The sequence below is a fragment of the Agreia sp. PsM10 genome, from assembly GCF_030433855.1.
Taxonomy (GTDB): domain Bacteria; phylum Actinomycetota; class Actinomycetes; order Actinomycetales; family Microbacteriaceae; genus Agreia.
Genome location: NZ_JARUXC010000018.1, coordinates 1 through 56,255, shown reverse-complemented (window position 1 = coordinate 56,255; position 56,255 = coordinate 1). Strand labels below are relative to the sequence as shown.

At 63.7% G+C, this 56,255-nt stretch carries 57 protein-coding genes and 3 pseudogenes (1 of these 60 running past the window's edge); 37 read left to right on the top strand and 23 right to left on the bottom strand.

Annotation, left to right across the window (positions count from 1 at the left end; translation table 11 throughout):
* Positions 1–394 carry the 3' portion of a DUF5997 family protein gene (locus QCD70_RS17360; protein ID WP_055944757.1) on the top strand. The gene continues 41 nt to the left of window position 1, outside the view, so only the last 394 of its 435 coding nucleotides appear in the window; the start codon falls outside the window, past its left edge; the stop codon is at positions 392–394.
* Between the two features lie 20 nt (positions 395–414).
* Positions 415–1,503: a VIT1/CCC1 transporter family protein gene (locus QCD70_RS17355; RefSeq protein WP_301218628.1), complete on the top strand. Its 1,089-nt coding sequence runs from the start codon at positions 415–417 to the stop codon at positions 1,501–1,503.
* A 59-nt stretch (positions 1,504–1,562) separates the two neighbouring features.
* Here the strand turns inward: QCD70_RS17355 and QCD70_RS17350 are convergent, their stop codons facing one another.
* Positions 1,563–1,700: a hypothetical protein gene (locus tag QCD70_RS17350; RefSeq protein ID WP_301218626.1), complete on the bottom strand. Its 138-nt coding sequence runs from the start codon at positions 1,698–1,700 to the stop codon at positions 1,563–1,565.
* Between the two features lie 104 nt (positions 1,701–1,804).
* Positions 1,805–2,422 (bottom strand): DUF2510 domain-containing protein, encoded by a 618-nt coding sequence (locus QCD70_RS17345; protein ID WP_301218625.1) that lies wholly within the window; start codon positions 2,420–2,422, stop codon positions 1,805–1,807.
* A 141-nt stretch (positions 2,423–2,563) separates the two neighbouring features.
* On the opposite strand from QCD70_RS17345, the gene QCD70_RS17340 reads away from it, so the two are divergent.
* Entirely contained in the window at positions 2,564–3,835 is a 1,272-nt protein-coding gene (locus QCD70_RS17340; protein ID WP_301218623.1) for an MFS transporter, read from the top strand.
* Here QCD70_RS17340 and QCD70_RS17335 read toward each other — a convergent pair.
* The 5 genes from QCD70_RS17335 to QCD70_RS17315 are packed head-to-tail and all read right to left on the bottom strand — an operon-like array spanning position 3,780 to position 8,296.
* Entirely contained in the window at positions 3,780–4,223 is a 444-nt protein-coding gene (locus QCD70_RS17335; protein ID WP_301218621.1) for a nitroreductase family deazaflavin-dependent oxidoreductase, read from the bottom strand. The two genes, QCD70_RS17340 and QCD70_RS17335, sit on opposite strands and share 56 nt — an antisense overlap.
* Before the next feature lie 10 nt (positions 4,224–4,233).
* Positions 4,234–5,109, bottom strand: a complete 876-nt coding sequence (locus QCD70_RS17330; RefSeq protein WP_301218619.1) for an EamA family transporter — start codon at positions 5,107–5,109, stop codon at positions 4,234–4,236.
* Positions 5,106–6,773, bottom strand: a complete 1,668-nt coding sequence (locus QCD70_RS17325) for an FAD-binding oxidoreductase (protein WP_301218617.1) — start codon at positions 6,771–6,773, stop codon at positions 5,106–5,108. Before QCD70_RS17325 ends, QCD70_RS17330 begins: the two co-directional genes overlap by 4 nt.
* Positions 6,770–7,519, bottom strand: a complete 750-nt coding sequence (locus QCD70_RS17320; RefSeq protein WP_301218615.1) for a lysophospholipid acyltransferase family protein — start codon at positions 7,517–7,519, stop codon at positions 6,770–6,772. Before QCD70_RS17320 ends, QCD70_RS17325 begins: the two co-directional genes overlap by 4 nt.
* Positions 7,520–8,296 carry an SDR family NAD(P)-dependent oxidoreductase gene (locus tag QCD70_RS17315; RefSeq protein ID WP_301218614.1) on the bottom strand — a complete coding sequence of 259 codons (777 nt, stop codon included), beginning with the start codon at positions 8,294–8,296 and terminating at the stop codon, positions 7,520–7,522.
* A 71-nt stretch (positions 8,297–8,367) separates the two neighbouring features.
* Between QCD70_RS17315 and QCD70_RS17310 the strand changes: the two genes are divergently transcribed.
* From QCD70_RS17310 to QCD70_RS17295, 4 genes are all read left to right on the top strand, one after another.
* Entirely contained in the window at positions 8,368–9,186 is an 819-nt protein-coding gene (locus tag QCD70_RS17310; RefSeq protein WP_301218612.1) for a hypothetical protein, read from the top strand.
* A complete protein-coding gene (locus QCD70_RS17305; protein WP_301218610.1) occupies positions 9,183–11,471 on the top strand; it encodes an SDR family oxidoreductase in 2,289 nt (762 codons plus the stop codon). The genes QCD70_RS17310 and QCD70_RS17305 overlap by 4 nt, the downstream gene beginning before the upstream one ends.
* Before the next feature lie 14 nt (positions 11,472–11,485).
* Positions 11,486–12,274, top strand: coding sequence for a ferritin-like domain-containing protein (locus QCD70_RS17300; protein WP_301218608.1), 789 nt, complete (start codon positions 11,486–11,488; stop codon positions 12,272–12,274).
* A gap of 85 nt (positions 12,275–12,359) precedes the next feature.
* Positions 12,360–13,343, top strand: coding sequence for a Gfo/Idh/MocA family protein (locus QCD70_RS17295; RefSeq protein ID WP_301218606.1), 984 nt, complete (start codon positions 12,360–12,362; stop codon positions 13,341–13,343).
* A gap of 88 nt (positions 13,344–13,431) precedes the next feature.
* Here the strand turns inward: QCD70_RS17295 and QCD70_RS17290 are convergent, their stop codons facing one another.
* On the bottom strand, positions 13,432–13,944 hold the full coding sequence (locus QCD70_RS17290) for a hypothetical protein (protein WP_301218604.1): 513 nt from the start codon (positions 13,942–13,944) through the stop codon (positions 13,432–13,434).
* Positions 13,945–14,323: 379 nt separating this feature from the next.
* Here QCD70_RS17290 and QCD70_RS17285 point away from each other — a divergent pair, with 379 nt between their 5' ends.
* From QCD70_RS17285 to QCD70_RS17265, 5 genes are all read left to right on the top strand, one after another.
* Complete coding sequence (locus QCD70_RS17285; RefSeq protein WP_301218602.1) at positions 14,324–15,028, top strand: cohesin domain-containing protein; 705 nt, start codon at positions 14,324–14,326, stop codon at positions 15,026–15,028.
* 71 nt (positions 15,029–15,099) lie between these two features.
* The gene (locus QCD70_RS17280; protein ID WP_301218600.1) at positions 15,100–16,950 is read left to right on the top strand and encodes an amidase family protein; all 1,851 of its coding nucleotides are present in this window, start codon (positions 15,100–15,102) and stop codon (positions 16,948–16,950) included.
* A 98-nt stretch (positions 16,951–17,048) separates the two neighbouring features.
* Complete coding sequence (locus tag QCD70_RS17275) at positions 17,049–17,957, top strand: DUF6578 domain-containing protein (RefSeq protein WP_301218598.1); 909 nt, start codon at positions 17,049–17,051, stop codon at positions 17,955–17,957.
* Positions 17,954–19,252, top strand: a complete 1,299-nt coding sequence (locus QCD70_RS17270) for an MFS transporter (protein ID WP_301218596.1) — start codon at positions 17,954–17,956, stop codon at positions 19,250–19,252. The genes QCD70_RS17275 and QCD70_RS17270 overlap by 4 nt, the downstream gene beginning before the upstream one ends.
* A gap of 76 nt (positions 19,253–19,328) precedes the next feature.
* Entirely contained in the window at positions 19,329–19,571 is a 243-nt protein-coding gene (locus QCD70_RS17265) for a hypothetical protein (protein ID WP_301218594.1), read from the top strand.
* Positions 19,572–19,590: 19 nt separating this feature from the next.
* On the opposite strand, the gene QCD70_RS17260 is transcribed toward QCD70_RS17265, so the two are convergent.
* Both QCD70_RS17260 and QCD70_RS17255 read right to left on the bottom strand, forming a co-directional pair.
* Positions 19,591–19,920 carry a hypothetical protein gene (locus QCD70_RS17260; RefSeq protein ID WP_301218592.1) on the bottom strand — a complete coding sequence of 110 codons (330 nt, stop codon included), beginning with the start codon at positions 19,918–19,920 and terminating at the stop codon, positions 19,591–19,593.
* A gap of 316 nt (positions 19,921–20,236) precedes the next feature.
* The gene (locus tag QCD70_RS17255) at positions 20,237–20,956 is read right to left on the bottom strand and encodes a TetR/AcrR family transcriptional regulator (protein WP_301218590.1); all 720 of its coding nucleotides are present in this window, start codon (positions 20,954–20,956) and stop codon (positions 20,237–20,239) included.
* Positions 20,957–21,108: 152 nt separating this feature from the next.
* Between QCD70_RS17255 and QCD70_RS19270 the strand changes: the two genes are divergently transcribed.
* Positions 21,109–21,426, top strand: coding sequence for a helix-turn-helix domain-containing protein (locus QCD70_RS19270; RefSeq protein ID WP_367316743.1), 318 nt, complete (start codon positions 21,109–21,111; stop codon positions 21,424–21,426).
* Between the two features lie 118 nt (positions 21,427–21,544).
* Here QCD70_RS19270 and QCD70_RS17250 read toward each other — a convergent pair whose 3' ends face one another.
* Positions 21,545–21,955 carry a hypothetical protein gene (locus tag QCD70_RS17250; protein WP_301218588.1) on the bottom strand — a complete coding sequence of 137 codons (411 nt, stop codon included), beginning with the start codon at positions 21,953–21,955 and terminating at the stop codon, positions 21,545–21,547.
* A 367-nt stretch (positions 21,956–22,322) separates the two neighbouring features.
* On the opposite strand from QCD70_RS17250, the gene QCD70_RS17245 reads away from it, so the two are divergent.
* A complete protein-coding gene (locus QCD70_RS17245; RefSeq protein WP_301218586.1) occupies positions 22,323–22,637 on the top strand; it encodes a hypothetical protein in 315 nt (104 codons plus the stop codon).
* A gap of 71 nt (positions 22,638–22,708) precedes the next feature.
* Positions 22,709–24,457, top strand: coding sequence for a DUF4012 domain-containing protein (locus QCD70_RS17240; protein WP_301218584.1), 1,749 nt, complete (start codon positions 22,709–22,711; stop codon positions 24,455–24,457).
* A gap of 4 nt (positions 24,458–24,461) precedes the next feature.
* Here QCD70_RS17240 and lepB read toward each other — a convergent pair whose 3' ends face one another.
* Positions 24,462–25,190 carry a signal peptidase I gene (gene lepB, locus QCD70_RS17235; RefSeq protein ID WP_301218582.1) on the bottom strand — a complete coding sequence of 243 codons (729 nt, stop codon included), beginning with the start codon at positions 25,188–25,190 and terminating at the stop codon, positions 24,462–24,464.
* 77 nt (positions 25,191–25,267) lie between these two features.
* Here lepB and QCD70_RS17230 point away from each other — a divergent pair, with 77 nt between their 5' ends.
* The 6 genes from QCD70_RS17230 to QCD70_RS17205 all read left to right on the top strand — a co-directional run bounded on the left by QCD70_RS17230 (position 25,268) and on the right by QCD70_RS17205 (position 30,744).
* A complete protein-coding gene (locus tag QCD70_RS17230) occupies positions 25,268–25,888 on the top strand; it encodes an arsenate reductase/protein-tyrosine-phosphatase family protein (RefSeq protein WP_301218580.1) in 621 nt (206 codons plus the stop codon).
* 124 nt (positions 25,889–26,012) lie between these two features.
* Complete coding sequence (locus QCD70_RS17225) at positions 26,013–27,005, top strand: GDP-mannose 4,6-dehydratase (RefSeq protein WP_301218578.1); 993 nt, start codon at positions 26,013–26,015, stop codon at positions 27,003–27,005.
* Positions 27,006–27,007: 2 nt separating this feature from the next.
* Positions 27,008–27,970, top strand: a complete 963-nt coding sequence (locus tag QCD70_RS17220; protein WP_301218576.1) for a GDP-mannose 4,6-dehydratase — start codon at positions 27,008–27,010, stop codon at positions 27,968–27,970.
* Positions 27,971–28,186: 216 nt separating this feature from the next.
* Entirely contained in the window at positions 28,187–29,620 is a 1,434-nt protein-coding gene (locus tag QCD70_RS17215) for a sugar transferase (protein ID WP_301218574.1), read from the top strand.
* Between the two features lie 12 nt (positions 29,621–29,632).
* Complete coding sequence (locus QCD70_RS17210) at positions 29,633–30,172, top strand: hypothetical protein (RefSeq protein WP_301218572.1); 540 nt, start codon at positions 29,633–29,635, stop codon at positions 30,170–30,172.
* Complete coding sequence (locus tag QCD70_RS17205; protein ID WP_301218570.1) at positions 30,118–30,744, top strand: glycosyltransferase; 627 nt, start codon at positions 30,118–30,120, stop codon at positions 30,742–30,744. The genes QCD70_RS17210 and QCD70_RS17205 overlap by 55 nt, the downstream gene beginning before the upstream one ends.
* 24 nt (positions 30,745–30,768) lie before the next feature.
* On the opposite strand, the gene QCD70_RS17200 is transcribed toward QCD70_RS17205, so the two are convergent.
* Both QCD70_RS17200 and QCD70_RS17195 read right to left on the bottom strand, forming a co-directional pair.
* On the bottom strand, positions 30,769–31,776 hold the full coding sequence (locus tag QCD70_RS17200; RefSeq protein ID WP_301218568.1) for a hypothetical protein: 1,008 nt from the start codon (positions 31,774–31,776) through the stop codon (positions 30,769–30,771).
* A complete protein-coding gene (locus tag QCD70_RS17195) occupies positions 31,773–33,029 on the bottom strand; it encodes a glycosyltransferase (RefSeq protein WP_301218566.1) in 1,257 nt (418 codons plus the stop codon). The genes QCD70_RS17200 and QCD70_RS17195 overlap by 4 nt, the downstream gene beginning before the upstream one ends.
* On the opposite strand from QCD70_RS17195, the gene QCD70_RS17190 reads away from it, so the two are divergent.
* From QCD70_RS17190 to QCD70_RS17180, 3 genes are read left to right on the top strand one after another with little or no spacing between them, the layout of a single operon-like run.
* Entirely contained in the window at positions 32,940–34,331 is a 1,392-nt protein-coding gene (locus tag QCD70_RS17190; RefSeq protein WP_367316742.1) for a CDP-glycerol glycerophosphotransferase family protein, read from the top strand. The two genes, QCD70_RS17195 and QCD70_RS17190, sit on opposite strands and share 90 nt — an antisense overlap.
* Positions 34,328–35,047 carry an IspD/TarI family cytidylyltransferase gene (locus QCD70_RS17185; protein ID WP_301218564.1) on the top strand — a complete coding sequence of 240 codons (720 nt, stop codon included), beginning with the start codon at positions 34,328–34,330 and terminating at the stop codon, positions 35,045–35,047. Before QCD70_RS17190 ends, QCD70_RS17185 begins: the two co-directional genes overlap by 4 nt.
* Positions 35,044–36,096 (top strand): NAD-dependent epimerase/dehydratase family protein, encoded by a 1,053-nt coding sequence (locus tag QCD70_RS17180; RefSeq protein WP_301218563.1) that lies wholly within the window; start codon positions 35,044–35,046, stop codon positions 36,094–36,096. The genes QCD70_RS17185 and QCD70_RS17180 overlap by 4 nt, the downstream gene beginning before the upstream one ends.
* Before the next feature lie 6 nt (positions 36,097–36,102).
* On the opposite strand, the gene QCD70_RS17175 is transcribed toward QCD70_RS17180, so the two are convergent.
* The 3 genes from QCD70_RS17175 to QCD70_RS17165 form a co-directional block, all read right to left on the bottom strand.
* Positions 36,103–36,954: a heparin lyase I family protein gene (locus QCD70_RS17175; protein ID WP_301218561.1), complete on the bottom strand. Its 852-nt coding sequence runs from the start codon at positions 36,952–36,954 to the stop codon at positions 36,103–36,105.
* The gene (locus QCD70_RS17170; RefSeq protein ID WP_301218559.1) at positions 36,921–37,424 is read right to left on the bottom strand and encodes a hypothetical protein; all 504 of its coding nucleotides are present in this window, start codon (positions 37,422–37,424) and stop codon (positions 36,921–36,923) included. Before QCD70_RS17170 ends, QCD70_RS17175 begins: the two co-directional genes overlap by 34 nt.
* Before the next feature lie 357 nt (positions 37,425–37,781).
* Positions 37,782–38,270 (bottom strand): hypothetical protein, encoded by a 489-nt coding sequence (locus tag QCD70_RS17165; RefSeq protein ID WP_301218557.1) that lies wholly within the window; start codon positions 38,268–38,270, stop codon positions 37,782–37,784.
* A 547-nt stretch (positions 38,271–38,817) separates the two neighbouring features.
* On the opposite strand from QCD70_RS17165, the gene QCD70_RS17160 reads away from it, so the two are divergent.
* Positions 38,818–39,867: a hypothetical protein gene (locus QCD70_RS17160; RefSeq protein ID WP_301218555.1), complete on the top strand. Its 1,050-nt coding sequence runs from the start codon at positions 38,818–38,820 to the stop codon at positions 39,865–39,867.
* A gap of 61 nt (positions 39,868–39,928) precedes the next feature.
* Here the strand turns inward: QCD70_RS17160 and QCD70_RS17155 are convergent, their stop codons facing one another.
* Complete coding sequence (locus tag QCD70_RS17155) at positions 39,929–40,246, bottom strand: hypothetical protein (protein WP_301218554.1); 318 nt, start codon at positions 40,244–40,246, stop codon at positions 39,929–39,931.
* A gap of 210 nt (positions 40,247–40,456) precedes the next feature.
* On the opposite strand from QCD70_RS17155, the gene QCD70_RS17150 reads away from it, so the two are divergent.
* Complete coding sequence (locus QCD70_RS17150; RefSeq protein WP_301218553.1) at positions 40,457–41,254, top strand: glycosyltransferase; 798 nt, start codon at positions 40,457–40,459, stop codon at positions 41,252–41,254.
* Complete coding sequence (locus QCD70_RS17145; RefSeq protein ID WP_301218552.1) at positions 41,251–42,165, top strand: glycosyltransferase family 2 protein; 915 nt, start codon at positions 41,251–41,253, stop codon at positions 42,163–42,165. The genes QCD70_RS17150 and QCD70_RS17145 overlap by 4 nt, the downstream gene beginning before the upstream one ends.
* 69 nt (positions 42,166–42,234) lie before the next feature.
* On the opposite strand, the pseudogene QCD70_RS17140 reads toward QCD70_RS17145, so the two are convergent.
* Together QCD70_RS17140 and QCD70_RS17135 are read right to left on the bottom strand one after the other, a co-directional pair.
* A pseudogene (locus QCD70_RS17140) lies at positions 42,235–42,724 on the bottom strand (DDE-type integrase/transposase/recombinase); the annotation flags it as partial.
* Positions 42,678–43,136, bottom strand: coding sequence for a hypothetical protein (locus tag QCD70_RS17135; RefSeq protein ID WP_301218550.1), 459 nt, complete (start codon positions 43,134–43,136; stop codon positions 42,678–42,680). The pseudogene QCD70_RS17140 and the gene QCD70_RS17135, both read right to left, overlap by 47 nt.
* A gap of 297 nt (positions 43,137–43,433) precedes the next feature.
* Here QCD70_RS17135 and QCD70_RS17130 point away from each other — a divergent pair, with 297 nt between their 5' ends.
* The 7 genes and pseudogenes from QCD70_RS17130 (at position 43,434) to QCD70_RS19260 (ending at position 49,095) form a co-directional block, all read left to right on the top strand.
* Positions 43,434–44,408: a GDP-L-fucose synthase family protein gene (locus tag QCD70_RS17130; protein ID WP_301218549.1), complete on the top strand. Its 975-nt coding sequence runs from the start codon at positions 43,434–43,436 to the stop codon at positions 44,406–44,408.
* Positions 44,405–44,695 (top strand): Dabb family protein, encoded by a 291-nt coding sequence (locus QCD70_RS17125; protein ID WP_301218547.1) that lies wholly within the window; start codon positions 44,405–44,407, stop codon positions 44,693–44,695. The genes QCD70_RS17130 and QCD70_RS17125 overlap by 4 nt, the downstream gene beginning before the upstream one ends.
* Positions 44,692–46,122 carry a lipopolysaccharide biosynthesis protein gene (locus QCD70_RS17120; RefSeq protein ID WP_301218546.1) on the top strand — a complete coding sequence of 477 codons (1,431 nt, stop codon included), beginning with the start codon at positions 44,692–44,694 and terminating at the stop codon, positions 46,120–46,122. The genes QCD70_RS17125 and QCD70_RS17120 overlap by 4 nt, the downstream gene beginning before the upstream one ends.
* Entirely contained in the window at positions 46,119–47,099 is a 981-nt protein-coding gene (locus QCD70_RS17115; protein ID WP_301218544.1) for a glycosyltransferase family 2 protein, read from the top strand. Before QCD70_RS17120 ends, QCD70_RS17115 begins: the two co-directional genes overlap by 4 nt.
* On the top strand, positions 47,096–47,608 hold the full coding sequence (locus QCD70_RS17110) for a VanZ family protein (protein ID WP_301218542.1): 513 nt from the start codon (positions 47,096–47,098) through the stop codon (positions 47,606–47,608). The genes QCD70_RS17115 and QCD70_RS17110 overlap by 4 nt, the downstream gene beginning before the upstream one ends.
* Positions 47,609–47,669: 61 nt before the next feature.
* Positions 47,670–48,041: pseudogene (locus QCD70_RS19265) on the top strand (phytoene desaturase family protein); the annotation flags it as partial.
* A 271-nt stretch (positions 48,042–48,312) separates the two neighbouring features.
* Positions 48,313–49,095 (top strand): phytoene desaturase family protein, encoded by a 783-nt coding sequence (locus QCD70_RS19260; protein WP_367316744.1) that lies wholly within the window; start codon positions 48,313–48,315, stop codon positions 49,093–49,095.
* A gap of 42 nt (positions 49,096–49,137) precedes the next feature.
* Here QCD70_RS19260 and QCD70_RS17100 read toward each other — a convergent pair whose 3' ends face one another.
* The 3 genes from QCD70_RS17100 to QCD70_RS17090 are packed head-to-tail and all read right to left on the bottom strand — an operon-like array spanning position 49,138 to position 51,544.
* On the bottom strand, positions 49,138–50,256 hold the full coding sequence (locus QCD70_RS17100) for a glycosyltransferase (protein WP_301218540.1): 1,119 nt from the start codon (positions 50,254–50,256) through the stop codon (positions 49,138–49,140).
* Entirely contained in the window at positions 50,253–51,218 is a 966-nt protein-coding gene (locus QCD70_RS17095) for a nucleotidyltransferase family protein (RefSeq protein WP_301218538.1), read from the bottom strand. The genes QCD70_RS17100 and QCD70_RS17095 overlap by 4 nt, the downstream gene beginning before the upstream one ends.
* A complete protein-coding gene (locus QCD70_RS17090) occupies positions 51,215–51,544 on the bottom strand; it encodes a PqqD family protein (RefSeq protein WP_301218536.1) in 330 nt (109 codons plus the stop codon). Before QCD70_RS17090 ends, QCD70_RS17095 begins: the two co-directional genes overlap by 4 nt.
* Before the next feature lie 144 nt (positions 51,545–51,688).
* Here QCD70_RS17090 and QCD70_RS17085 point away from each other — a divergent pair.
* The 3 genes and pseudogenes from QCD70_RS17085 (at position 51,689) to QCD70_RS17075 (ending at position 55,589) form a co-directional block, all read left to right on the top strand.
* A pseudogene (locus tag QCD70_RS17085) lies at positions 51,689–52,995 on the top strand (UDP-glucose dehydrogenase family protein).
* A gap of 703 nt (positions 52,996–53,698) precedes the next feature.
* A complete protein-coding gene (locus QCD70_RS17080; RefSeq protein ID WP_301218533.1) occupies positions 53,699–53,884 on the top strand; it encodes a hypothetical protein in 186 nt (61 codons plus the stop codon).
* Positions 53,885–54,467: 583 nt separating this feature from the next.
* Positions 54,468–55,589 carry a hypothetical protein gene (locus tag QCD70_RS17075; RefSeq protein WP_301218531.1) on the top strand — a complete coding sequence of 374 codons (1,122 nt, stop codon included), beginning with the start codon at positions 54,468–54,470 and terminating at the stop codon, positions 55,587–55,589.
* Positions 55,590–56,255: the final 666 nt, after the last annotated feature.

Sequence of the window (56,255 nt, the reverse complement as noted above, 5' to 3'; positions counted from 1 at the left end):
GGCGGCCAAGAAGCTCGGCGTGCTGCTCGAGGCCACGCCCGCGGAATTCCAGCAGGGCACGGTCACCCGCACCGAACTCGACGAGCTGCTCTCCACTCCGCCCGAGTGGGTGGTGCAGCTGCGCCTCGCCGGTCCGCACCCACGCCAGATCATCGCGTCGAAGCTCGGCGTCACCATCTCGGGCCTCGCCCGGGGCGGCGTCACCGAGCCGCTCACGACGGCCCAGATCCAGGACCTGCTCGCCAACCGACCCGAGTGGCTCGTCCGCGAACGCGCCACGCAGGCCGAGGTGCGCCGCGAAGCCGCCCGGGTGAAGCAGCTCAACGAAGACAAGGCTCGCAAGGCAGCGCACGTCGCGCGCCAGGAGAGCCAGCGCGCCGCCGCCGGCAACTGACCGACGCAGACACGGCCGCCGTGAGCAGCGACGCGCAGCGCACCCCGCGCGCATCCGAGATCCGCCGCTGGCGCGGCTACCTGGCCGACGAACAGCTCGAAGCCGCCGTATACCGAGACCTGGCCTCGAGGCGCACGGGCGAGGAGCGCGAGATCCTGCTCGCCCTCGCCGAGGCCGAGGCGAGGCACGAGGCCCACTGGCGTGCCCTCCTGGGCGACCAGATCGGGCCGACCCGTCGGGGCGCCCTGCGCACCCGCGTGCTCGGCTTCCTCGCCCGCCGCTTCGGGTCGGTCTTCGTGCTCGCGCTCGCGCAGCGTGCCGAATCGCGTTCGCCCTACGACACCGATTCGGATGCGACGGCCGCGATGGCCGCAGACGAACGAATCCACGAAGAGGTCGTTCGAGGGCTCGCCACGCGGGGGCGCATGCGACTGAGCGGCACATTCCGCGCGGCCGTGTTCGGGGCCAACGACGGACTCGTCTCCAACCTCGCCCTGGTGATCGGAATCTCGGCCAGCGGTGTCGGCAACAACGTCGTGCTGCTCACCGGCATCGCCGGCCTGCTCGCGGGAGCCCTGTCGATGGGCGCCGGCGAGTACGTCTCGGTGCGGTCGCAGCGCGAACTGCTCGAGTCGTCGACGCCCGATCCGGGGGCGCGCACCGCCGTGGCCGACCTCGATGTCGACGCGAACGAGCTCGCGCTCGTCTACCGTGCTCGCGGAATGAGCGAGTCGGAGGCCGATGCCCATGCGGCCGAGGTGCTGCAGACGCACGACCTGGCGCTGACGGCCGATCCGGCCGTGCACGCGGAGAGCGACGAACACGAGGCCGTGGGCACAGGCATGAGCGCCGCCCTCTCGAGCTTCTGCTTCTTCGCGTCGGGCGCGATCATTCCGGTGCTGCCCTACCTGTTCGGGCTGTCGGGGCTCGCGGCCCTCGTCGTGGCCGCCGTGCTCGTCGGACTCGCGCTGCTCGGCACCGGTGCCGTGGTCGGCATCCTCTCCGGAGCGTCGCCGCTCAAGCGGGGACTGCGCCAACTCGCGATCGGCTATGGCGCCGCGCTCGTGACCTACCTGCTCGGCCTGCTCTTCGGAACGACGGGGTTGTAGGCCGCAGACGTGAGAAAGCCCCGCGCATGACCATCATGTGCGGGCTTTCTCAGACCCGGCTACTTCTTCTTGACGTTCGTCACCGCGTCGGTCGAGTGGTTCACCGAGTTGCTCTTCGTCTTCTTGTCGGCGCGCTTCTCTTTGAGGCTGCGTGCGGCCGGCTTGGCTACGGCTTTTCGTGCGGACTTCTCGCCCATGGTGTACTCCCTCGTTCCGAGAGCCCGGCTGACTCCGTACCTGTGACCCTAGGCCCAGTTCGTACCGACGCGGGACCGTCAGCGGCGACTTGGCAGCAAGCTGCTCAGCGCAGCTGGGGAAGCAGGGTCGTCATCACGGACACCGCCGACGAGATCTTGACGATGGCGACGACCAGCGACACCACGAAGACACCGATGGTCACCCAGATCGGCAGCAGTCCTCTGCCGGAGCGGCGTCGCACGATCACGGACCGTCCGATGATGTAGACCGTGGAACCCAGGAAGGTCCACGCCCAGTGGAACGGCCGGTCGAAGCCGCGCTGCAGCAGCACACGCCGGTCGAGGAACGCGAACAGCACGGTCACTGCATAGAACAGCCAGCTCGACCCCTGGATCAGCAGGTAGCCGGGGTCGGAGTACTGGGCGAGCGGGTCGCGCGTCGCCGAGATCGACGAGGCCATGTACGCGTCCATGTCCCAGAACAGCAGTTCGACGATCGACAGCAACGGCAGCAGCACGATCAGCCAGATCCAGGGCGTGTACAGCGGCGTGGAGGGGTCGACCCGCCGAGGCTCGTTGCTCGCGTACACCTGCAGGGCCGGGTCCGAGACGTGCTGGGTCCACTGCTGACCGTCCCACCAGCGCGTGCCCTGGCCTCCCGACGGGTCCGGATACCACCCCGCGGGCTGGGTCTGGCCGGAGTAGTCGTATGGATTCGTCACTGAAGCTCCTTTCGGCGCGCCGGGGTGGCGTCGCCTCCAGCATAGGGAGGGGCCCGCTCTCGGCTAGGCTCATTCGTGACGTCACCCTCGAGTCGCCGGCGGGCATCCCCGCCTTCGTGCTGTGACCGTAAGGCATGGTCGATGGCAATCCGACTGCTGGGCTCCTACGCCGACATCCTCTCCAACCCGGGAACCGTGGCCTTCAGCGTCGCCGGATGGTTCGGGCGCGTCTCCCGTTCGACCGCCGGCATCGCGACCGTGCTCCTCGTGGCAGGCGCGACACAGAGCTATGCGCTGGCCGGGCTGGTCTCCGGCGCGATCATCGTGGGTATCGCCGTTGGCGGCCCGCTCTGGTCACGCGCCGTCGACGCCCGGGGCCAGCTGGCCGTGCTGCCGATCGGGCTCGTCGCGTCGACGCTGTCGGCGGTCGCCCTCGGCACGGTCGTGCTCGTCGGAGCGCCACGGTGGAGCTGGTTCGTGGCGGCCTTCCTCGTCGGCCTCACCTCCATCGACATGGGCTCGCTGGCCCGGGCGCGGTGGTCGGGGATCCTCACGAAACCCACGCAGAGGCACACCGCGCTCGCCCTGGAGTCCGTGAACGACGAGCTGGTCTTCGTGATCGGGCCGCCCGTGGTCACCGTGCTCGCAACGACGCTCGGCCCCGTCTACGGCTTCGCCACGGGCATCGCCGTGGGCATCCTGGGCGGTGTCGCGCTGCTGCTTCTGCGCTCGACGGCTCCCCGGCCCGCCGCCGTGATTCCGGATGCCGGCGCGCAGCGCACGTCCGCCGCACGCCGCCGCGCGCGTCTGCCCGGCGTCGTCATCGGAATTCTGCCGATGTACTTCGGGGTCGGGCTCGTCTTCGGGTCCGTCGACCTCTCTGCCGTCAGCGTCTCGTCGTTCGCCGGGCAGCCTGCGAGCGCGGGCCTGATCCTCGCCGTCCTGGCGCTGGGCAGCGTCGTCGCCGGAATCGCGTTCGGCCCGCTCAGCGCGTCGTGGCCCGCGGGCCGCCGCGTGCTGGTCACCGGCATCGCCTACGCGCTCGTGATCCCCTGGATCGTGCTCCTCCGCGACCTGGAAACGCTCACGGTGGCGGTCCTCCTCGCCGGTCTGGTGACCACGCCCGTTCTCATCTCGGGCATCTCACTGATCGAGGTGCGCGTCGACCGTCGTCGACTCACCGAGGCGCTGTCGTGGCCGTCGGTCGGCCTCGCCGTGGGCGTGACCGTGGGCTCGGCGGTGGCCGGCGCCCTGATCGACGCCGGCACAGCGTTCTCGGGCCTCACGGTGACCGCTGCCGGCGCGATCGTCACGGGCGTCGCCGGTGCCGTCGTCGGCCTCACAGGAGGCCGGGAGCCTACTCCGGCTGCCGAGGCGTCAGAACGAACAGGGGAATCTCGCGCTCGGTCTTGACCTGGTAGTCGGCGTAGTCGGGATACGCGGCCACGGCCCGTTCCCACCAGAGCGCCTTCTCGTCACCGGTCACCTCGCGGGCCGTGTAGTCGTTCTTCTGCGGGCCGTCCTGCAGTTCGACGTGCGGCTCGGCCAGCAGGTTGAAGTACCAGACCGGGTGCTTGGGCGCACCGCCGAGAGACGCGACGACGGCGTACTCGCCCTCGTGCTCGACGCGCATCAGCGGGGTCTTGCGCAGCTTGCCCGACTTCGCGCCGACCGAGGTGAGCACGATCACCGGCATGCCGCGCAGCGTCGTGCCGCTCGTTCCGCCCGAGGCCTCGTACTCCTCGACCTGCTCGCGTGCCCAGTCGGACGTGCTCGGTTCGTATTCTCCGGTCAATGGCATGATCAATCCTTCACAGTGGTGGTGGTGCGGGTGCGGGTGGTCGCGCGCTGCGCACGGCCCCGATGCTGGCTATAACCACGAGGGCGATCGCGAGCATTCCCACGATCGAGATGTGCTGCGCCAGCAGAACGACTCCGGCGAGTGCGGCGATCGCGGGTGCGAGACTCATGAGAATGGCGAAGGTCGACGAGGGGATGCGACGCAGCGCGAACAGCTCGAGGGCGTACGGGATCGTCGACGACAGCACGGCGACGGCCGCCCCCAGAAGCAGGATGTCGGGGCGCACGATCGCGGGGCCCGCTGCGGCGAGCCCCAGCGGCAGCGTGAGAACGGCTCCGATCGCCATGGCGAGCGCGAGCCCGTCGAGTCGGGCGAAGCGGCTGCCCGTGCGCGACGACAGCACGATGTAGCCGGCCCAGGTCGCTCCGGCACCGGCGGCGAACAGCACGCCCACGGGGTCGAGCTCTCCGAAGCTGCCCTGCCCCAGCAGGAAGACGCCGACGAATGCCAGCACGGCCCAGAGCCAGCTGGATGCGCGCCGGCTCGTGGCCACCGACAGGATCAGCGGCCCGAGCACCTCGATGGTCACCGCGGCGCCCAGCGGAATGCGCGCCAGCGCCTCGTAGAACAAGCCGTTCATCACCGCGAGGGCCACGCCGAACAGCACCACCGTCATCCAGTCGCCGCGGCTGCGGCCGCGTACCGACGGGCGCGCGATGGCGAGCAGGATCACGGCGGAGAAGGTGAGGCGAAGTGCCACCATGCCGAGCGCGCCGACGCTCGGGAAGAGCAGCACGGCGAAGGCCGCGCCGACCTCCTGGCATGCCAGCCCGGCGACGACGAGACCCGCCGCACCGACGGGCCCGCCGAGACGGGCGCGGCTCATTCGTCGAGCAGAACCTTGCCCGGGTTGAAGTGACGACCGGGGTCGGCCGAGCCGAACAGTCCGCGCATGATCTTGACGCCCTCGGTCGAGATGTCCTGCTCCATCCACGGGGCGTGCTCGAGGCCCACTCCGTGGTGGTGCGACAGCGTTCCGCCCGCGTCGATGAAGGCCTGTTGGATAGCACCCTTGACCACGTCGTAGTTGGTGATCGCGTCGCCCGTGTCGAGGTAGGCGAAGGTGAAGTAGAGGCACGCGCCCGACGTGTAGGAGTGCGACAGGTGGGCCATGATCCAGCCCTTCACACCGATCTCGTCGAACGCGTGGTTGGCGCTGGCGATCACGTTGCGGTAGAGCTCGGGCAGCTTGGCCCAGGGCGCCGCGGTCTCGGAGACGTCTGCAGAGCCTCCCCAGTCGAGGAACCAGTCACGGATGTACGGGGTGTCGAACTTCTTCTGGTCGTAGAGCACGCCGGGGCCTTTGCCCACCGTGATGCCGCCGTGCTTCTTCACGATGCCGGCGATGATCTTCTGGTTCGTCGCGACCAGTTCTTCGCCGCCCTCGTTGCCGACGAACGACAGGCACATCTTCTCGGTGTCCCAGCCCTTGGCCTTGAGGAAGACGCCGAGGCCCTTGGTGGCGAGGGCGGAGAAGCCCTTGCTCTTCTTCGACGTGGCGAACGAGAACAGCGTCTCGTTGCCGTCGGAGACGCGGGTGATCGACGGCGTGGCGTCGCTCTCGGAGATCTCGCGCATGGCCGCGAGTCCGGCGTCCCACGTGGGGTAGAGGTAGGCGAGGATCTCGCGCTTGGCCGGGATGCGGTGGATCTGCACGGTGACCTCGGTGATGACACCGAGGCGCCCCTCGCTGCCGAGGATCATCTCGCGCACGCTGGGTCCGGTCGAGGTGCTGGGCAGCGGGCGCAGAACGAGCACGCCGCCGGGGCGGACGACACGCAGACCCTTCGCGATGTCGGCGATGTCGCCGAACTTGTCGCTCTGCATGCCGGAGGAGCGCGTGGCCACCCAGCCGCCGACTGTGGAGTGGGTGAAGCTGTCGGGGAAGTGCCCCAAGGTCCAGCCGGCCGCGTTCAGCTCGGCCTCGAGGTCGGGGCCCTGGGCGCCGCCCTGGATGCGTGCGAGGCTCGAGTCGGCGTCGACCTCGATGACGCGGTTGAGCCGGCCGAGGTCGAGCGACACCACGGTGCGCTGCTCGCCCGCGAGGGGCTCGAGGCTGCCGGCGATGTTGCTGCCGCCGCCGAACGGAATGAGCACGGCGTCGGCAGCGACGACCGCGTCGACGATCAGACGCACCTCGGCCTCGTTGGCCGGATAGACGACCACGTCGACGGCGCGAGGGAACGCGCTGGTGCGAACGCGGATGAGGTCGCGGATGCTCTTGCCGAAGGTGTGCACGACCCGCGACATGTCGTCGGTCTCGACGTGGTCATCCCCGACGATTCCGGCGAGGAGCAGGACGAAGGACTCAGCCGCACGGCTGGAGGGGACGTCGATGTCGTCGAATGTCGGCGGCTCGCCCTTGGTCTTGGTGAGGTCGAGCCCCAGGTTCTTCTTCACGAAGGGGGCGAAGCCCGGCTTGTTCTCGTGGTGGAATGCGACGCCGTCGACGCCCCAGCCCCACCATTTCATGTGCTTGACATCGCTCACTTGAGGGCTCCTCTTGATCGGGGGGACTGGCCAAGGATAGTGGCCGAATGAAGGTCGCGCAGGCGCAGGATCTCTTGTTTCGTGCGCTCGGCGAAATGACCGGGGGTCTCGCCTGCGACGGGCCTCAGCGGTTCGCCGAAGACGACGCCGACCGGGTACCGCCCTCGACGGGGCCAGTTGGCGCCACGCGGGTGTGCGACGTGGGCGCCGATGAGCGCCATGGGAATCGTGGGCACGTCACAGGAAGCCGCGAGCGCGGCGGCGCCGGGCTTGAAGGTGCCGACCTCGCCGTCTTTCGACCGGGTGCCCTCGGGGAAGATGAGGATGGGGATGCCCCGCGACAGCAGAGACCGGGCGCTCATCGACTTGGCCTTCGACTCCATGCGCTTCACCGGGAACGCGTTGAAGAAGAGTGCGGTGAGGCCGCGCCGCCACCAGACGGCGAAAAAATAGTCGGCGGCCGCACCCGTGGCCAGGTACCGCGCAAGCCGGCGGGGCAAGGAGCCGACGATCAGCGGGGCATCCAGATGGCTGGAATGGTTGGCGACGACGACGAAGCCCCCCGACAGGTCCTTGAGCTTCTCGCGACCGATCACCGTGACGCGGGTGAGCGACCAGATGAGGGGCTTGAGCAGCCCGCGCTGAACGAGAAAGCGAGCGGCCGCGACGCTGGGCGAGTTGAAACGGTCGCGCACGCCGGCAACGACCTTGGCGGGCCCCGAGGGGGCGGGTTCTTCTGCAGCCATCTAGGTGACCGGCTTCTTTCGACTCGATGAGATCGACCCGGAGACTGCGCGTATCGCACTCCTCGGTGCGTGGCGAGCCAACCAGATGAGGGTTCGGTACCGAACAGTCGGTATGGAGATTACCCTGCCCCGGTCGACGTCGCGCAAGCATGCCGTGACAAGTTGTTCGGCGTCGAGCCACAAGAAGTTTGGAATGCTCGACGCCTTGATCCCGGCGCGCTCGTGAAACTCGGTGTGCACCCAGCCCGGGCAGAGCGCCGTCACGCCGATTCCCGTGCCTCGCAGCTCGACCGCGAGTCCTTCGCTGAACGACGTGACCCAGGCCTTCAGCGCCGAGTAGGCGCCCATGGTCACGAAGCCGGCCGTGCTCGAGACGTTGACGATCTTGCCCGAGCCGCGGGGCAGCATCCCCCGCGCCGCGGCGCCGGACAGCACCAGCACGGCACGGCACATGACCTCGAAGGCCTTGTCGTGGGCCGAGACGTCGGAGTCGATGAGCGAGGTGTGCACCCCGAACCCGGCGTTGTTCACCAGCATGTCGATCGGCCGGGAGGCGTCTTCGAGCCGCTCGGCGACCCGCGCGACGTCGGCCCGATCTGCGAGGTCGGCGGGCAGGATCTCCACGGAGCGGCCGAGGGCGCGGATGTCTGCGGCCATCTCCTCCAGTCGCGGAACGCTCCGAGCGACGAGAACGAGGTCATATCCCTGCGCGGCGAGGGAGCGGGAGAACGCAGCACCGATGCCAGACGTTCCTCCCGTAACGAGAGCTACAGCCATGGGGTTAGGTTAGTCTGCTCTTCACGGCGTCGTTTACGCACGCGGGTTTTCGACCAGTCGGCAGGGCTTTCATGACATCCACAGATGCAACTTCGAGTGCGCGGTTCGACGTGCGGGCATTCGCCGGCACCGCCCGCGGAAATCTCCGTCCCGAGCTCCAGCTCGATGCCTACGACGGCGCGCAGCTCTCGGCCGATGCCGTGCATCTGCTGCGCTACCTCGGTCGCCTCGAGAGCGCCACGATGGAGCAGCTGCGCAACCTGCTCGTGACCGCCACCCACAAAGACGCCCGCGTCACGGCGTTCCTCGTCACCTGGGCCTTCGAGAAGTTCTGGATCGCCGATGCCATCGACCAGATCCTCGTGGCCAACGGAAGCACCGGCGCGCAGGTCGGCGACGAGGGCGCACCGCGCTCCGACCGGTCGGAGTCGGCCGAACGCCGCGGGCCCATCCGGCGCGCCATCCTCGCCATGGGGCAGGGTGTTCCGCTCACCGGCGTGCACATGACGACAGGCCTCATCGACGAATGGGTCATGGGCACGGCATATGCACGGCTGGATGCCCTCGCCGGCCACCCGACGCTCACCGCGACGATCGACACGGTCCGCGCTATCAAGAGCCGGCACGAATCGTTCTTCAGCGAAGAGGCGCGACGCAGGCTGGCCGACTCGCCCAAGACCGTCAGGCAGGCGGCGAATCACCTCGCGCACGCTGCCTGGCCGATCGGGGCCGTCGACCGCTCCGATTCAGACCGCACCTTCTTCGAACAGACCGTCTTCGGCGGAGCCGACGGACTCCAGCGCGCAACCACGATCGGAAACAGAGTGGCAGAACTTCCCGGCCTGACCCCGCAGATCGGCGACGCCGTCGCCCGGAAGCTGCGCTCGTGAGCGGCGCGACCGTGACCGGCGATCTCGGCAACGCGCACGTCTTCATCACGGGAGGCACGGGCTTCGTGGGCCAGGCCATCGTCGAGAGGCTGCTCTCGTCGCACCCCGACACCACGATCTCGCTGCTCATCCGCACCAAGGGCAGCACGACGGCCGAAGACCGCCTGCGCACGCTGCTGCGCAAGCCGGTGTTCGGACCCTGGCGCGAGCGCGTCGGCGAGGCCGAGGTCGAGCGCGCCGTGCGCGAGCGACTGCGGGTGATCGAGGGCGACCTCGCGACCGTGCCCGCTCTGCCCGACGATCTCGACGTCGTGATCCACAGCGCATCCACCGTGTCGTTCGACCCGCCCATCGACCAGGCGTTCGAGACCAACCTCGGCGGGGCCATCGCCCTGTACACGGCACTGGCCGAATCGGGCAGCGACGCCCACGTGGTGCACGTCTCGACGGCCTACGTCGGCGGCCTGCGCAAGGGCATCGTTCCCGAGGGGCGCCTGAAGCACGAGGTCGACTGGCGCGCAGAGCTCACCGCGGCCCGGGATGCGCGGGTGCGGGTCGAGATGGCGTCGCGGCAACCCGAGACACTGCGCACCTTCATGTCGGATGCGCGCGCCGTCCACGGCAAGGAGGGCCCGCAGGCGGTCGCCACCGCCGCAGAGACCGGCCGCGTCGAGTGGGTGCGCGAGCGTCTCGTCGACTACGGGCGCAGCCGGGCGCAGAGCCTCGGCTGGACAGACGTGTACACGCTCACAAAGTCGTTCGCCGAGCGCGCCGCCGAAGAGCTGTGGCGCGAGACCGGCCACCGACTGTCGGTCGTGCGCCCCGCCATCATCGAGAGCGCACTGCGGCACCCCTACCCCGGCTGGATCGACGGCTTCAAGGTGGCCGACCCGCTCGTGCTCGCCTATGCCCGCGGCAACCTCACGCAGTTCCCCGCCCTGCCGGACACCGTGCTCGACGTGATTCCCGTCGACTACGTGGTGAACGTCATCCTCGCCGTCGCGGCCACCCCGCCGACGCCCGAGTCCGAGGTCGACTCCGCGTACTATCACGTGAGCTCCGGCGCCCGGAACCCGCTGCCGATCCACCGCATGTTCACGAACATGAACGAGTTCTTCACGGCCAATCCGCTGCCGCATGAGAGCGACGGTCACATCGAGGTTCCGTACTGGACCTTCCCCGGAACCCGCAAGGTCGACCGGGTGCTGCACAATCAGGAGATCTGGAACGCCCGGCTCGAGAGGGCGCTCGAACGCCTCCCCTCGACCGAACGCACCCGCGTGCACGTGAAGAAGGCGCTCAAGCGCAAAGACGACCTCGAAAACCTGCGCACGTTCGTCGAGTTGTACCGGGCCTACGTGCAGACCGAGATCATCTTCGACGACCGCAACACCCGGGCGCTGCACAACTCCCTGCCCGCCGAGCTGCGCGACGACATCGGATTCGACGTGACCGCGATCGACTGGGAGGACTACCTGCAGAAGGTGCACTTCCCGTCGATCACGGCCCTCACGCGCGCATTCTCGCTGCGGCCCGCCGCGTCGGAGCGCGTGGCCAAGGCGCTCCCCGAGCGCAGTGACGTTCTCGCCGTCTTCGACTTCGAGGGCACCGTCGTCGACTCCAACATCGTCGAGCAGTACCTGTGGGTGCGCTCGGCCGGATTCCGCAAGGCGGCCTGGCCGAGCGAGGTGGCAAGCCTGCTCACGTCTCTGCCGGGCTATCTCAAGGCCGAGCACCGCGACCGTGGCGAGTTCATCCGCGCCTTCCTGCGCCGCTACAGCGGGATGCCGGCGAAACGGCTCGAGAAGGTCGTGTCGGGCGGATACCGAGAGACCCTGCTGCGGCACACGATGCCGTCGGCCATCGCGCGCATCGAGGAGCACCGCGCCGCCGGCCACCGCACCGTTCTCGTCACCGGGTCCATCGGCATCCTGGCGTCGCCGCTCGCCTCGCTCTTCGACGACGTCATCGCCGGATCGATGCACGAGCGCGACGGAATCCTGACCGGCTACCTGGCCCAGCCGCCGCTGGTCGACGAGGCGCGGGCGGCCTGGCTGCGCCGCTATGCCGAGACGCACGGCATGGACCTGTCGAAGTCGTACGGCTACGGCGACAGCCACGCAGACCTGGTGTGGCTGCAGCTCGTCGGAAATCCCACGGCGATCAACCCCGACACCAATCTCTCGCGTGAGGCGCTCCGAAGAAGATGGAGCATCCACAACTGGAAACGCGGCGCCCGCGGCGCATCCGCTCTGCCGCAATTCGCGAAGGGAACCGGAGAGTAAACTCTCCTCACACCATGGCATTCGACGTAGACAAATACACCGCCACCTCGGTGAGCGTGAACTGGGACGACCTCGACCTCGAGCGGTTCCGCGAACACCCTCTGCCCGAGGGCTCTCTGCGCACCCTGCGGTACATGGCCGATGTGGAATATCACACGGTCTGCTACACCCGTGACCTGCTCACCACGCCCTCCCATAAAGAGGCCGAGATGGGCGCATTCATGACCATGTGGAACCGCGAGGAGTTCTGGCACGGCGAGGCCCTCGCCACCGTCCTCGGCATCCACGGAATCCACGTCGACTTCGACGAGCTCAAGGCCAAGCGCCTCAAGCTCGGCTGGCGCGACAAGCTCGACCCCATCAAGCAGTCCGTCATCGGCAAGGTCGTCGGCGCCGACTTCGTGGCCGTGCACATGGCCTGGGGCGCCGCCAACGAGTGGTCGGCGATCACCGCCTACAACCGCATGGCCGCGCTCGAAGAAGACCCGGTGCTCGCCGAGCTGCTGAAGCGCATCGCCAAGCAGGAGGCGCGCCACGTGGCCTTCTACACCTCGCAGGCCCGCGAGCGACTCGCGAAGAGCTCGAAGGCGCAGAAGTTCGCGCGCTTCGCCCTGAGCAACTTCTGGGCGCCCGTCGGCTCCAGCATCATGGAGAAGAACGAGGTCAAGCACGTCATGGGTCACCTCATGGGCGGCGAAGACGGACGCAAGGCGGCGCGCAAGATCGACACCGCCATCAGCGGCCTGCCGGGCCTCGAGGGCCTCACGATCGTCGACGACTCCCTGAACGCGCTCGGCGTCTGACGCCCTTCCGTTCCCTGAGCCTGTCGAAGGGCTTCTTCGACAAGCTCAGGGAACGATGACGTTCGCTGTATGACACGCTGGAGTCATGCTCAGAATCGGAATCCTCGGCGCGGCCGGCATCGCCCCGAACGCCATCATCACCCCCGCACGTCGTCGCGACGACGTCGAGATCGCGGCCGTCGCATCCCGCAGCGAGTCGTCGGCGAACGCCTACGCGGCCGCCCACGCGATCCCGCGCTCCTACGGAGGCTACGAGCGCCTGCTGGCCGACCCCGACATCGACCTCATCTACAACGCCCTGCCCCCGTCCGAGCACTCCCGCTGGTCGATCGCGGCCCTCGAGTCGGGCAAGAACGTACTCTGCGAGAAGCCCTTCGCCATGTCGGCCGCCGAGGCCGAGCTCATGACCACGGCCGCCACCGACACGGGCCTGCGCCTCATCGAGGCCTTCCACGACCGCTACCACCCGCTGAGCGCCGAGATCGACCGCATCGTCGCCTCGGGGCGGCTCGGCGAGATCGTCTCGGCACACGCCGACTTCACCGCATCCATTCCCTTCGATCCGGCATCGATCCGCCACGACCCGGCAGTGGGCGGCGGATCGCTCATGGATCTCGGGTGCTACCCGCTGCACCAGCTGCGCGCGTTGATGGCGAGCGAGCCAGAGGTTCTGGATGCGATGGCGACGGTCAACTCGATGGGTGCCGATCTCAGCATGGATGCGTCGCTGCGGTTCGCGTCGGGCGCCTCGGCGCGCGTGACCTGCAGCATGGTCGAGGGTGCGGAGCTGAACTCCTCGCTCGACGTCGTGGGCACCCTCGGCAGCCTGCATGTCGACAACCTCGTGTTCCCGTCGAAGGGGCACACGATCAGCGAGACCCGCGACGGCATCTCCCGCAATTCCACCGTGTCCGGGCTCGAGACCTACGACCACCAGCTCGCGGCCGTGGTCGAGGGGCTCGCGAGCGGCGAGCGTCTGCTCACCGAGGGCACCGATTCCGTGGCGCAGATGCAGGCCATCGACGCGATCTACACGGCGGCCGGGTTCGACCGCGCGGCGCTGCGGTGAGTTGACGCTTCGGTGCACTCCACGCGGCTGAGATGACGCTTCGGGCCAACCGAAGTGCCATCTCTCGAGGTGCGCGGTGCCGAAAGTGTCAATCCAACGTGAGCACGCTCACGCGGTCGGCGAGGTAGCGGTCGAGGGTCGAGACTCCGCGGCCGGGACTCGACAGGTCCCAGTGCACGACGACCGTGCCGTCGCGAACCTGCAACGGGCCCGAGCCGGCATCCAGGCTCTCGTCGTCGAGGGCGAGCGGAACGAAGCGATGGTTCACGACCTCGCCCTCGGGGAACTTTCCTCGCGCCGCGGCGCGGCGGTCGTCGCGTCTGGCCTCGGCCTCGGCCGACCGGTTCGTGACCGCGCGCAGCGGTTCGATGGCCCGCGTCACGTCGCCCGTCTCGTAGACGCCGCCGTCGCGGTCGACGAGCAGAACTCCGAGCCTCCATGCCCGGCCGGCCGGGGCGATCATCGGCGCGGTCTTGAACACCGAGAAGCCGCGCGGCTCGCGCATCACGCCGAGCGCCTCGTCGTGTACGCCCTGGCTCACGAGCGAGTCGATGGAGCGGGCCACCAGCCGGCGCACCTGCTCGGAGGGAGACTCTTCCATTGCAGCAGACTACTTGCGTCCGCGCTCGGAACACGCTGATGTGCGCGGCGCTGAGACCGCACCTCCGAGTGCAGACCGGCGTGGTTCGACTCGTTCGCGACGCATCGGGGCCTCGATCGGCCTTCCGATGCGATGATCCTTCAACTTTGTTACCAGCACGAAACATCGGTGAAACGGTGCAGATCGTGCCCGCGGATACTGTGAGGATTCCTGCACCACTCTCCCGCTGACCGCACCCGATCCCGTCGGCGACCCGCTCCCCCTGCTCGACAGAACCTCCGACCCTGAGCCGGAACTGGCCCGCACACGGAGCTCTTCGTCGCGCCCGTCGACTCGTCGGCCAGCATCCCCACAGTGAAGAAAGAAGGACCACGTCCTGATGAAACACACCGCATCTCGCCTGCGAGCAGTCCTCGCCGCCGGCGGCATCGCCCTCGGCCTCTCGATGGTCGCGGCGTCACCCGCGCTCGCCGCCCCCACGACCACCGTGACCATGACGGCGACCCCCGAGGTCGAGGCCGGCGACGTCGTCGACGCCTCCGTTGCGCTCGCCGGCACGGTCGACGCCTACAGCTACGCGATCACAGTGACGTTCGACCCCGCTCTGCTCGACTACGTCGACGGCAGCGCGTCCGAGGGTCCGGCCGGAGGATTCGACAGCGTCGAGGAGGCAGCCGGCAGCGTCACGATCCTGCACAGCCGTCTCGGAACGTCACCCGCCCTCGCGGGCGACCTCGCCGCATCCCTGCAGTTCACCAGCCTGGCCGCCGGCGACGCGACCCTCACGACATCCGTGACCCTCGTCGACACGGTCGGCGCCACCACCGTTCTGGCCGACGCGGCGACCGCACCCGTGACCATCACCGCCGTTCCCGTCGAGACCACACCGCCGACCACGACGACGCCACCGACCTCGGGCGGCGACCCGACCCCCACCCCGACCGCCGCACCCGCCTCGTCGTCCAACGGCGACGGCTCCCTGGCCATCACCGGCTTCGGTGCCGGAGCCCTGGCCGTCTTCGCCATCGCCGCTCTCGGCGTCGGCTTCGTGGCGCTCCGCCGCCGGTCTGCGGGCGCCCGATGAGCCGCCGACCCCGTACCCCCGAATCCGCATCCGGGATCAGCCGATCCCCCTTCTCGCAGAGGAACACCCCCGTGATCTCACGACGCGTTCGCCAGACGGCAATCGCAGCGACAGGCATCATCTCGATGCTCGCCGTCGGCACCCTCGCGGCCGCTCCGGCCAGCGCCGACCCCGTTGTCGCAGAACCCGCGACCGGTGTCTTTCTCGCGCCGTACTACACCGAACTCGACCTGACGGGCGACGACCAGGTCGCCGACGACGACCTGCAGCTGCTCGCCGACAGCCTCGGAGCGACCAGCTCGTCGCCCGAGTGGGCCTCGGTGCAGACGGGCGACGTGGATGCCGACGGCACGATCACGGTGACAGACATCGCCGCGGTCTCGAGCCGCATCATCTACGACGACGGCCCCTTCGACATCGTCGAGGCGTCGACCATCGACATGCAGGCCGCGATGAACGCCGGGGTCACCACCTCGGTGGCGCTGACGCAGGAGTACTTCGACCGCATAGCGGCCTACGACAAGGCCAAGATCGATCCCGCCCAGAACGGACGCGCGCTCAACTCGATCATCACGACGAGCACCGTCGCGCTGGAGGCAGCCGCGGCCGCGGATGCGATGCGCGCCGAGCAGGGGATGACGAGCATGCTGCTCGGAATCCCGATCGCCGTGAAGGACAACTACGACACGGCCGACATGGTCACGACCGGCGGCTGCGGCTGCTGGGACGCGAACCAGACCTCCGATGACGCGTTCATGGTGAAGAGCCTGCGCGACGCGGGAGCGATCATCCTCGCCAAGGCCAGCCTCGACGAGTTCGCCTTCGGCTTCGCCTCCGAGTACTCCTCGTTCCAGCCCGCCGGAACGTCGACCCTCGTGGCGAGCCCGTACGTGACGAGCAGGACGGCCGGTGGCTCCAGCGGAGGAACGGGAGCGGCGATCGCGGCGAACCTCGCCGGCATCGGCTTCGGCACCGACACGGGCGGCTCGATCCGGATCCCCTCGACGTACAACCAGCTCGTCGGCATCCGGCCCACCGTCGGCCTGACCAGCCGCGACGGCATCATCCCGCTGGCACTGAGCCAGGACACCGGTGGACCGATCGCACGCAGCGTCAGCGACGCGGCCGTCGCGCTCGACGCCGTCGTGGGGGTCGACCCGAACGACGCGATCACGGCCGAGCAGACCGGTCTGGTTCCCGACTCCTACACCGAGTACCTCGACCCGACGGCGCTGGCCGGCACACGAATCGGCTTCTCCGCATCCATGATCGGCGCGAACGCCACCGACGTGCGTCTGTGGGCAGCGGCGAAGGCCACGCTCGAGGCGCAGGGCGCCACGGTAGTGGAGCTCACAGGAGCCGACGCGGCACTGCTCACGACCGTCATGGGCGAAGGCAGTGGAAGCACGAACGAGTTCAAGCACGACCTCGCCATCTACGCGCAGAACCACCTGTCGCCGGCGGTCACTGCGCGAAGCCTGACGCAGATCGTGGACTCGGGCACGTTCGTGCCGTCGCGCAAGAGCACCTACGTTCAGCGTGAAGCGGTCACCGAGCAGACGTACCAGAACTGGGCAGGCCCGACCGGAACGCACACCACGTTCATCGCGAACGCCAGCACGAACGTGACCGCCCTGATGGACTCGCTCGACCTCGACTCGATCGTGTACCCGTCGGGCACGCCTTACGGCACCAACGGCAACAACATGCGCCTGAGTCCGAACACGGGCATGCCCGCGGTCACGGTTCCCATGGGCCAGACGTCGACCGACGATGGCCCGAATGCCATTCCGAACGCCGGAGTCAACCTGGAGTTCCTCGGCCACAACTACGACGAGGGCACCCTCATCGGCCTCGCCTACGCGTTCGAGCAGGCCACGCACTACCGCACCACCCCGGCGCTGTATCCGGATCTGCCCTAGCCGGCAGGCCCTGCACCGTCGGTTCCGGATGCCCGTCTCCCCCGCTTCGTGCGGCGGGAGGCGGGCATTCCGCGTTCAGACATCCCTAGGCTGGGCACATGCGCATCGATGTGGTCGTCTCCGGATGGGAGCAGAGCTGCTGCGGTCCGGCATTCACGCGCGGCACCGAGGCGACGGTCTCGATCGTCGCGCGCGATCCGGCCCTGGCCGAGACGGATGCCCCGGCTCGATTCCTCGAGGAGCATCACGGCCAGACGCCCGACGACGTACCCCGACTCGAGGTGACGGGCACGATCGCCCGCATCGCCGGTGTGACCTACGAGAGGCGACGCCACCCCGGATCACACGAGGTAACTGGCATCGGACCCGCGATCACGGCATCGTCCGTTCTCGATGCGGTCGCCGAGCGCAGCACGGGCGGATTCGACGGATTGATCCTGACGCTCGACATCGACGACCGGGCCGAGCTGCCCGCATTCGTCGAGCAGACGTCGATCGTCGAACAGGAGACCCGGCGGAAGGAGCTCGTCGCGCGTCGCGCACGCGACGCCATAGGCACGCTGCTTCGGACATTGGCCGACGACACCCGACGCGATTACGCCTCCGTCGCCGAGATCGCGCGCAGCGAAGACGGGGCGGCTGTGTCGATCACGCCGACCGCGCGAGGGACGGCGAGCATGTCGTGGTCCCGCTCCGGCGAGGCAGACGACATCCTGTGGCTCACCGCCGGTGACGGGCGGTGGAGGTTGGCCGCAAGCCTCGACACGGTTCACGATCTTCGCCTGATCGTCGAATCCGTCGCGTCCGGACGGATCCGCGAAAGCGTTCGCAGCGACGAGTCCTCCGGCTCGTTCGACACCGTCATCACGGGCGCAGATGGCCGGACCTGGTCTGCAAGCCGGCCCATCTCGTCGATGAGCCTCGGAGGAGGGGTCGTCGCGATGTCCGGTGGAGCGCGGAAGCGACTCGACGCGGGCGACCACGGCTACGAATCGTGGACCGTATGACCGACGAGTTCCCGTCTGCCGAGCACCGGCGGAGGGCCATGAAACGCCTGCATCCCGCGTGGGTCGTCGCCGCCGTCGCGTTCCTCGCGCTCGTGGGCGCCGCCGGCTTCCGCGCCGCGCCGAGCGTGCTGATGCTCCCGCTCGAGCAGGAGTTCGGCTGGTCGATCACCGAGCTCTCGTTCGCCGTCACGGTCAACCTGCTGCTCTACGGCCTGATGGCCCCGTTCGCTGCTGCCCTCATGGCCCGTTTCGGCATGCGGGCCGTCACGTCGAGCGCGCTGGTGCTGGTGGCGGCGGGCGCCGGGTTGTCGACGCTGGCGACGGCCCCGTGGATGCTGGTGCTCACGTGGGGCGTGCTCATCGGCCTGGGCACGGGGTCGATGGCCCTCGTCTTCGCGGCGACGGTGGCGGACCAGTGGTTCGTTCGACGTCGCGGGCTCGTCGTCGGCATCCTGACCGCCGGCAGCGCGACCGGGCAGCTGGCCTTCCTGCCGTTCATCGCGATCCTCGTCGAGAACGCCGGCTGGCGGCAGGCATCCCTGCTCGTGGCCGTCGGGGCCCTCATCGTGGTGCCGCTCGTGCTTCTCTTTCTCCGCAATCGTCCGGCCGATCTGGGTCTCACCCCGTTCGGGGCTCCGGGCGACTTCGTCGCCCCGCCGCGACCTCGCGGCAATGTGGTGCGCCTCACTCTGTCGACCCTCGCGAGGGCCAGCCGTGTCCGCACCTTCTGGGCGCTCGTCGCCGGATTCGCGATCTGCGGGGCGACGACCAACGGGCTCGTGGGAACGCACTTCATTCCGAGTGCCCACGACCACGGCATGCCCCAGACGACGGCGGCCGGCCTGCTCGCGGTAGTCGGAATCTTCGACATCGTCGGCACCATCGCATCCGGCTGGCTGACCGACCGCGTGAACCCGCGCATCCTGCTCGCCGTCTACTACGCGGGCCGTGGTCTCGGTCTCGCCGTGCTGCCGTTCCTGCTCTCGGAGGCCGTGCATCCGCCGATCGTGGTGTTCATCGTGATCTACGGCCTCGACTGGGTGGCAACCGTGCCACCGACCGTCGCGCTGTGCCGCGAGATCTTCGGGCCAGACGGGCCGATCGTGTTCGGGTGGGTCTTCGCGTCGCACCAGATCGGCGCGGCCATCGCGGCGACGGTCGCGGGCGTCGTGCGCGACACCACCGGCGAGTACACGCTGGCCTGGTTCGGAGCGGCGGGCCTTTGCGTCGTGGCTGCCGTGGTGAGCATCGCCATCTCGACCAAGCCGAGATCACTGGTGCCGAGCGACTCCTGATCAGCGGGGTCTCCTCGACGCGATCGCGATATGATTAGCGCACTAACCATTTTGGCGCCAAGCATTCGAGGATCAGTTGACCCGGCCGGCACGCAAGCCCAACCCCATGAACCCCTTCGACGGAAAGCCGGGGTTCATCAACAACCTCAACCGCATCGTCTACTCGTTCACAGGGCCGGCGCAGGTCGGAATCGGGCGGCCCGAAGATCCGTACGTGGCGCCGACCGACCCGCACTGCCCGCTCTGCGGCAGGTCGATGACGCTGCACACCATCGACAGAAGCGGCGAGCGCACGCAGTTGCACTGCCCGTCGGAGTAGCGCGAAACATCTCGCGCGCTCAGCTCCACGCCCACGACGCCAGCACCGACTCGGCAAGTGCGATCGCGTTGTCTTGCGAGATGGCCTCGCCGAACAAGAACGTGACGGCGTACTGGTTCGTCGCGTGCGAGAACTGGTACACGTGCACGAAGTAGTTCTTATCTGTGCCGCCGAACTGACCGCTCACGTGCGCCGCTTCGGATTCGGCAACCAGCACCGGGGCATGCACGGCGACATTCATCCCGCCTGCTTTTTCCAGATCCTGTCTTGCAGTGGATTCGAGCACTGCGGCCATGTCGCCGCCGCCATCGGACACAACGACGTTCACGTTGGTGGCGAAAGCGGTCACCGGCTGAACCTCGGCCGCGATCGTGTCGGCGCCGGGATCCAGCGACGGGTCGCGCGGGCCCAGCCTCGAGGCACGGAATAGCTGTATCCATTGCCGGCGATCGTCGAACCTTCGGCCGGCTTCGCGCCGAGCGGAGCGGGTCCGACGGACGCCGCGGACGATGGGTCGATCCGCGAAGGGTCGTCGGGTTCTGACGGATTAAACGAGCAGCCACTCGCTCCGAACGTAATCGCAAGAGCAAGAAGGGCGATCGGCAACATCCAGGCAGTCTTCATGCCCTGAATGTAGCAATTTGGCTAATAAACGACAAAATAAGTCAGAGAGATGAGATTTTTGGCTGTCCGGAGTGTTCGTCGAATACAGACCCCAGAAAACCCACAACCGTGTTCTCGCACGCAGAAATCCAGATAGGATCCCCCTCGTCCGAGAACAGAAAGGCTCGCCGAATCAACGAATCGGCCAGCCGGAGTCCCAACTCGAGTCTTTGTCGGGCCGCACGACCAACCTTGATGCCGCAGTACTCCGTGATCAGTGACCCGAAAAACAGTGCGAGCCGATTCGACTCGTTCAGGCTCGGCTCCCGCGCGATCTCTGCGACAGGAGCATCGCCATCTCTGTAGCTTCGCGCTCGTATTTCGACGTGCATCATGATTATGTCACGCCACGACTCAACGGTCGTAGCATCCAGATAGTCGGCAACGTCGTTCAAATAGCGCCATCGGCTTTGCGAGACAAGGGCTCCCCGTAAGGCATGAATGTCATCAAAGTAGCGAAAGACTCCGGGGCCGGTCACACCCGCGCGTGCCGCGATCCCGCCGAGAGAGGCACTCAGCCCCTCCTCGGCATGAACCTGGCGAGCGGCTTCGAGAACCGCAACGACCGTGTCATGCGATCTCTGCTGCACCGGAAGCGTCCGATAGAAGCGCGAGTCGCCGATGACAGACCCTTCTATCAACGCCCGGCTCCATCTATTGCCGGTAATCCTGGGGCGCGGGTTGCGAGTCACGGCTTCCTTGATCAAGTGAGTGGAGCCCATCGGCTCGTCGATACATCACACACTATAAAACATGTTGTATTCAAACGGCAAAAAGGCCCCCTATGCCTCGATAACCCCAACCCTCATGCCATACTCGAAAAATCCCGGTATACAGGGTCGTATAAATATGGTTAACAGCTGAACATCTGAAGATGATTTGGTCAAACGCTGCCGCACGGCTCCTCGGGATTCGTATCAAGCAGCTACGGAAGGACCGCGGCCTCACGCAGGAGAATCTCGCTCATGCCGCAGGGATTACAAAGAACGCGATTCAGCTCATTGAGTCTGGACGTGGTTCCGCCCGCGAAGACGGCCCACCCTCGAACCTGCGACTCACGAGCCTGTTTGGACTAGCCGAAGCGCTCGGCACTAGTCCAGCTGAGCTGATCCTGGGACTGGAGCACCCGTCAGCTTCCGTCGAAACAGACAAGGCAAAGCATGACGAGAAACTCTCCGAACTGGCCCCCTAGACCGGGGCGCATTTGCCAGGACGCGAGCGCAGTCCTACTGAAGCGCAAGCAGTCCAGCCACGTCGGCGAAGTGCGAGGCTTCGGACATGAAGGCACACAATTGAACCGCCGAGAGCGATCATGCCAACTGCCAGCCGTCGAACTGGGAGCCGTAGCGCTTCTGACCAATTCTGGACTCGGCATCGTCCTCCGTGATACGCCGCCCAGTCGGGTCCAAGAGAATCCAGTCAAAACTACCCTCGACGCTCGGCAGGCGCGGCAGCCATCGGTATCCGTGGAGGGGGAACCGCTTGTTGCGCGACTTGCGGTGCGAATCGCACAGAGTCTTGCCCCTGGCCTTCGTCTCCAGCACCTTCTCTTGCACGCGGCCCTCACCCCGCCCGCGACGGCCATCGGCAGCGGACGGACGACGCGAAAATCTAGCGGCAGGAAACGTCTTCTCGCAGCCCGGACAGAACTTCAGGTCATGAATATGAGGGGTAGCCGCATCCATGTACTGCTTGCAGACCACACAGTGTCTTGTCGTCATCACCAAAGGCGTAGAAACAATCCCCGACACCGGACTCCCGCAACGAACATAAGCCCATCACTATGGAGCGACCTACCGAAGATCGGCTCCAGCAGGTCCACCGCGCAGGGCGAGGCACCAGAGAAATCGGGCGTCTGACGACTCGCACTCCAACCGATGGGAGCGCTCAAGTTAAATTAACGTTTTGTGCTTTTCGAGGTAATCTTGCTTAATTAGCACAAGACGGCAACAATGAGTTAAATTCATTCGCATCGGCGAAAGGATCTTTTCAGGGGACAGCCGGCACCACAGCGCCTGCCGTTGGTCAAGGAAAACGCAGGGGAATCTCCCCATCTTTAATGTTTAGTGAATCGGGTTTGGACTTGATATGAGCAACAATTTTGGCCTCAAGTTATCTCTCGGCCTCGAGGAGGCCCTGACTAAGACTCTCAACGAGTGGGGAAGCCTGAACGGCCTATCCGCCCTGACATGGCGAATGGTGCCTTTCGCTGAGAGCCCATCTCTGGAAGGTCGGCCCGTCGATGAAGAAGCCGACCCCGAGGAGCTAACTAGCCGGTGGGCGGCCGCCTTGCAGATGACGAAGAACTCGCATCCGTTGCGCGGTGGCGTATCGACCTGGTTCGTCGATCTCGACACGTGGTACATCGAGATCTCGTCCGAACCGCTCTTCTTCGGCGAGTGAGCACATCGGCATCCCGGAGCCATTCCGCTAGGCGGTCGTCGCACCGCAGGACGAAGCGTCGACGAAAACTGGTGATTCGCCTCAGTGTGGTGGGAGTCCTTCTTTTCGTGGTGTTCGCCGTAGGGTGGCTGGGCTTCAAGACGCTCACGGTCAAGACCGAGCTGGAGACCGCTCAGAGCCTCACGTCGGAACTCACCGCGCAGGCATCCGAACTCGACTTCTCCGGTCTCGTCAGAACCACAGCAGAACTGAGTGAGCACTCGTCGGCCGCGGCACAAGCAACCGACGATCCGATCTGGCGACTGGCCGAGGCCGTGCCGTATGTCGGCGACAACCTGCGTGGCATTCGCGTTGTGGCCGAGTCGCTGAGCCAGATCTCCACACAGGTGGCGCAACCGGCCGCCCTGCTAGCCAACAACCTTAAACTGGGCGCCGATCCGGCCACCGGCGCCGTCGACCTCACCCCTTTGGACAGGGCGGATGAGCTGCTCGACGCTGCAACCGAGGTGCTCGACTCCGCACAGCTGAAAGTGAACACCGTCGATACCGGTCGCACGGTAGGACCGGTGTCCGACGCCCTGGCACAGCTGACTCAGATCGTCGACGAGTCACCCCCGGTAATCACGAGCGCCCGGGATTACGTGACATTCGCGGGGGCGCTTCTGGGAAAGGACGGGCCACGCAACTATCTGCTCGCCTTTCAGAACAACGCTGAAGCCACCGCCCTCGGGGGCGTCTCAGCCTCGTTCACGCTTCTGCACACAGAGGCGGGTGTCGTGACCATCACCGATGCGGCCAGTAGCGGCGACTTTCACCCCGGCGAACTCCTCACCGTTCCCGTGGACCCGAGCGCGGTCGAGCTGACATCCGGGCTTCTCGGCTACTCGAATCTGGCAACGGCCAGACCGGACTTCCCCACTGCGGGGACTCTGCTTCAGGCATACTGGGCGCGAGATCGAGGGGTGCAGGTCGACGGCGTCATCTCGATGGACCCGACCGTTCTCGCACACCTCCTCCGGGCAACGGGCCCCGTCCCGATTTCAGACGGGCAGACGCTGACCGCCGAGAATGCCGTGCAACTGCTGACCAACACCATCTATTTCATGTACGACAGTTACACCGAGCCAGAGAAAGCCGACAACTTCTTCCATGCCGCGGCAGCTGCCGTTGTCACGAAAGTGCAGTCGGGCGACTTCGACCTCAAGGAGATGATCAAGGCCCTCACGGTCGGCACCGATCAGGGCAGCATCATGGTCTGGAGCTCCAGGCCCGACGAGCAGTCGCTGCTCGACGGCAGTCGCCTTCAGGGCACCCTGCCGCGAGACAACCAAGATGCGACGGTCGTCGGCGTCTACTTCCGTGATCAGTCCGCGTCGAAGATCGACTACTACCTCGACAGCTCGACAACGACGACGAGCGACATCTGCACGGGCGCAGCGAGCCCGACTATAACGACGACCGTGCAGCTCTCCTCCATTCTGACCCAGGCAGAGGCCGATGCGCTTCCCCGATATGTGAAGAGCTCTCCCTTCGGTTCGAAGTACTTCGGCACGGAGATCCAGATCTATGGGCCGGTGGGCGCCACGTTGACCGACGCACACATCGTCGTCGAGGGGCGGGAGACTCTGCTCTATCCTGCCGTCGACGACCTCGGACGCCCGGTCGCCAAATTCACGGTGTATCTCGAATACGGCCAGACAGGAGAGATCTCGACCACGTTCACAGGAGCCGACGGCGTCTACGGCCCCCTCGAGGTGCGCGGAACGCCCATGATCCGTCCTACGCAACGAACGGTCGCAGACTCCGTTCCCTGCGGGTGATGACCTAGAAAGTCGTCCACCGATTGAGCGGCAGCACGAGAAGGAATACCCGCCCGATCAGCCCCGACCGATCGGCGAACTTCGCGCATCCGGCACTGTCCGCAACACGACAGGCGAAAACGGAATCATCGCTCCGCGACCTATGGTCGCCGAGCACGAGAAACTCGCCCTCCTTGACGGTGATCGGCGCGAAGCATCTCATCGAGGCGGGTTCGGTCTGACAATCCAGAACACCGGATGCGAATGGATAGTCCTCATAGACATAGGGCTCCGCTAACGGGGTTCCGTCGCGAAGCACCTGACCTTTCGCGTCGCAACACGAGATCGTCTCTCCCGGTGAGCCGATGACCCTCTTGACCAGGAGATGATCCAGGCTCGGCCCCACCCCCGTGACTCCACCGATCCAGCGGAGCGCGTAGTGCACCGGGTCCATGTCTGCCGTCGGCGCTGAACCCCACTGCTCGTTGCCAGTGAAGGCGACGATGTCGCCATCGCTCGGCGGCGCGAACCGGTAGGCGTTCCGATCGACCAGCACCCTGTCGCCGACAAGGAGCGTGCGCTCCATCGATCCGGACGGAACGTAGTACACCTTCACGACGCACGCCTGAATGACGAATATGACGACGCATGCGGCAAGCAGGTTGAACCAGAAACTGCGCCGGATGCGACGCCACACGCGAGAGGATCGGCGATCGGTCATCGACGCAGGGCCCGGTTCGATCAGGTCAGTCATACGTACAGTATCTAACGCAACAGAATGTTTTACATCTTGCTAGGATGAAGATCATTGCCGACCGCGACAGGGGGATCATGCCAACCACAAACCATCAGTCGCGGCCATTCACGATCGTCGCCGTCTGCACCGGCAACATCTGCCGCTCGCCGCTCGCGGCGCAACTACTCCAGGCGCGTTTCGACGACACCGGACTTGCCGCCTCTTTCGACGTCGAGAGCGCCGGCCTCTCTGCCGTCGTCGGCGCACCCATGGATCAGATTCCGGCCGAGATCTCCGAGCGGCTCGGCGGCGACCCCGGCGCGCACGCGGGGCGGCAGCTCACATCCATGACCGCCGAGGGCGCCGACCTCATTCTGACCATGACTCGAGCTCAGCGCGACGAGGTCGTGAGGGACTTCCCGCGTCTGCTGCGGCGGGCCTTCACCGTCTCGGAGTTCGTGCAGCTACTGGCCATGGACCCCCGACACAGTCCCGACGCGGTCGAAGCCGACTCCTCCACCGCGGTCTGGCGGGCGAAGGTCAAGGAGTTCTCCCGCATCCGGAGTCGCGTCGTGCTGACCGGCCGTGACGACATCGCCGACCCGTATCGCCAATCGCGAGAGATACACGAAACGGTGGGCGAACAGATCTCTCTGGCGATGTCTCACATCGCCCACTCGATGGCCGGCCTCGCGATCACCGTGCTGTCTGAATAGAGCCCACCATCGCATCCTGGCAAGCGGTGGATTGAAGGTTTGCAAAACATTTTGACTAGAATGATGCGCAACGTATTGTTATTTACTCTCGGGAATCCGCTTCCCGTCGCACGATAGGAAGATTATGCCCCGCGCACTCATCTCAGGCATCACAGGTCAAGACGGGCTGTACCTCGCAGAACTCCTGCTGGCAAAGGGGTACGTGGTCTACGGGTTGATGCGCGGACAGAACAACCCCAAGCGAGAACTCGTGGAACAGACGGTGCCCGGCGTGCACCTGGTCACCGGCGACCTCACCGATATCTCGAGCATTCTGCGTGCCCTCGAAGCCTCACAGCCCGACGAGTTCTACAACCTCGGGGCCATCTCTTTCGTCGCGTACTCCTGGGAGAACGCACGAATCACCTCGGACGTCACCGGGCTCGGCGTCTTGAATGCATTGGAAGCGCTGAGGCTGTTCTCACCGACCGATCCGAAACGAGTCCGTTTCTATCAGGCGTCGAGCTCGGAGATGTTCGGCAAGGTCCAAACAGTGCCGCAGACCGAAGAGACTCTGCTCTGGCCCCGCTCCCCCTACGGGGTCGCCAAGGTCTACGGCCACTACATGACAATCAACTACCGTGAGTCCTACGGCATGCACGCGTCGAGCGGCATCCTCTTCAATCACGAGTCACCCCGACGCGGGCCGGAGTTCGTCACCAGAAAAATCACCCAGGCCGTAGCGAGGATCTCACTCGGCATGCAGGACGGCATCATGCTCGGCAACCTCGAGGCCCGCCGCGACTGGGGCTTCGCCGGTGACTACGTCGAGGCCATGTGGCGGATGCTGCAGATGGACGAGGCCGACGACTACGTCATCTCCACGAACGAGACGCATTCCATCAGAGAATTCCTCGAACTCGCCTTCTCCGAGGTCGGCATCGATGACTGGTCGCACCTCGTATCCTTCGACCCGAGCTTCACCCGCCCCGCCGAGGTGGATCTCCTCATCGGGGATTCCACGAAAGCGCAAAGCCGGTTGGGGTGGGCTCCGACCGTCGACTTCCCCACCCTTGTGTCGTTGATGGTCAAGCACGATGTCGAAGAACAGGAACGGCTCCTCGTTCGAGCCGGCTGACGATGCCCGTAGCGCTGATTACGGGAATCTCGGGCCAGGACGGCTGGTATCTCTCCCGGTCTCTTCTGCAGCGGGGGTACACCGTGCATGGGGTTGTTCGGCAGCAAAGCCAGGCGAAATTGGACCCCCGCATCGAGGTGCACCGCATCCGCTCGGATTCGCTGGTCGAGATATCGGCCGTTGTCGCAGCCAGCAATCCCGACGAGATCTACAACCTCGCCGCCATCAGCTCCGTCTACACGTCGTGGATCGAGCCGGTTCACACAGCCGCGGTCAATGCATTGGCCGTTGCGCAGCTGTTGGAGTCCGCTTGGCAGCTTCAGGAGCGCGAGGGACGACAGGTGCGATTCGTGCAGGCATCCAGTGCGGAGCTCTTCGGGAGGGCGCTCTCGTCTCCGCAGACCGAGCGCACGCCGATCGCCCCGTCATCACCCTACGGAGCCGCCAAGGCATATGCGCACCACATGGTGGACGTGTACCGCCAGCGAGGACTCTTCGCCGCCAGCTGCATCCTCTACAACCATGAGTCACCGCGTCGGCCGGAATCTTTCGTCACCCGCAAGATCACGGTCGCTGCCGCACGCATCGCCGCAGGCCGCCAGAACGAGCTGTTCCTGGGTGGACTGAACACGCGGCGGGACTGGGGCTGGGCTCCCGACTACTGCGAAGCCATGCGTCTGGCCGCCTCAGCCGCCGATCCCGACGATTTCGTTGTGGCGTCTGGCGAAACACACTCCATCGAGGAGTTCGTTCAACGGGCCTTCCTGAGAGCCGGAATCCCCGACTGGCGTCGCTTCGTCACCGTCGACAGCGCCCTCACGCGCCCTGTCGATCCTTCAAGCCAGGTCGGTGATCCACTGCGCATCGAAGATCGGCTTCATTGGCGCCGCACGATGTCGTTCGCCGACATCGTCGACGCGATGGTCGATTCCGATATCGCGCTCATGAACCAGTCAACGACGTAGTCCATGTACAACACGACTTGTTTTGTAGTAATCAATACGGCATGATGTTCAAAACACGTTGCGAACTACATTCGCGCACCAGCGAAATACGTGTACTCACTGCATGCGGGTGACGGGCGGGACCCATGCGTCTACAGAGCCGAGAGGGCGCACACCATGAGTCGTATCGAAGAAATACGCCGAGTCGAGGGCGAAGAACAGCCTCCGCCGTCGACATTGACGTGGTCCCGCAAGTACTCCGCGAGGCTTGTTGTCAGCGACGTGATCATCGTGATCGCAGTCATATTTCTCACCCAGTTCTTCTATGTCGGCCCGTCGACCCGCTACGTCGAACTCAGCGGAAGACTCGCCGTGACGCCGATCGAATACACAGCCGTCTCCGTAGTCCTCGCCGGCGCATGGATTGCCGTGCTGGCGATCTACGGAACTCGGGCGCCCCACCACATCGGATACGGAACCACCGAGTACAGGTCGGTCATCGACGCATCGATCCGACTGCTGGGAATCGCCGCTCTTGCCGCCTACCTGATGAAGATGGATCTGTCCCGTGGATACTTCCTCCTCGCTTTCCCTGTCGGAATCGCGTTGCTGTGCCTGGAGCGTCTCGTCTGGCGCAGGTGGCTGGCAGCGAGGCGGAAACGGAGGGAGTTCTCGGCGAACGTTCTGATCATCGGGTCCGAGGTCTCCTCTTCGCGCATAGCCCAGGAGCTCGCGAAGCAGACTCAGGCAGGCCTGAACGTCGTCGGGGTCTGCATTCCGACGGGTATCGCCGGAAGTCATATTGCAGGCACCGATATCCCCATCCTCGGCAACCTCGAGCAACTCGGGTCGGCACTGGAGGCCTCGGGGGCCGATACCGTGCTGATCTCCAGTAGCGACGAAGTTCCACCAGAGAGAGTTCGAGAGATCAGCTGGATGCTCGATTCGGGGCGGCAGCATCTGCTCGTCGCACCGAGCCTCACCGATGTGGCGGGCCCCCGCATTCACATGCGCCCGGTCGCCGGCCTGCCGTTGGTCCACGTCGAGATGCCGAAGTTCGAGGGCCGCCAGAGGTTCGCAAAGCGACTCTTCGACATCGTGGGGTCAGGGGTCATGCTCGCCGTCTTCTCTCCCCTCTTCCTTGTCGTCTCGTTCCTCGTGCGGCAGTCGGGACCAGGAGACGTGTTCTACCGCCAGGAGCGTGTCGGCATCAACGGTCAGCCGTTCGGCATGATCAAGTTCCGCTCTATGGTCGACGGTGCCGACGCATCTCTCCTCGACCTGCTCGAGCAGCAGGGAAGCGACGGAACCCCTCTCCACAAGGTGCGTAACGACCCGCGGGTCACACCCGTAGGCAAGATCCTGCGCAAGTACTCCATCGACGAATTCCCACAGCTCGTCAACGTCTTCATGGGAAGCATGAGCCTCGTCGGCCCCCGCCCACAGCGCGACGGCGAAGTCGCACTGTACGACGACGCCGCGCGGCGCCGACTCATCGTCAAGCCCGGCATGAGCGGCCTCTGGCAGGTCAGCGGACGGTCGTCACTGTCGTGGGACGACGCGATTCGATTGGATCTGTACTACATCGAGAACTGGTCCCTCACCCGTGACATCTCCATCCTGCTGAGGACCGTCAAGGCGGTCGTGGCGCCTGGAGACTCCGCCCATTAGGTGGCTCGTGTGATGGCCGGTGGAGTCATCGTTCATGAGTGGGTTGAGAAGATCGGCGGCTCGGAGAACGTCTTCCAGGCGATGGCGGAGTCGCTCCCCGACGCGGATCTCCTCTGCCTGTGGAACAACGCGCCTGAACGCTTCCCGAACCGCCTCGTGCGGGAGTCGTTCCTGGCGAGGACGCCACTCCGAGGTCGCAAAGCCTTGGCGCTACCGATCCTCCCATTCGTCTGGCGAGGGCAGCAGAACCACGACTACGACTGGGCTCTTGTGAGCAGCCACGCCTTCGCGCAGCAGGTCTCATTCAAGAATCAGAAGAAGGACTTCCGCAAGCTTCTCTACGTCTACACGCCGGCCCGTTACGTCTGGACGCCTGAACTGGACGTTCGCGGAAGCAACGCACTGGTCAGGGCCGCGTCCGGCCCGCTGAAAACCATAGACCGACGCCGCGCGAAGCGACGAGTATCGCCGTCATCTCCTCGTTCGTCGGCAGACGCGTGCAGGACACCTGGCGGCAGGACACAGAAGTCATCTACCCGCCCGTCGATGTGACCGAGATCCAAGCCGTCGAGGACTGGTCCGCTCGTCTGAACGACCAGGAGCTGGTCGTCCTGAGATCCCTGCCGGACGGCTACCTTCTCGGCGCATCACGCCTCGTTCCCTACAAGAGGCTCGACCTGGTCATTCGTGCTGGGGAGGCATCCCGTCGCCCCGTCGTCATCGCAGGTTCAGGGCCGGAAGAGGATGCCCTCCGGACTCTCGCCAGGCACGCCGACGTCGATGTGCGTTTCGTGGATTCGCCGTCGAACAGCCTCCTCCGGGCCCTGTATCAGCGTGCCTTCGCCTTCGTATTCCCGGCGGTCGAGGATTTCGGCATCATGCCCGTCGAGGCGATGGCCCTCGGTACCCCCGTCATCGGCAGGAACCTCGGCGGCGTCAGCGAGACGGTAGCGGATGGCGTGACTGGCGTCCTCGTCGACGACTGGTCCTCCCCCGAGCTCGCTTCGCTGATCCGACGACTTGATGAATTGGACAAAACGACGATCAGGGCGCACTCGGTGAACTTCTCAAAGGAGAAATTCGTCGCTCATCTTCACAGTTGGATGTCCGACAGCTTGCGATGACGTCCCCGCCTCCGGCAGGCTCCCCTAAAGCCGGGCGACGAGAGAAGCGACGACCTCGTCGTACCACCGTGACTCGCGGGCGCTGACTCCCGCGGCACCCGCTCGACATTCCTCGTCGAACTCTGCGGGAGAAAGCGCCATGGCATCGACTATTGCGTCGACGGCGCCGCGGGTGTCACCGACGGCGAACGTTCGGATTCCCTGATTGGTAGGCGACAGGTAGCTCATCAGACCTATCCGCGACGCGACAACGAAAGCGCCGTTCGACAACGCCTCCTGGGCAGTGAGACACGCCGCTTCCCCGGCGACCGACGGAATCACGAACACATCACCGGGGTCAACCCAGTCGGCGTTTCGTCGTCCATCGACGAGCCAGGGAGCAAGCGCACGCTCAAGCTTCGCTTGATATCTCTCCTGCCCATCGAGCGGCTGCCCCAGCGCGACCTCGCATGTGTAGCCGAGAGACGAAAGAGCCCGGTAGATCGCCGGGAGCAGATGCATCCCCTTCGTGGCGTCGGGTCGAGCGTAGGATTTGACGACCCCGGTCGCCGTGATGGGTTCCGGTGCTCTCGCAGCGAAGCGTCTGGAATGCGGCACGGACAGCCAGGTCGGAATGACTGTGTCGGGGCGGAGCGTCTGCAGCCCCGGTTCGACAGCGATAGTGAAGTCGACCTGCCTGAGCAGTTGTCGCGTAGCGACGAGTTTCGGTAGACCGACCGGGTAGTTGTGAAGAATCGCCACAGTTGTTGCCGACACCCCCTGGCGGCGGAGCGCCGCGCCTGTTCTGATGACGGCCGGCAGGCACGGGGTGGCATTCGATACGAGAACGACCTTTTCGCCAGGAACGACGCTCCTCAGCAGGTGACCGGCTACGGTGTACGTCTGCACGCCGCTCGGAATGGCGATGGAGTCCTGCCCTGGCTGCGGCATCACCAGGGCTGTGGTGCTGTTCTCCAGGGATAGTTCGAGGAGCCGCTCCAGGACGACCTGCCCGCCACCTCGTCCTGACTTTGGGTCGAAGAAGCCGATCATGAGGGTGACCCTTTCCGGGATCGACGGGTGGCCTTGCTGGGGCCATGGAGAAGGTGCTTGTAGATGTCTCGTAGCGCGGAGACGTAGCTGTCCCGTGCGAAATCTTGAGGGTTCACCAGGTGATTTCTGGCAGACACGTCGAGTGCCCGCCGCACAGCCTCGCTGATCTCGTGGCGCGAGCCGATGGTGAAACTCGACACGAACTCCCCGAGATTGCCCATCTCGAGTGCGCCCGAATCCGTGGGGACGACGACGGGCAATCCGTTGACTATCGCTTCAACGACAACGATCGGAGCGTTCTCCGGCCAGATCGACGGGTAGATCAGAGCTCGGTACTTCGAGAGCACGCCCGGAACGTCTGCCCGGGCTACCGGCCCACGCATGACCAACGACACATGGTTCAGGCCCGTAGCGAGGATGTCCAGTGCCTTCCAGTCGACTCCGGCACCGTACACATCGATACTCACGCGCTTGCCCTCCCCCTCCAAGGCGAGGATGAATTCGCGCAGCCCTTTTTCGGGCGCTACGCGACCCATGTAGACGAGGTCACCCGACTTCGAGCTTGCCACGTTTCGAATTGCCGGAAACTCCACGGGATTTCGGACCAGTGCAATCGGAGCCTCGACGCCGCACTTCTCGAAGATGTTCTTCAAGAATTCGCTGGGGGCAATGATGAGGTCGAAGGTGCGGTCCAGTCGCAGTATTCGGTATGCCATCAGGTGTTGTAGTGATTTCAAGAAAGCTCGGGCCCGGGAGCGTTGATCATAGGAGGCCCAGACGGGGACCCGAGGGTTGTCGATATTCAATGTCGTGCGCACACCGCGGGGAAAGTGTTGGAACCCGCTATTCGGGCAGACCAGATGGTAGTCATGTGCGGTGAAAACAACTCGCATCGTGGGGTGGGTTCGACGGTGAAGTGCGAGTGCGAGCAGGATGCTCGGCGAGAGAAACCGGTAGTAGTTCTGCACATGCACGATGTCCGGATCGAACTCCTTCAACGTGCGCCGGATGGACGAGTACCACCGTGCGGACATCAGGTACGACAACGCGGTCCGATTCCCGTCTGAGACCACGGTCCGCACCACATGACCGAGCTTGCCGGCCGCATCCACAGTGTCGCGGAAGACCGCCTCGGCACCGCCACTGTCTGTCTGGTCCGAGACATGGAGGCTGCGCAGCTGTCGTTCGGATGCGCCCGGCCCGTTCCCTTTCGCCGAGGAAGCATGCACGCGCAACATGTCCTCAACTCCCATACCTCTATGCTTACTATATTACTTAGTGTATTGAAAGCAGCGGAGCGAATGAGACGTGTAGACACGGTGAAGAGAGTCTTGGTCCGAGGTGCGCTGCCGCGCGTTCTGACAGTGGCGCGATCGCTACTGCCTGCCGCGAATCATGTGTTCCTCGTCGGGTATCCGAGCGGCGAAGGCAACGCGGTAGAGACAGCGCGAGCCATTCTGGAGAGATACGACGGCCGCATCGCATGGGCCCAATCACCATCCCAGAACTACCTGTCGAAGGTCGGTTTCCCGCCAACCGACCAGATACTCCGCGTGAAAAAAGGAACCCTACGAGCGTTGTGGCTCTATGTCACCGCCGAAGCCGTTTTCTTCACGCACGGCCTATACGGCGAACCGGCCGCAGACATCCGAAAACCAACAGTGAACCTGTGGCATGGCGGCGGCATGAAGTGGAGCGACGCCCTTTTCGGGGAACGACGCCTGTCGTCGAAGCCCAGCGACTACATCCTCGGCGCGACAGCCATGTGGGGGTATCGAACCGCAGAGATCAGCGGGCTCAGCAACGACGACGTGCTTCTTGTGGGCTATCCCCGCAACGACGACCTGTTCCGGCCGGCATCCGCGGAGCGACTCGAGGAACTCGGAATCGCTGCGGGGCGCTTTGTGGTCTGGATGCCGTCGTACCGCACAGCCCTCTCGCAAGGGACCATGCGGTCAATGAATGACTCGAAGGACACCTCCGAAGACCTCAGCATGGCAAGCCAGTTCGCTCGCGTCGTCGACCACTTCCGACGTCGAGGTCTCGCCGTCGTCGTGAAGCCGCACCCGTTCGACTCGGTAGCCCGGAACGTCGACGGTGCCGTGCTGATAGACGACGACGTTCTGCTGACCGCAGGCGTCAGTCTGTACTCAGTGCTCGGTGCCTCGTCGGGACTCATCACGGATACGTCCAGCGTCTGGTCCGACTACCTGCTCGTCGACAAGCCCATCGGTTTCTTCTTTCCCGACAAGGATGCCTATGTGGCGGGCCGCGGTGTCTACCCGAAGGACATCTTCGACTGGCTGCCCGGCCCGGAGCTGCTGACCGACGAGGACATCGCCGAGTTCGCCGACGAGGTGGTGGCTGGAAGCAGTCATTGGGCGGAACGTCGACGCACAACGGCTGAGCGGTCCGGCCTCGTTCACACTCGCGACGCGGCACACGGAATGCTGGACGAGCTCATGGCAAGAAGTTCGGCCCGGTTCTCCCGACGGCTGGGCAAGAATCCCCGAGCAGCCGTCTCCACGACTCGTATCGAGGGGGCGATGCAGTGAACGTCGCCCTGATCTTCGCCGGTGGCGTCGGCCGGCGGATGAACCAATCGGCTCTTCCCAAGCAGTTCCTCGAACTGAACGGCAAGCCTGTCATCATCCACACCCTTGAACACTTCCAGCATCACCCCGAGATCGACGCCATCGCGATCGCCTGTGTCGAGGACTGGATAGACCACCTCCGGGAACTCCTCGACGAGTACGGCATGACCAAGGTTCGTTGGCTGGTTCCCGGCGGGGCGACCGGTCAGCTGTCGATCTACAATGGACTCAAGGCGATCACCGCGGATCTCGAACGAACGAACCCTGTCGTGCTGATTCACGATGCGGTCCGACCCCTCATCAACGCTGATCTCATCTCCCGGAACATTGCGAGCGTCCGCGAGCTCGGGTCCGGGGTCACGTGCAGCGTCGTCAAGGAGACGATCCTCATTGCCGATGGCGACGAATACGTTGCTGAAATCACGGACAGAGCGCAGACCCGGATAGCTCGAGCCCCTCAGAGCTTTCTCTTGAACGACATCTATCAAGGCCATATCAGCGCATTGGAGCGTGGTTTCGATGACTGCATCGATTCGTGCTCCATCATGCAACTCGGCGGCCATCCGGTGCGCCTGGTGGACGGCCCCCACGAGAACATCAAAATCACGACACCGGGTGATTTCTTCGTCTTCCGGGCACTCCACGAGGCAACCCAGAATCAACAGATCTTCGGATGACCCAGAAAGTGGCGCCCCTCATCGACATGGAAACCGAACTCGACACGATCAACGGAGGCGTCGACTGGACTCGCCTGGACGGCAAGGTCGTTGCCATCACGGGAGCGACAGGCCTAATCGGGTCGTACCTCGTCGAGTTGCTGCTCCGGAAGAACGTGACCGGCAGTACCCACGTCGATGTCATCGCTGTAGGTCGTTCGCTCGACCGATTGAACACTCGATTCGCGCGATACGGCACGCGGGCCGACCTTCGATTGCTTGAATCCTCGATCGGGCTGCCGTCGGGTACTAGAGCCGACTTCATCGTTCATTGCGGCGGCAACGCAACGCCGGCCACCATCAACGGCGACCCGGTCGGCACGATGGATGCGAACTTCAACGGCATGAAGGCGATCCTCGACTACGCCAGAACGGAAGGCGTCGCCCGGGTGCTCTATGTTTCGAGTTCGGAGATCTATGGGCACGTTGCCCCTGAGTCCCCCGCCCTTAGAGAGTCGGATCTTGGATACGTGGACATCCTCGCCACCAGATCGAGTTACCCCTCATCGAAGCGAGCCACAGAGACTCTCTGCGCCGCCTATGCAGACCAGTACGCGGTCGATGTCGTCATCTCTCGCCCGGGCTACATTTTCGGACCCACAATCGGGTCATGGGACAACCGCGTGGTTCCGCAGTTCATGACGAATGCACTCGCTGGAGAGACGATCGTCATGAAGAGCGACGGCACACGCGAGCGTTCCTATTGCTACGTGGCCGACAGCGCGACAGGTCTCCTGGTGACGCTGCTCAACGGCGAAACGGGCCATGCCTACAACATCGCTCACGACGCATCCAATGCGACGATCGGCGATATCGCGTCGATCGTCGCCGGTCTCGGCGCGACAACGGTGCGTTTCGATCTCTCGGGCGAGAACACGACTGCCGATCGTCCCGTTGATCGCGTGCTGCTCGACGCCTCGAAGCTCGAGGCGTTGGGCTGGCAGCCGCAGTTCGACATCGCTGCAGGTCTCACCGCTACGTACGAACACCTGGCATCGAAACCAGTCTGAGGCCGTCTACACTCGGGGCGACTGCAGGTGAATGGTCGACGGGGCAGTGGACGAGTTCGGGACAATCAGACGTTGAGTGGACGTGGAGTCCGCGAAGTTGACGAGTTCTCGTCCCCACTGAATGCCGCTGTAGTGGATGTTCCTTGTGTACGTGGCTGCCTGAGTGGCGACTCCTGCGTCGGTGAAGGTCGTCGGAGAAGCATAGATTCCGTGGTTGAAGGCTGGGCCGATGTTCTCGTTGTAGCCGACGGGAGTGTTCGAGGGATTGTCATTGGAGGGCGAGGTTCCTAGGAGGGCGCGTCCATCACGCCACACCTGAAACTCGCCCGTTCCATCTTTGGCGAAAACGACTCGAGAGGCGATGTGGGTCCAGACGTTCGCGGGGAAAGGAACCGCATCGATCACGGACCTCGTTCTGATTCCCCATTCTGTTCCCGGTGCCGGCAAGGGAGTCATGAGTTTCGGATCCGTAGCGAATGATTGGCCACCCGCCGCAGCGTCCAGGTTCGTTTTTACGGATCGCCAGGTCACGACGAACTTGTTCTTGTATTCAGCCCGCGCCCCGCTGCCGAACGAGACGATAGGTTCGAGGCCCGTGATCGTGCCGTCGGCACTTCCGTCTGCGACAAGTTGGAGCTGGCTGCCGTGCCATTGGCCGTAGATCTCCCAGTCGGCTTGGGCGGCTGTCTCTAGCCTCAGCCAGTATGAGACGTACATCGGCGCCGATCGTCCGTTGGTGAACGTGACGTGTTCCGTCTGGTCGAAGAACGACGCCCCCATGATCTCCGAGCGACTATTTTTGCTCGTGCCGTCGGGCTGATGGATCAGTTGAAATCGTTGAAGCTCGTTCGGTTCCACGCTTCCTGAAATGGAATAGAAGACGAGTTCTTCTGAACGACGATGTTTCGGAATTTGAGGCCGGGAAGGCCCTCTTCTGAAGACGATGGACGATTGGTGCCTGCGGTGAGACCTTCGAGCACATGGACGCTCCCGCCAATAATGCCGAACTTGGGGTCTCGGAAGGATGATGCCGCCGAGTCGAGCGCATCGAGGATCTCGGTCTGTTCGGCCGCGGTGAGACCAGCTGTGAAAACATAGACGCCCTTCACCCGCTGGTTCCCGATGGAAGGTGAAAGTCGTAGCCAGCCGTCAGCTGAATTGAGCCCGTTCCGCCATTCCGCGAACCCGTTTCCGCAGAGAAGCACGCTGAATGGACCTGTGCTTGTGCTCGGTATGGAGATGAGCAGATCCTGCGAGACGCGCGGACCGTTGGTGAAATCGGTGCGGTCGCTGTTCGAGGGGGCATCTTCGATCTGGAGGCTGCCCACGTTCACCTCCACGGTCGACGACGGCTTCTGGAACTTGAACCCCATCGTCGGTCGCACAAGTCGGCCAGGCTCTAACGTCGTCCAAATCCGTGGACGGTCGATCTTGCCGACGTCGCTCGCCGTGGACCCAGACGTCAGGGTCGGAGCGGATGGGCCGACGTATACAGACCAGGGAGTCGCGGCCCGGAGCCACGACGGATTAGGTGCAGGGCTATAGATGCCCGCTCCCATGATTGCCGAAGAGAAGCCGGATTCTGCGGAGTTCACGACGACGCGCGACGATATGACGACCCCGCCTCGGGATGTCGTCGGGGCCCCTCGACGGATCATGCCGTCGATGGAGGGCAACAGCGAAACCTACGTATGCCTATTGGAGCTCGAGTTCTCTTTGTCGAAGAAGAAGATGCCTGAGGCGGGTGAGGTCACTCCGAGCACAACCGCGTTGGGGAGGATGCTCCGAACTTCTACCCTGTATTGGTCGCTGTCGCCGATTTTCCAGGCTGTCGGCAACATGCCACCCGCGCCGAGAACGCCCACGACCGCGCCAGAAAAAGACGGATTGACGGCGAAGTTGACGACGTCTCTTTGCAGTGGGTAGAAGCTGTCCGTTGCAACTGCGGTAGTCAGGGTTCCATTTCTAGACGTTCGCACGATTGTGTCGGGGCGATCTGTCGAGGGCACGAATGCCGTGCCTGCAAAGGCGCCGCCAGAGACAAGTTTTGCGAGGAGCTGAGTGCTGAGTGCAGCTGGGAGTCTCACTCCGAAGGCCGTTTGCGGCGCGAAGATGGCGGGGATGACGGCTGCGCCTGTCGCGCCGGCAATGAAAGACCTGCGGGAAATGGACAATTGGGGTCTCCTGTTACGTTACGGATTGGCGAACGCCTATCCGTCTAACTTCGCCGCTCGATTGCCCGTAATCCGGCCGACTGTCATGGCTCGCCAGTCTGACCGACTACTGAATCGCATCTGCTGAAGTCGATGACAGACCCGAGTGAATCGACTGTTCTCCACCCATATCCGGACGCTGACTCCCTACCTTTTTCTACCAGTAAATCGTTAGTGTGTATTTAACAATACTAACTGGCGCTAATTGTGCGTAATGGTAATAGAGGCGGAGCGAGTGTCACAAGTACAGGGCCGAACGCTGCCTCAAGCGAGCTCAAAGACCAGGGGCAGCAGTCTGTCGGTGGCCTGGGCCATGCTCGTCTGCCTACTAGCGGGGCTTCGTATCGACGGAAGTCAGAACACGCTGCACTTCAGCGCACTTCTCGTCGTGCCTCTCATCCCGGCGATCTATCGTCTGGTGCGAACATCGGCATCGAGGCTGCCTCTCTGGCTTATGCGACTCTACGGAGCCGTACTGATATCGATCCCAGTAACCATTCTCGTTTCGTTGACCATCGACCCCGAACGATCGTTCAGGTTCGAGTCGCTTTTAACGGATGTCGTTCGCGTCGTCTCACTCGCCCTCGTAGTCGGCGGGATGTTCTGGAGTTGCACGAAGATTCGACCTGAATACGTTCTGGTTCTGATGGGGCTGGGCGTTGTGGCGCGCTACGTGCTCTGGCCTGATGTGGCGCCCGAAGAGGGCAACACTCTCGTGGAGACCATCTGGAAGTTTCGAATCGGTCCCGTCGTGCCGTTCGTCGTTCTCGGCTTGCTTGCAAGAGCGCCGATCGTTCTGCAAATGGTCGCGATCGCCGTACTGGCGGCCATTACTGCGCAGAGCAACCTGCGGAGCGCGTTGGCAGCATTGGCCCTCTCGATTGTCGTGATTCTGATAACCCGCGGCGTTCCGGTTATGACACAACAGAGGGTCACCGTCAGATTCAGCGTGAGGTCCGTCATTGCCATCGGCGTCGCCGCCTTGTTCGCATTTGTCACTATTCCGCAACTCGCGCTGGCCGGCTACTTCGGCGAATCGGTCCAAGAGCACCAGGCGGCGCAGGTCGGAAGTGCGGGAGTTTTCGGGGGTCGCATAGAACCCGGTGCAACCGTGGCACTCTTTCAAAGAACGCCTTTTGGTCTTGGGCCCGGGGTCTGGCCTTCAGGTCACGATCTGAATTCAGCCATCGAAGGCTTGATCGCCATCGGAGTAAATCCCAGTGGCGGTGACTACGATGCCCGATACATGCGGGAAGCCATCGCCGCCAATCGTATATTCCTTCATTCAAATCTCGGCGAGACTTGGTGGATCTACGGCATCCCGGGGGCCCTGCTCGTGTTGACCCTGATGTTCATCGGCTTCCGAGGTTTCATGTTCGCTATCGACAAGCGCGACAAATACATGGCCGGACTTCTGCTGTACGCCACATCGAAACTGCTGTGGGATTGCCTGTTCGAGCCGGTCATTCCGTTGGCAACGAACATCGCCGTCGTGGCCGGGGTCCTGCTCTTTGTGCTGGGTGAGAAGCGTGCTCAAGAACTGTCCCTAGATCCCTAAAGCGGGGTCAGTGCGACGCTGGCATGCCGACCGACGAGTGGAGCGCTTCCCCAGCTCATGGTCAGCTTCTCGACCAGATGCCAGGAGAGGCAGCCCAGTAGACGCCTTCGGTGATGAGGCCGAGGGTCGCAAGCGTGAGAAATTCGAACTTAGCCGTATTGAAGTCGAAGACTTGAGCGGCGTCCACAGTCAAACTGATCAGGATGGTTACGGGCAGCAAGACAAGGGCGGCAAGGGCCGCGCCGATGAGAAACTTCGAAAGCCGCTGTGCGCCGAGCAGCCGTCGATATATGCAACGAATTATCGGAATCGCGAGCGCAGCTCCAAGAGTGCTGTTGTAACCGATGCCGTGAAATGGCACTGCGATAGCGTCCGCCACTACGGCAGCCCAAACGATAGCTGTCCGGCGTTGGGCATTCACCTGCCTGCCCACCGACGCGAATTTCACCCTTGCGCCAAGAACACCAAATCGTATGTCCTGCCGTATATGAATCACTATGTATTATTTGAGAGTGTCTCGCTCGGCGTAGTTCGGTCGATGGCCGAAGCTCCGACGCATACCAAGTAATTCAGTCAGGAAGTTGTACAGATGGATTCGATCGAGCGGCGGATGCCGAAGGTAAGCGTCATTACCGTGACCTACAAAGACCTCGGGGGGCTCAAGAAGACACGCGCCAGCATCGAAAGTCAGATATATGCCGGCGAAATCGAAAATGTGATAGTCGATGGCGGTTCGGGTACCGACGTCTCCGATTTCCTGGCTGGACTTTCTTCAGAAAACGTGAACTGGCTTAGCGAGCCAGACGACGGGGTGTACCCCGCAATGAATAAAGGCGTCGATCGTTCTAGCGGCGATGTCTTGTGGTTCATGAACTCGGGTGACCTCTTCGGAGACCCATTTTCTGTTCAGAATGCCATGGACAACCTCACCAATCCGGCCCACGAGTGGGGCTACGGCTTCTCTCGTTGGTTTTCCGTGGATGGTGAATTCGACGGAATACATGGCGCTTTTCCGTACAATTTCACACTCCATGTATTGGGAAAGCACGCGATCCCTCATCAATCTTCTTTCATCGGCGCGGTTCTCTTTGCGGACGTTGGGCCCTTTCCTGAAAACGTACCGATCATGGGCGACCAGGTTGTCATGATGCGAGCCGCGCAAAGGGTGAAGCCGGTTGTCGTCCCTCACATATTGAGCACGTATGACACCGGCGGAGTCTCGTCCGGGCATAGCCGTCACACACACTGGACTTGGGCGAGAGACGCCAGACGCAAGTCAGGGGTGAGAATCCTCGGTCGCCCATGGCTAGACGAACTGACTACCTACGGTCTCGAAGTTGGCGAGGCCGCGATCATACGACTACGACGATTCGGGCGAACAAAGTGAGGTCTTCTACTGCAGGCTCGAAAGCGGCGGCCTATTCCACTCAGGATATTTCGGTCGTGATCCCCGCTCACGACCGCGATCACCTTCTCGCACGAGCCATCGAATCGGCGCTGAGCCAGACCCTCAAACCACGAGAGGTCATCATCGCTGACGATCTGGGGCTCGAGTCCACTCGTGAGCTTGTTGAGTCGCATCCGGAAGCTTCGATGGTTCGTTACCTCGACACCAGCGGAGGGCCTCGCATCGGACCTGGCATGTCGAGGAATGCTGGAGCGTCAGCGTCAGATGGTGCCTTCATCGCCTTTCTCGATGACGATGACCAATGGCATCCCCACTACCTCGCCGAGGTGCGCTCTCAGTTCGAAAAAGGGGTCGGCGTTGTGGTCACCTGGATGCAGAAAGAGCTGGGTGGTGTGCGCTACCCCGGCGGCCACATCGAGGTCGACGTCGACTTTCGAACGTTCAGGCAATATTGGGGCCGCGGAGTGACAGGCAGCAATACCGTCGTAGCGAGAGCCTCCTTTCTCGAGTCCGGGGGCTACGACGAAGAGTTGTGGGCCATGGAGGACTGGGACTTTTTCAGGCGTGTACTTGCCACGGGTGTCGACTATCGCATCGTCGCTGACGAACTCGTGATTCAGGACGCGAACGGCTCCGACCACCTGTCATCGAAGAGCCTCCGGGCCGCCAAAGCGGCAGAGCTCTTTCTGCAGAAATATCGACACGTGATGACTCGGCAAGACCTGCGCCGAATCAGAGGTCACATTCACAGCATGAAGCGCAGCCGCGAAACACCTCCGCCTCTGCGAGTGGTGCATCTGCTCGCCCAGTTGCGCTACTTCGAAGCGAACGACTGGCGCGTCTCCACCATCGGCAGGCTCAGGGGCGAAAAACCGCCTCTCTACAAGTAACCGAGATCACCTATGCCACTTCCGCCGACAGAGCCTTGACCCCTGATCTTGGACACGGTGTCGGTTGGGTTATACCGCTTCTGCGAAGCTAGCGGATGCGGCGGTTTCGTAGGTGTTCGGGCTGATGTGTCCTATCGCGGAGTGGCGTCGGCGGGTGTTGTAGCGGTTCGCCCAGTGGAACACGGCCCGGTAAGCGGTGGGAGCGTCGGGGAACGCGTGGGCGCCTTCAAGGTATAGACCGAGCCGTGATCGGAGTGGAACACCGCCCCGGCGAGGGTGTCGCGCTCACGCCACGCGGCCTTCAGCGCGTCTTCGACGAGCTCAGTGCGCACATGTGATCGGCCATCGCCCTGCCGGCCAGCTTGCGTGAGCACAGATCGATCACGGTCGGGAGGTAGAGGGTGCTGTCGTCGGCGATGGGCAGGTAGGTGATATCGCCGACATAGCGGCTGTTCACCGTCTCGGCGGTGAAGTCCCGGCCCACCAGATCCGGCAAGCGCCGGCCCGACTGGTCAGGGACCGTGGTCTTCACGCGCCGACGGAGCCGGATTCCGGCAAGCTGGGACTAACAGGATCGACGCGGGAAGGTGCACAAACATCCCCACAATCGCGACTGCACTGAGCGCTATGGCGAGCCACAGCCGCGGTGTCACCCCGTACACCTTCATGGCGGCGCCGACCAGGAAGAGGGCCAGCAGAGTGAATCTGATCATCGCGGAGAAGGGAAGGATGGAACCGATCGCCGCGTCCCATCCCAGAATCGATGCCAGCGCGGTGCCCACAAGAAGAAGCCATCGAGCCTTGGTGAGAACTCCCATCAACCCAGCGACGGCAATAAGGCCGTAGCAGGCAACCTCGAGGCCAAGAGTCCACAGGGTTTCGTTTACCTCCGGCACCACGTTCCCTTCAAACACGCCAGGAAGCACCTGCTGATAGGAAAACTCAGGAGGTTGCGAATCCGAAATGACCACGTACCGGGATCGGCGAAGTAGTTGGCGTTCGTGACGAAGAACACGAAGACCACCACTGTGCCGAGAGGATAAGCATGGTCACCGAGGACCATGACAGGCCTACCAAACCGACGAACATGTACGCGTGACCCCACACGACTGCGGCTGCCGCGCTGATGCGAATGAGATCGAAGCCGCGTGATCGTTCCATCATGCTCCCCTGCCGGTGCCCCGTGGTAGACAATGCAACCTATAATACAATGTGTTCATATTCGGGGCTTAGCAGTAGCGGCCGACTGCAATAGACGAGGACGATCAATGTCGGAGAGTGTCACCTTCACGCCAGGCCCGTTGGTTCGGGATGAGCCCCTGTTCATCGCCGGGCATCGGGGCCTCGTTGGTTCGGCTATCTGGCGCACCCTCGAAAAAGAAGGATTTACGAACCTCATCGGACGCACGCACGCCGAGCTCGATCTCACGGATCGCCCGGCCGTCTTCGACTTCTTCCGCGAGACCAGGCCGCGCTACGTCGTCCTCGCCGCGGCCAAAGTCGGCGGCATCATGGCGAACAGCACATATCCGGTCGACTTTCTGTCCGAAAACCTCCAGCTGCAGGTGAATGTCTTGGACGCCGCACTCGACGTGGCCGTCGAACGAGTTCTCTTCCTCGGATCCTCCTGCATCTACCCTGCCCAGTCCGAGCAACCCATCAAGGAGGACTATCTCCTCACCGGGCTCCTGGAACCAACAAACGACGCTTACGCGATCGCGAAGATTGCAGGCATCCTGCAGATCCAGTCCGTGCGAAAACAGTATGGATTGCCCTGGATATCCGCAATGCCAAGCAACCTCTACGGTCCTGGAGACAACTTCAGTCGCACCGGTTCCCATGTCCTTCCGGCACTGATTCGCCGGTACGACGAGGCAGTCGAAATGGGGGCGACCGAGGTTTCCAACTGGGGAACGGGTGCGCCTCGCCGTGAATTCCTTCACGTCGACGACATGGCCGCCGCCTGCTTGCACCTCCTTGAGCACTACGACGGCGCCGGGCAGGTCAATGTCGGCACCGGCAGCGATGTGACAATCAAACACGTTGCCGAGGCAGTGGCCGCCGCCGCCGGATACACAGGGCAGACCACCTGGGACACGACCAAGCCCGACGGAATGAGCCAGAAGCTTCTGGATGTCACCAAGCTGACGAATGCCGGTTGGACCTCGAGCATCGAGTTGACCGACGGCATTCGGGCGACCGTCGACTGGTTCCGCACTCACAAGAAAGAGATCAGGGAATGACAGCCAATTTTCGCCACGTCGTCATCTTCCGGTTCTACCCGGTTGTCGATGACGACACGCGCGCCGAGGTCGTTCAGCGACTTCGGTCCTTCAGCTCCTACCCGGGTGTGCTCGAGTGGGGTGTCGAGGGATCCCTCGACACCCGCAAGGGCCAGGTTCTCTTCCAAACAGGCCTGTTCGATAGCCGAGAGTCGTTCGAGGCATACACGGCTAGCCCAGAACATACCGAGGTAGCGCATGTGATGTCGTCGGTCGCTGACTGGTACGTCGCCGACTACTTCGAGTGACATCACACGATCAGATGGCGTCTATAACGGAAGCACCCGATGCCAGGGTTCCTGCGCGGCTCGGGGGAACGCTCCGCACCGTCTTCGCCGGAAGCCTGGCGCGTATCGTCGGCATCCCCGTCACAGCCTTTCTGGGACTCCTGAATACAGGGCTCGTCATCGCCCATACAGGATCGGTGCTCTACGGCACGGTGAGCACGATCGCGACCCTCGGTACTCTGCTGCCGTTCGCCGATCTCGGAATCGGGGCCGGCGTCACGACCGCTGTTGCGATCGGAAGCACTGACGCGAAACACCAGGAAACTGTCACGGCGACCATTCGCACCGCATTCTTGTCGTTATGCGCCGTCACAACTGCGGGGCTGATTCTCAGCTGGTCTGCGGCACTGCTCGGCTGGTGGGATCTGATCCTGTCCCGGTCATTCAGCGAAGAAGAACGTGTCGTGATTTCGATCGCCCTGTCGCTGTTTTTCATCTGTCTCCCCTTCGGCCTCGGGTCGAGGATCTTGACGGGCTTCGGCAAGAACCACATCGCGGTACTGCTGAACCTGTCCGGCACGGCCTTCACTCTTCTGTTCACTTGGGCACTCGTTGCTCTCGACGCGGCGCCGATCTCCTACGCCATTTCGGGATTCTTCGGCACCCTGTGTTGCAATGCGGTCGTCGCGATCGTGGCGATCCGATTCCTCAAGCTCTCGAATTATCGACCGTGGCGACGGAGAGCGAGCGGCGCAGCGCAGCGCTTTCGGAACCTGCGGTTGCTTTCAGGCTCTGGCTGGATGTTCATCGTCATGATCGGCCTCCCTATCGGCCTCGAAACGGGACGCGTGGTTCTCTCCCATACGAGCACGGCTGACGGTCTTTCGCGCTTCGCACTATCAGCACAGCTCTACGCGTTGGCCTGGTCTGTCGTTACGACGGCCGGCGGAGCGCTCTGGACGGTCTTCGCAAAACAGCGAAAGGAGGCCGCGGAGAACCTCCGCCTCTGGAAACAGATGGTCGGCGTCTTCGGCGGATTGGGGCTTATCGGTGGTGTTGTGCTCATTACACTCGGGCCCTGGCTGGGAGAGATCATCAGCGGCGGCCGGCTCGAGATCGAACCAGCGCAGATCGCACTCTTTGCCGCGCTGCTGATTGTTCAATGCGTTCACCTGCCAGCGGGTGTTCTGTTGACGGTTCCCAGTGAGCTCCGGTGGCAGGCCGCTTGTGTTTTCGTGATGGCAACGGTGAGCGTGGCCATCTCTGTCACCTTCGCGCCTGCATACGGAGGAGTGGCGGTAACGGCTGGTGCCGTCATCGGGATTCTGCTCGCGCAAATCGTCCCAGACCTTGTGATGGTTCGACGCTTCCTCGAAGCCCGCACCGACGCGATGGCATCTCGACGAAGGACAACGTATGTGTCATTTGGTGAGGGAGAGCCGAAATGACGGTGTCCGTCGCCCTGTGCACGTATAACGGGGCGGACTATATCGAGGCGCAGCTCGACTCGATTTTCGCGCAGACACTCCCTCCCGACGAGCTTGTCTGGGCAGATGACGGCTCAACGGATTCCACCGTCGAGATCGCTCAGCGCGTCATCGCCGCGCACACAATCGCCGACCACCGGATGCTCCGGGTAGTCGTTCTCGAGGCACATCAAGATCCTCTCGGCTTCACTCGGAACTTCGAGCGGTCATTGGCCGCCGCGACGGGCGACTACGTCGCGCTCTCCGACCAAGACGACGTCTGGGATCCCGACCGCATCAAATCAGCGGTAGATCTCTTGACTCGCGATGGGAAAGCCGATCTGGTGGCGTCGGACGCGATCCTCATCGGACCGGACGGTCAGCCGTTGGGACGCACACTTTTCGAATCCATGGGAGTATCCGCCGCTGAGATAGCGGAGCTGAATGGTCGCGACGCTTACCTTTCCGCGATCCGACGGAGTGTCATCCCAGGCATGTCACTGCTTGCTCGAGCCACGTTCTTACGATCGCATCTCCCCATTGGCGATGCGTGGCCCCACGACTATTGGCTCGTCGTCAACGCTGCCGCGAGCGCAAGCCTTCGTATCCTTCCGCAACCTGTCGTGAGTTATCGACAACACGACAAGAACGTGCTGGGCGCCGGCTCGAGTCGGCGAAGTGCGAGACTTCGGCGACTCTTAAAATCAGGGGAATCGACCGCGAACCGGAACGTTCGACGATTCACGACTCTCTTGGCACATCGTGCGGCCACGTCCAACGCAGACGAGCAGCTCGTTCTGAGAACGCTCGCACGCCTTGCATTCGAGGAGCGGCGCGCCCGTCTGCCCCGGAGTTTCGTTCCTCGCTTGGCGGCAATAGTCGGCCTACTACGCAACGGCGACTACGCGCGTCACTCCCCCAACGGGCGAGTTGAAGCTGTTCGGGATCTCATTCGATGAGCGCAAGCGCCTATCGTGCACCATCGATTCTCTTGCTCTGCCTGTACGGCACGTGGGTATCCATGATCGTGTTCAGCCCCATTTCGATCGACCATTTCGTCAGGTTCGCCTTGGATGCGTTCACCGACTGGACGAGCGAACACCCGAAGATCGCATGGCTTGATTTCCGTGCAATCGAGAGGGTCAGCAACGTGATCGTGTTCGTCCCTCTGGGAACGTTTCTCTCGCTCATCGCGGGTCTGCGCTGGTTCTGGACCGCGATACCGATCCTTCTCCTCGCAAGCGCGGAGGTTGAACTCATCCAAGGAGCCTTGCTGGCCGATCGGGTGTCGTCTCCGGTCGACATTCTGGCGAACTCGATCGGCGCTGTCCTGGGAACCCTGATCGGACTGGCCATCTTGATCTTCGAGCGTTCGCGCTCACGATCCGCGCCTCTGATCTCTCAGCAGATTTCCGCCAACACTGAACAGTTTTTTGCGGAATTGGACGACGAGAGAAGAGATCAGTAGGACGCTTTTGCGCCATACTGTTCTTTAAGGGATTCGGGGGCGTGGGGCGGTGTATGCAGAGATGAACCTGCCACGGACTCATCTGAGCCGTCGTGTGAGCCGTGCCTCGAAGGCCGACTCCCCCGTCGCCGTGATCGGATCCGGCCCCAACGGTCTCGCGGCCGCCGTCACGATCGCTCGCGCAGGCATCCCCGTGACCGTCTTCGAGTCCGCCGCCACTCTGGGCGGTGGCGCCCGCACGTCCGAACTCATCGTCGACGGAGCCTTCCACGACGTCGGCTCCACCGTGCACCCCGCCGCACACGTCTCCGAATTCTTTCGGCAGTTCGAACTCGAGAAACGCGTCGAGTTCGTCGTACCGGAGGTCTCCTACGTGCATCCGCTGTGGGACGGCCGCGTGGGCCTGGCGTATCGAGACATTCAGCGCACTGCCGACACACTCGGCGCCGATGGCCCCTCCTATACACGGCTCTTCGAACCGCTGCTGGCACGCCTGGGCGGTATCGCCGACCTGTCGTTGGGTGGCGGGCTGGTGAGGATGCCCCGTGACCCGCTGGCTGCGAAAGCTCTGGTCTCGCGCGTGGTCGAGCAGGGCACATCGGCATGGAACGCCCGGTTCAGGGCCGAGGTAGCGCCCGCCATGCTCACGGGACGCCGCCCACAGTGCCGCAGATCTTCCCGGTCTCACGTCTGCAGCGGTCGGCATGGTTCTCGCCAGCTACGCCCACGGCCGGGGCTGGCCGATACCCGTGGGCGGGTCGCAGAAGATCACGGATGCGATGGCCGACGATCTCGTGGACCATGGCGGGCAGGCAGAACGGGGCGTGGTGATAGCCGATATCGCAGAGCTCGACGGCTTCGGGGTCAAGATCTTCGCCACGTCGGCGACCTCTCTCGCGTCGATCACCGCGGGCATGATGCCCGATGGGTATTCACGTCGCCTGAGAACGCTCAGCGACGGCCGTGGGGTCTGCAAGGTCGACTTCGTTCTCGCGGCGCCGATCCCCTGGACGAACGAGAGCGTCGCGCTGAGCCCGACCGTGCACATAGGGGGCAGCCGTCGGGAGATCGCGAACTCGGAGGCAGAGATCAGCTGGGGCCGTCATTCGCCGACTCCGTATGTTCTGCTCACCCAGCCCTCGCTTTTCGATGCGAGCAGGGCACCCGCACGTCTGCAGACCGTGTCGGCGTCCATCCATGTACCCAACGGGTCGACGCGGGACTGCACGGCCGACGTCATCCATCAGATCGAACGACTCGCGCCGGGCTTCCGCGAGCTGATCGTCGGGTCAAAAGCGACCCCGGCGTCGCAACTGGCCGCCCAACAACGGCCGACCGCGACCAGAACCCCGTGGAGGACACCGCTGCCCGCGTCTATCTGGCATCCTCGTCGACGATCCCCGCCACCGGCGTGCACGGCATGCCTGGATGGCTCGCGGCCAAGGCCGCCCTGCGAGACGTCTTTCACCAGCCCGCACCGAACCTGAGCGTGACGGCAGCCGTATCGACGTAGACCGCACCCCACCCGCTCAGAAACCGACGAAGTCGAGCTTCCAGCGCTGAATACTGCTCTGGAAGGCCTCTCGAGAGAACGACTTCGCGTGGTGCGAGATGACCGCGGGGTCTAACGCCAACGCCGATCTGACGGCAACCGCGAGATTCTCGTCTGTCCACGATTGCACGTGAACACCGGTGACCCCGTCGATCACGCTGTCGACCACTCCCCCTACTGCACCGCACACCACCGGGGTGCCGGCCGCCATGGCCTCGACCGGCATGATGCCGAAGTCTTCGACCGCGGGAAAGACGTAGACCACCGCCTGCTGGCACAGGCTGCGGAGCAGAGCATCCGATGGATGGGCCACGAAATGCACGGCCACGGTCGATCTGGCCGCCTGCGCCCGCAGCGCCTCCTCTTCTGGCCCGGAACCGGCGATGACGACGGGCAGCTGAGCTGCTTCGCCTGCCCGGATGACGAGATCGAGTCGTTTATAAGGGATCAGGCGCGAGGCACCGAGCAGGTAGGTCGACGGCAATTCCGCCATGACTCCCTGCTCTTCGGCCGTCAGACGCTCCCGCCAGTCCGCGACCTGCTGGATCGCCGACACCTCCACGGGTGGATGGATGACGACGGATTCGCGCTTCCAGGTGTCGCGGATGCGGGTCTGAACGAAGGAGCTGTTCGCGGCGATCGACATCGCCTCCTGCGCCCGGCGACGATCGAGACCTTTGAGGGCCGAGGCGATCGTTCTGACAGCGACCCCCGACCCGCGCTCGTCGAGGTCGGGAGTCCAGACGTAGCGCGCCGGCGTGTGCGCGTAGACGAGCTTCTTGAACTCCGGCGCCTGGCAGGTAAAACGAACGTGGTGCGCGAAGGCGTGATTGCTGACCATCGCCCAGTCGTAGTCGTGATTGCGTTGATGCCGCCAGACCGCCGGCATCACCGGAAGACTCATGGCCTTACGACCTCGAAGCGGACTCCGGGCCAGCACAGTCTCGAGCACGGTTCTGTCGGGAAACCTCTCTGGGGCATTGTTCCACAGGCAGAGAACATCTGACTCAGGAAATGTCTGGGCGATCGCTTCGAGCACGTTCTCGGATCCGCCGATCTTCTCAATCCATTCATGCACGATCACTGATGCCATCATCCGCCTCTTCGTGTGTCTCGACTCGCTGCCACAGGAGGCATACCCGCGCGTCGGATGGAGAACAAAACCATGACCGCGTGCGGTGCCGCTCGCACGCCTTTTCGAATGCGACTCAGCCTCGTTCGTGTGCGCTCGCCGAGCGACATCTCGACACCGCCGTGGGCGGCTCGGAGTTCGGCGGATGAGGGGAACAGGGCGCGCCACAGCTCCGGAAGCTTGGCCCGCCAGCCCACGCCCCCCAGCTCGAGCAGCCAGGCACCGGTCGAGCCGTCGTCATGGGTCTCGACATAGGCGAACCACTGCGCACGATGCACAGGATCGAAAGATAAATCGGGCACTGACAGTCCAAGAGACATAAGAAAGTCGGCTTGTGCGTCGGGAGCGCCGCCCCGTTCGGCCAGGCGGAGAAGGTCATCAAGAATGCGCTGGTCACCCAGCGCGATCAGCCTGCGCGTGAGCTCGGCCATTTCTTCTTGATGCCGCGAGGAGTGTGGGTGCCGCAGATAGTGAAGGGCCGCGATGCTGGCGCTCGCCGTGAGATCAGGCATAACGATCGACGCCCCGGCCAGGGGCATCGACATTCTCCGACTCCACAGCATATCGAACACGTCCTGAGGCGCTGCAAAGTACCCGGGGAAGTACCAGTGCACGTCGATATCGCACGGCCAGAGTGGATGCACAAGGGTCACAGAATGGTCGGCCAGGATTCGTGCCGTCGGTCGCTCGAAGCGCTCGACCCACCCGCGCGCGTTGAGCAGCGCGACGAAATCGTTAAGCCTCGACGGATCGACGAACACATCGGCGTCAGCGTAGTAGCGGTCGTCGCGCAGGCCGTGGGCCGCGAGGGTCGGCCCCTTGATCGAGAGCAAGCGGATGTCATTCTGCCGTGCCACGGACGACGTGAGCACATGCGCCAGGGTCACGGCTTCCCTCATACCCAGCTCGACGGGTGAGCCGGTCATAGGCGCGCACCGCGGCCTCCGCGATGGGAAGCCTCATCGCCGTGCACGCCTTGCAGGGAGATCAGGCCGCGCCGTCGAAGATCTCGGAGGAAGGTGACGACGACGAAGTCGATCTCGCTTCGCGGCACGTCGAACTTCGTAGACAATGAATCGATGATCGCGGCCGTGTCCATCACGCCGTCGAGCGCCAGCCAGATGGCCGAACCGGAGCCTTCCAGAGCCAGAGGAACCGCATCCTCGCGGCCGAGATCGAGCACGACGACGCGCGACTCGTCCGAGGTCCATGCCACATCGGGCGCATGGATCCAGGTATCGGCGTACGACACAGGTCTGACCGCCTTCATATACATAGCCCCCGCTTCCGTCTCAGGTCACAGGGACTCGCAAACATAAGCATTATGCATGTTATCAAACAGATCGTGTTGCACGCTTCGATTCGAACTATGCACATTCCTGCCCTCGGAGGCGACGTGAAAATGTCGGTGATCGGATGCGGATACCTCGGCGCCGTGCGTGCAGTGAGCATGGCCCGCCTCGGTCACGAGGTGATCGGCATCGACAACGACATCGACAAGGTCAGCCGCTTGAATGCGGGCGAGGCACCCTTCTTCGAACCGGGGCTCCCCGAGCTCCTGGCCTCCGGCCTCGCCAGCGGACGGCTCCGCTTCAGCAGCACGATGTCCGACGCCGCCGGCAGCGACGTGCATTTCATCGCCGTGGGAACGCCTCAGATCCCCGGATCGGCGGCGTCCGACCTGCGCTATCTCGAGGCCGCCCTCACCTTGTTCGATCCATTCGCCGCGCACTCACTCGTCGTGGGCAAGTCGACGGTTCCCGTCGGCGCCGCACGAAGGCTGACCGAAACGCTCGCTCGATCGAGCACCGTGACCCTCGCGTGGAACCCGGAGTCCTTGAGAGAGGGCTTTGCCATCAAAGACACCCTGTCGCCGGATCGGCTCGTCTACGGAATCCCGGGGCGACGAAGGGCGGCGCGCGACGGAGCTCCTCGGCGAACTCTACACCGATGCCCTTTGCGGCCGGCACTCCGCGCATCGTCACGAACTACGAGACGGCGGAGCTCGTCAAATCGGCGGCCAACGCCTTCCTCGCGACCAAGATCTCGTTCATCAACGCGATGGCAGAGATCGCCGAGGTCACCGGTGCCGACGTCACGCAGTTAGCAGATGCGATCGGTCTCGACAACAGGATCGGCCGACGGTTCATGAATGCGGGCCTGGGATTCGGCGGAGGATGCCTCCCGAAGGACATCCGCGCGTTCACCGCTCGCGCCGAGGAACTGGGCAAGGCGGAGTTGGTCTCGTTCCTCCGTTCGGTCGACGCGATCAACCTCCGTCGCCGAGACCGCGTCGTCGACCTGACGGTACGGGCGCTCGAGGACCTCGGCCCGAACACGCGCGTCGCCATCCTGGGACTCGCCTTCAAACCGAACTCCGACGACGTGCGCGATTCACCTGCCCTCGATGTGGCGGCGCGTCTGAACGCGCTGGGCAGGCACGTCACCACCTACGACCCGCAGGCCAAGAATAATGCGCAGGCCAAGCATCCGCACCTACGCTATTCGAACACCCTCGACGAGGCGATGGGCGGCGCCTAGGTAGTCGTGGTGTCCACGGAATCGGAAGAGTTCGTCTCGCTTCGGGCCACGGAGGCTCTCGGCGTCACCCAGGCACGCATCGTGATCGACGCACGAAACTGCCTAGACCCGGCAGCGTGGCGACAAGTCGGCTGGCGATACATCGATATAGGACGACCGTAGGCATGGATAGCGCACCCACTCGCATGTCGGCAGATCGCCCTTCCCGGGTCGCTGACAGACCGCGTATCGCCCAGCAGCTCGAGCATGCTGCGGCGGGCGCCGCCAGTCGGGATGGGAAACCAGGACCTTAGCTCGATCGATCGACCGAAGGTGAGAACAATTCTGTAGCACAACTGGGCCACAGCAATTCGACGCCATGCGAGCCTGCAAGTTCTGCCCAATGAGCGCCCGCTGGCCTGTGTCGACAAAAAGAACGAGTCTCGCCTGACGTCCCCTTTGAGTCGCAATCGGGTGGCCATATTCGAGTATCTGCCCCAGGCCGTACATCAACTGATGAGCCTCGTTTTGGACAGTTAGGCTCTTGATTTCGACAGCTGTAAGAGTATTTTGGTCAATCCATGCGAGATTGAAGTTTGCGTCGGCCGGTCCCGGACTTAGCGGAGTGAGCCCTCGGCCGATTGCGAGATTGGCGAGATCGTCTTGCAGCAGCCGATGCGCACGCAGCCCTCGACCAACGGCATCAGGATCGACCGACAAGGTCCGCAATTCGGGCACGGCCGGCACAATCTCCGTGCCTTGCCGAATGTATGGACTACCGATCACCGTAGACCCGCCCCCACTCGCATCCACAACGTCGGACCCCTTCGAGAGAGGCAGAAGGCGCAAGACTGGCATAGTAAATTTCCGAACGACAGGGTCATCGATGCCTGGCACGACAGAACCCTTCTTCTTCGCCCGCCTGGTGTCAGCCATTCTCGACATGATGAACATCACAACGTCGAAGCCAGGATGGACGATTCTTTCATCATTGGCGTTGAACGCCATGTTGATCTCGATCACGCTGACGCACAACACCATCGCGCAGGCAGCCACCGCGGCATATAGATAGAGCCCACGGTAGAACACGAGAGCCAATCGCCTTGCTCGTTCCAGCGGCGACGTCCCACAGGCCAGTGAAGACGATTGCCAAGGCCACAGCGACACTCATCCTTCCGTTCTCGACAGTGAACCATGTCCGTGCGCGGAAAGCCGCACTATTTGCCAGACTCGCACGCCAACCACGACCTGTTGCCACACCCTCGCAAATGTGCAATTTTGCGCCATGGAAGTGACGCACAAACGACAGGAACAGGGCGATGAGCACGCATGGCTTGGGCTCTTTGTTTAGGTTCACATAGCACCATACAAAACGGTGAATGTTCTAAACACCTATCTGAAAAGGAAGCTCAATGTCTGCCACCCCACCCCCCACAAGCCCAGTAGACCCTGAAAATCGGGGCGCCGCCGACGGGGAGACGATCTCCACCAGCCCCGGATGGCCCCACCCCATCCCACGTCGCACTATCGTGCAGGGTGCCGCCTGGACAGTCCCTGTTGTCGCGGTCGCCGTTGGCGCGCCGCTCGCAGCAGCATCACCCGCACCCACTCTCGCTTTCACGAACGGACCCTACGACGTAGCCACGTGTGGAACGTTGAAGGATGTCACCCTCCTCCTCACTACGAACGGCACAACACCTGACCCAGGAAAGACCGTCACCGTCACCCTGCCATCCGGGCTGACTTGGTCAGACGGAACAACGACACCGAAGGTATTCACCACCGACGCCAGCGGCAACGTCACCCTCACCGGCATCAAAGCCACCAGCGCCGCCGGCACCCCCACCATCACCGCCACCAGCAGCACCGGACCCACCGCGGCAGCAGTAGTAACCGTCACTCCGGCCACCACTTCGGCACACACATACATTCCTGGCAATCCAGTGTGGAACTGGTCGAGTGTTCCTTCCGGGGCAACGGCGATAGGCAATGGGGTGTTTCTCGCCCAGAACGGCGATCTCTACCAAAACAACACCGTCATCGCGTCGGGGGTAACGTCAGCGAATCACGTGTTTGCGCCCGGCCCGGGCCCGCGCATCACGTGGGTCAATGCCTCGGGTGGTCACAACAGCACCGATGGAGGTGCGACGGTGACGAACTATCCCGCTGTGCCCACAGGATCAACCGCGATCGGTAACGGCATGTTCCTCACACCCAGTGGAGAAGTCTGGTCGACCAACGCACCCCTTGTGGTGAATGGAGTTCCTCTCACCGGTGTCACCTCAGCGATCTATGAACTCCCAGACAGCAGTGGTCGACTCAACTACGTTACAAGCACCGGCGGGCACACATACATTCCTGGCAATCCGACGGTGTGGAACTGGTCGAGTGTTCCTTCCGGGGCAACGGCGATAGGCAATGGGGTGTTTCTCGCCCAGAACGGCGATCTCTACCAAAACAACACCGTCATCGCGTCGGGGGTAACGTCAGCGAATCACGTGTTTGCGCCCGGCCCGGGCCCGCGCATCACGTGGGTCAATGCCTCGGGTGGTCACAACAGCACCGATGGAGGTGCGACGGTGACGAACTATCCCGCTGTGCCCACAGGATCAACCGCGATCGGTAACGGCATGTTCCTCACACCCAGTGGAGAAGTCTGGTCGACCAACGCACCCCTTGTGGTGAATGGAGTTCCTCTCACCGGTGTCACCTCAGCGATCTATGAACTCCCAGACAGCAGTGGTCGACTCAACTACATGGCGGGCCCTACTTGCTAAGAACGCTTCTGTAGTAGTTGCTGATCCAGCAGCGCCTCGTTGAGATGTGTGGCCGGTCCGATTCGTCGGACCGGCCACACTGTTGTGTCCGGGGTTCGGGAGAGAATCTTGATCGCCTGAAATGTGGTTCTTCGGCGGTTCAGGCGGTCTCTCGAAGAGCCTGCCGATGCGGGATCTTGCATCGTGCAAGTTTCGCCTCACTCTTGAAAATCTACATCGAGTCCCCCACGATCCCGCAACGCATTGTTCCCTAGCAGGGCGCCCCGACGAAGGTGGCGTGGTCCGAGTTGTCAGACGTGACGTATTCGCCGACCGCGCTGCCGATAGGTTGGCTAACAACGGATCCATAGTGGTGAAGCACGCCAGAAGGCGTCAAGAGGAAACCATTTCCTACGGCGATTGTTCCCGAGGGGTACGTACCAGCCGGCGTAAGCGACCCGTTGCTGCTCCATACGTATCCTGCACCGGTCGAGTCGAAGAATGTGACTTGGTCTGCGTTTGCCGCGTCGACATGCTGGCCAGTCGCCGACGTGACTCCTCCTGCGACCGACGCACCATAGTGGTAAAGCACGCCAGAAGGCGTCAGGAAGAAACCATTTCCTACGGCGATTGTTCCCGAGGGGTACGTACCAGCCGGCGTAAGCGACCCGTTGCTGCTCCATACGT

Excerpts from the sequence above, each read along its gene's own strand:
- lepB (WP_301218582.1), bottom strand. The coding sequence starts at position 25,190 with ATGACTGACCTGATCGAACCGGGCCCTGCGTCGATGACCGATCGCCGA.
- QCD70_RS17195 (WP_301218566.1), bottom strand. The coding sequence starts at position 33,029 with ATGGGAGTTGAGGACATGTTGCGCGTGCATGCTTCCTCGGCGAAAGGG.
- QCD70_RS19260 (WP_367316744.1), top strand. The coding sequence starts at position 48,313 with ATGGTTCTCGCCAGCTACGCCCACGGCCGGGGCTGGCCGATACCCGTG.
- QCD70_RS17300 (WP_301218608.1), top strand. The coding sequence starts at position 11,486 with ATGGCATTCGACGTAGACAAATACACCGCCACCTCGGTGAGCGTGAAC.
- QCD70_RS17310 (WP_301218612.1), top strand. The coding sequence starts at position 8,368 with ATGACATCCACAGATGCAACTTCGAGTGCGCGGTTCGACGTGCGGGCA.
- QCD70_RS17115 (WP_301218544.1), top strand. The coding sequence starts at position 46,119 with ATGACGGTGTCCGTCGCCCTGTGCACGTATAACGGGGCGGACTATATC.
- QCD70_RS17270 (WP_301218596.1), top strand. The coding sequence starts at position 17,954 with ATGACCGACGAGTTCCCGTCTGCCGAGCACCGGCGGAGGGCCATGAAA.
- QCD70_RS17320 (WP_301218615.1), bottom strand. The coding sequence starts at position 7,519 with ATGGCTGCAGAAGAACCCGCCCCCTCGGGGCCCGCCAAGGTCGTTGCC.
- QCD70_RS17250 (WP_301218588.1), bottom strand. The coding sequence starts at position 21,955 with ATGACGACAAGACACTGTGTGGTCTGCAAGCAGTACATGGATGCGGCT.
- QCD70_RS17100 (WP_301218540.1), bottom strand. The coding sequence starts at position 50,256 with ATGATGGCATCAGTGATCGTGCATGAATGGATTGAGAAGATCGGCGGA.
- QCD70_RS17255 (WP_301218590.1), bottom strand. The coding sequence starts at position 20,956 with ATGGGCTCCACTCACTTGATCAAGGAAGCCGTGACTCGCAACCCGCGC.
- QCD70_RS17330 (WP_301218619.1), bottom strand. The coding sequence starts at position 5,109 with ATGAGCCGCGCCCGTCTCGGCGGGCCCGTCGGTGCGGCGGGTCTCGTC.
- QCD70_RS17335 (WP_301218621.1), bottom strand. The coding sequence starts at position 4,223 with ATGCCATTGACCGGAGAATACGAACCGAGCACGTCCGACTGGGCACGC.
- QCD70_RS17285 (WP_301218602.1), top strand. The coding sequence starts at position 14,324 with ATGAAACACACCGCATCTCGCCTGCGAGCAGTCCTCGCCGCCGGCGGC.
- QCD70_RS17200 (WP_301218568.1), bottom strand. The coding sequence starts at position 31,776 with ATGATCGGCTTCTTCGACCCAAAGTCAGGACGAGGTGGCGGGCAGGTC.
- QCD70_RS17080 (WP_301218533.1), top strand. The coding sequence starts at position 53,699 with ATGCCTGGCACGACAGAACCCTTCTTCTTCGCCCGCCTGGTGTCAGCC.
- QCD70_RS17290 (WP_301218604.1), bottom strand. The coding sequence starts at position 13,944 with ATGGAAGAGTCTCCCTCCGAGCAGGTGCGCCGGCTGGTGGCCCGCTCC.
- QCD70_RS17095 (WP_301218538.1), bottom strand. The coding sequence starts at position 51,218 with ATGACCGGCTCACCCGTCGAGCTGGGTATGAGGGAAGCCGTGACCCTG.
- QCD70_RS17110 (WP_301218542.1), top strand. The coding sequence starts at position 47,096 with ATGAGCGCAAGCGCCTATCGTGCACCATCGATTCTCTTGCTCTGCCTG.
- QCD70_RS17180 (WP_301218563.1), top strand. The coding sequence starts at position 35,044 with ATGACCCAGAAAGTGGCGCCCCTCATCGACATGGAAACCGAACTCGAC.
- QCD70_RS17225 (WP_301218578.1), top strand. The coding sequence starts at position 26,013 with ATGCCCCGCGCACTCATCTCAGGCATCACAGGTCAAGACGGGCTGTAC.
- QCD70_RS17210 (WP_301218572.1), top strand. The coding sequence starts at position 29,633 with ATGGCCGGTGGAGTCATCGTTCATGAGTGGGTTGAGAAGATCGGCGGC.
- QCD70_RS17340 (WP_301218623.1), top strand. The coding sequence starts at position 2,564 with ATGGCAATCCGACTGCTGGGCTCCTACGCCGACATCCTCTCCAACCCG.
- QCD70_RS17190 (WP_367316742.1), top strand. The coding sequence starts at position 32,940 with ATGGAGGCTGCGCAGCTGTCGTTCGGATGCGCCCGGCCCGTTCCCTTT.
- QCD70_RS17130 (WP_301218549.1), top strand. The coding sequence starts at position 43,434 with ATGTCGGAGAGTGTCACCTTCACGCCAGGCCCGTTGGTTCGGGATGAG.
- QCD70_RS19270 (WP_367316743.1), top strand. The coding sequence starts at position 21,109 with ATGATTTGGTCAAACGCTGCCGCACGGCTCCTCGGGATTCGTATCAAG.
- QCD70_RS17150 (WP_301218553.1), top strand. The coding sequence starts at position 40,457 with ATGGATTCGATCGAGCGGCGGATGCCGAAGGTAAGCGTCATTACCGTG.
- QCD70_RS17295 (WP_301218606.1), top strand. The coding sequence starts at position 12,360 with ATGCTCAGAATCGGAATCCTCGGCGCGGCCGGCATCGCCCCGAACGCC.
- QCD70_RS17230 (WP_301218580.1), top strand. The coding sequence starts at position 25,268 with ATGCCAACCACAAACCATCAGTCGCGGCCATTCACGATCGTCGCCGTC.
- QCD70_RS17125 (WP_301218547.1), top strand. The coding sequence starts at position 44,405 with ATGACAGCCAATTTTCGCCACGTCGTCATCTTCCGGTTCTACCCGGTT.
- QCD70_RS17275 (WP_301218598.1), top strand. The coding sequence starts at position 17,049 with ATGCGCATCGATGTGGTCGTCTCCGGATGGGAGCAGAGCTGCTGCGGT.
- QCD70_RS17350 (WP_301218626.1), bottom strand. The coding sequence starts at position 1,700 with ATGGGCGAGAAGTCCGCACGAAAAGCCGTAGCCAAGCCGGCCGCACGC.
- QCD70_RS17315 (WP_301218614.1), bottom strand. The coding sequence starts at position 8,296 with ATGGCTGTAGCTCTCGTTACGGGAGGAACGTCTGGCATCGGTGCTGCG.
- QCD70_RS17220 (WP_301218576.1), top strand. The coding sequence starts at position 27,008 with ATGCCCGTAGCGCTGATTACGGGAATCTCGGGCCAGGACGGCTGGTAT.
- QCD70_RS17245 (WP_301218586.1), top strand. The coding sequence starts at position 22,323 with ATGAGCAACAATTTTGGCCTCAAGTTATCTCTCGGCCTCGAGGAGGCC.